Raw genomic sequence first — 56,290 nt, forward strand, 5'->3', positions numbered from 1 at the left:
CAGCCCTGGCCGACGAGAAGATCGTCGCCTTCCTGGAGGGCAACGAGCCCCGCAAGGTGATCGTGGTGCCCGGAAAGATGGTCAACATCGTCAAGTAGGCGCTGACGCACTCGTGCGCGGTTGGCGGTCCAGAGACCCGCTAACCGCGCACGAGCAGCGAAGCTGCCTAGCACTCGTTGGGGGCAGGCTCCCCGCGCAGCCGGGCGTCGACCCAGTCGAAGGCGCCGCCGACCCCGCTCAACTCGGCGGCGAAGTGCTCGCCGGGCACCTGCCGGTACACCGCAGCCACGCCGTAGCCACACTGTTCGCGGTACAGATTGTGGGTCCCCAGCGCGGGCACCCAGAAGTCCTGCCCGCCGTTGTAGAAGTACAGCGGGGCACCGGATTTGCGGTCGGCCATCTTCGTCTTGGTGTAGATGTCATGGGCGACCGGGGTGACGAGCGCCTTCTTGACGTTGGCCAGCGCCTCGGCGGGGAGCTGGAAGATCCCGGCGATGACGAGGTCATCGCCGCACGCGTCCTTCATCGACGACACCCCCAACTGCCGGGCGAGTTTGTTTGCCAGGGTGAGGATCTCGGGGTTCTCGCGGGAGACGCCGAACAGGGCGGCCAAGAACAGCCCCCCGGCGAGGTTGCCGTTCATGGTGCGCGAGAGCATCTCGAAGTCCGCAGGCACGCCGCCCATCGACGCGCCGACGATCCGGCCGGCCAGTTCGGGTGCGTAGCTGTCGATCAGCTTGACCGCGCCGTGCGTGGCGATCGCCCCTCCGGAGTAGCCCATCATCGCGATCGGGCTGTCCCCGAGCTCGGAGGAGTACAGGGTCCGCATGCCGCGCAGGCTGTCCAGGATCGCGTGCCCGCCGACGAACGGTTCCCCGTAGGCCATCCGAGGTCCCTCGTGGTCGGGGACGAGCACCGCGTAGCCCCGTTCCTCGGCCTTCGCGGTGACGGGTCGCATCAACTCGAACTTGCTGGTGGTCGGCGTGATCCCGTTCGCAAGGGTGTAGCCCGGGGCGCAGGCGCGTCCGAGGCTGTTGATCGGCACGTTGTTGACCAGCACCGGACGTGGTCCCGGACCGGGCCACGGGGTCGCGGGCACGACGAGGGTCGCGGTCGCGAAGGACGGCGCGCCGGCCGAGTCGGTGCTCTTGACCTTGAACTGGCGCACCTCACGCACCGGTCCGCGCAGCATCGTCCGGGCCACCGGCGTCACATCGCGGGTCCCGATCACGGCGCCGTTGGCCATGCCGGCCAGGCCCGGCGGGTACTCGTCGAAGAAGGCCTCGCCGACCGGCTTGGGCAGCATTGCCAACCGCAGGGTTTCCAGGTCTGGCGAGCCCAGGTCCGGGGCGGGCACCACCGAGTCGATCACCGGTGCCAGCCAGTTGCCGGACCCGGTTCCGGCCGCGGACCCGGTGCCGATCGAACCGGTGACCGGCCAGGTGCCGTTGAGCGGGATGCCGTCCGAACCGGTGCCGTCCGTCAGGGATCCGGTGCCTATCACCCCCTGGCCGCCCGCGCTGCCGGTGGGCAGTTCCGCCGCCGTGCCGGTAGCCACACCACCCCCGACGGCCATCGTCACCGCGATTGCGGCTACACCCATCCGACCCCACAGACCCCCGCGCTGTATTGGCATGGGCGGGACGCTAACACCGACTTGTGCTTTCCCTGTGGGTATTTCGCGTTCGCCGGAGGTGTGTCGGAAGTTTCGATTGTGAACGAATCGAATTGTGGATCGACCGCTCCTTCGGGAAGAACATGTGTCACTCTCGCGGACTGCATCGGCACGTCACGGACGCCGTACCGTCGGGCCGCTGGGGACGGCTCGGATGGCGCTGCTGCCAGGAGCTGCTTGTCGAGTTGTGCACCGGCGCTTGAGTATTCACGACGCGCATGCGGAAATTCACGCATGTGGCAGGTGGTCGCCGGTATCGCATCTGGCGGCACGGGAGGGAGCCGTCTCCGGGCCAGCGCCGGCAGTGAACCGGTGTTGTCGTGAATTCAATTGGCCCCCAGTGTCTCTCCGGCAATTGCGGCAAAGGAGACAGTGATTACGGTCGGAGATGGACTCGGTGCCGCTGTCGAGTCCGAGGTCCGGCGAAGCCTGACGATCTCGCCTCGACCGTCGTGGGGTGTGGCGTGAGCAGACGGAGGAGGGCCGGCGGACCGAATGGTCCGCCGGCCCTCCTCCGGTGCCCGCGCGCCTCCCGCGGCGGCGGTCTCACATCTGGGTGGACATCTCGTGTCTCATCTCGAACTCCACAGGCCCTGGAGGGGCCGGAAGGACTCACGGGCGGCGCAGCCGCCTCAGCACTCGTTGGGTGCGGCTTCCCCGCGCAGGCGGGCGTCCACCCAGTCGAACGCCCCGGGGTTTCCGGTGAGTTCGCCGATGATGTGTTCGCCGGGTACCTGCCGGTACACCGCGGGCACGCCGAAGCCGCATTGCTCGTCGTAGAGGTTGCGGGCACCGAGCGCCGGGATCCAGAACTCCTGGCCTCCGTTGTAGATGTACAGCGGCGTGCCGGACTTGCGGTCCGCCATCTTCATCTTCGCGTAGATATCATGCGCGACAGGTGAATCCAGCGCGCGCCGGATGTTTGCGAGCGCCTCGGCCGGTATCCCGGTGACGCCGGCGAGGGCGAGGGTGTTCGCGCACTGGTCCTTGATGGACGTGATCCCGATCTGCTGTCCGAGGCTGTTGATCACCGGAAGGATCTCGGTGTTCTCCCTCGCGATCCCGAACACCGCCGCGAGGAACAGCCCCCCGGCGAGGTTGCCGTTCATGGTGCGTCCGAGCATCTCGAAGTCCGCAGGCACCCCGCCCATCGCGGCGCCGACGATGTCGCCGGCCAGCTCGGGGGCGTACGAGTCGATCAACTTGACCGCGCCGTGCGTGGCGATCGATCCACCCGAGTAGCCCATCATCGCGAGCTTGCTGGCGCCGAACTCGGCAGGGAACACGGTGCGCAGGCCGCGGATGGAGTCGAGGATCGCGTGCCCGGCGACGAAGGGTTCGGCGTACGCCATCCGGGGACCCTCGTGGTCGGTGATCAGCACCGCGTACCCGCGTTCCTCAGCCTTCGTGGTGACGGGCCGGAGGAAGTCGAAGAAGTTCTCCGACTGCGTGATCCCGCTGCCGAGGGTGTGTCCCGGTGTGCAGGACCGGCCGAGGCCGTTGATCGGCACATTGTTGACCAGCACCGGCCGCGGTCCCGGACCGGGCCACGGCGTGGCGGGCACGACGAGGGTCGCGGTCGCGAACGACGGAGCGCCGGCCGAGTCGGTGCTCTTCACCTTGATCTGACGCACCTCCCGGACCGGCCCGCGCAGCAGCGCCCGGGCGGCGGTCGTCACGTCGCGGGTCTCGATGACCTGGCCGTTGGTCATGCCGGGCAGGCCGGGCGGGTACTCGTCGAAGAACGGGTCCCCGACGGGCTTGGGCTGCATCTTGGCGTACAGCGTCTCCAGCGGCGGCGGGGGATCGAGGTCCGGTCCCGGGATCACCGAGCCGACCACGCCCGGAATCGCGGACCCCAGCGGCGATCCGGCCGCCGATCCGGTCCCGAGCGAACCGGTGATCATCGTCGTCCCGTTCAGGGGTGAGCCGTCCGAGGCGGTGCCGTCCGTCAACGACCCGGTGCCGACCGACCCCTCACCGCCGGCGCTGCCGGTGGACTGGGCAAGGGCCGTGCCGACCGACGCGCCACCCCCGATGCCGACTGTCACCGCTAGAGCGGCGACGCATGTTCGAACCCAGAAACCTCCGCGCTGGATTGGCATGCGCGGCACGGTAACACCGGAAACCGCTGGTCCTGGCGAATTTTCGTGGCCGTGACCGGCGTGTCGCGAGTGCCGACCGTGTGATACCGGACGAACCGGTCGAACCGGTCGCGGCGTGGCGTCGATCCCCGTCGCGGTTCCATGGAATCACGACGGCGTCGCCGGTACCCTCGATTACTAGAACAAGTTCTAACAACGAAGGGGTACCGGCATGGCGGCATCACGCGAAGACATCTTGAACACCATCGAGGGCTACATCAAGTCGGTCGCCGGGGGCACCGTCGACGACGTGCTCGCGCTGTACGCCGACGGGGCCACCGTCGAGGATCCGGTGGGCACCGAACCGCGCACCACCGTCGAGGCGCTGCGTGAGTTCTACGGCATCATCGAGCCGCTGGAGCAGACCGGCGTGCTGGGCATGGTCAAGATCGCAGGCAGCGAGGCCGCGTTCAACTTCGTGCTGACCACCACCATGGGCGAGAACAGCGTCGAGATCTCGGTGATCGACGTGATGACCTTCGACGAGGACGCGAAGATCACCAGCATGAAGGCGTACTGGAGCCAGGAGGACATGGTCGCGCGCTGACCCGTCCGGTCGGGCCGGCGGGCCATCGGTCGGACCGACGGCCGCCTGCCCGACCGATGGCGCCTGAAATGGCGTCGAAGTATTGCGATGTGTGGCAGAAACTCATGTGAAGTTCTGCCCTGCAACAAGTTTCGGGCCGCGCGTGTCGTCAGTCGGTGACCGCGAAGGTGGCCCACGCCCGGGCCGCGACCACGCCGTCCGGGTTGATCGCGGTCAATGCGACGTCCACCCGCGGTTCGCCGTCCGTGACGTACTCGGCCACCACCTCGCCGGTGCAGTGCAGCGACTGCCCGGCCGGCACCGGCCCGGTGAACCGGGTGCGGAAGCGGCGGACCCGATCGGGGCCCAGCCAGTCGGTTGCGTAGTTGGCCAGCTGGCCCGCGGCGACCGCGTCGGCGCTGCCGCGCGGTCCGTGCGTCCACGAGTCCGCGACCAGGAGTCCGTCGGCGTCCCGGTACTCGGTGACCCGGTCGTCGGCGCCGCCCCACGAGAGCGCGGTCAGCCGGTCGCCGGCGCGTGGCGGCGGCCCGAAGAACCGGCAGTCCTGCTCGGCGGCCACGGTGGTGTCGCCGGCCGCTGCGTCGGCCTCGGCGCCCTCGAAGCACAGGTAGACCGGCGGGACCACGGGGCGGTCGGCCTCGCGGTAGGCCCGGTGGGTGGCGTTGGTGGAGTCCGCGAACTCCCGGATCCGGCCACGGTCGAGGTCCATCACGAAGCGCTCGACTGCGTCTTCGCGTGCGGTGGTGACTGTCATGGCGCCGTACCTCCTGGCATCTGTTCGTCTGTGGCGACCGTAGTTCCGGCGAGACCGCCCTCCGAGCGGGCTTCCCGGTGATCGGGAGGCCGAGGTGATCGGCGTGCTGGGCCGGGGCGAAAGCCTCCCGGTCAGCGGGAAGCGCTACTGAACTCTCACGCACCCTCGACGAAGTATGAAGCACGTCACAGGGTGAGACGAGCGTGAGAGAAGAGGAACCGATGGTGCTGCAATCCAAGCCCGATGCCGACGAGGTCCGGATGATCGACGCGGGTGCCGACCCCACCCGGTTTGCCCGGGGATGGCACTGCCTCGGCCTGGCCGAGACCTTCCGGGACGGGAAGCCGCACTCGGTCAAGGCCTTCGGCACCAAGCTGGTCGTCTTCGCCACCAGCGAGGGCGAGATCAAGATCCTCGATGCCTACTGCCGTCACATGGGTGGTGACCTGTCCCAGGGCGAGGTCAAGGGCGACTCCATCGCCTGTCCGTTCCACGACTGGCGCTGGGGCGGCAACGGCAAGTGCACCGGCATCCCCTACGCCCGCCGGGTGCCGCCGCTCGCCAAGACCCGGTCCTGGCCCACCCTCGAGCGCAACGGCCAGCTGTTCGTCTGGCACGACGTGCAGGGCAGCAAGCCCACCGACGCGGTGACCATCCCCGAGATCGAGGGCTACGGCACCGACGAGTGGACGGACTGGAGCTGGAACACGACGCTGGTCGAGGGCTCGCACTGCCGCGAACTGGTCGACAACGTGGTGGACATGGCGCACTTCTTCTACGTGCACTACTCGATGCCCACTTTCTTCAAGAACGTCTTCGAGGGCCACGTCGCCAGCCAGTTCATGAGCGCCAAGCCGCGCCTGGACATCGACAACGGCACCAACTACGACGACCCGGACTCGCACCTCGACTCGGACGCCTCGTACTACGGCCCTTCCTACATGATCGACCGAATTGTCAACGAGGTGAACGGGATGTCGATCGAGACCATCCTGATCAACTCGCACTACCCCATCGACAACGAGTCGTTCGTGCTGCAGTACGGCGCGATGGTCCGGAAGCTGCCGGGCCTGTCCGAGGAGGAGAACGCCGGCATCGCCGCGCAGTTCACCCAGGGCGTCGAGATCGGTTTCGAGCAGGACGTCGAGATCTGGAAGAACAAGTCGCGCATCGACAACCCCCTGCTCTCGGAGGAGGACGGGCCCGTCTACCAGCTGCGCCGTTGGTACAACCAGTTCTACGTCGACGTCGAGGACGTCACCGAGGACATGACCAAGCGCTTCGAGTTCGAGGTCGACACCACCCGCGCCCTGCAGAGCTGGGACGAGGAGATCGCGGCCAACCTGGCCAACGGCTCGCCCGCGACCACCACCGCCTGACGCCCGCGCGCACAGCAGCACCACCAGCCAGCACCGACTGCTAGACGAAGAAGGACACCGAAGATGAGCAACAGGCCCCTCGACAACATCACGGCCATCGCCGACCAGCTCCGTGACCAGGCCATCGAGGCCGAGCGTCTCGGCCAACTCCCCGACGAGACCGCCAAGAAGCTCCGGGCGGCCGGACCGATCAAGCTGCTCCAGCCCAAGCGGTACGGCGGCTTCGAGGCGCACCCGCGCGAGTTCGCCGAGACGGTCATGAAGGCGGCCTCGCTGGACCCGGCGACCGGCTGGGTGTGCGGCATCGTCGGCGTGCACCCGTGGCAGCTGGCGTTCGCCGACCCGAAGGTGCAGGAGGAGGTGTGGGGCGCGGACAACGACATCTGGATGGCCTCGCCCTACGCGCCGACCGGGATCGCCAAGCCGGTCGACGGCGGCTACATCTTCAACGGCCGCTGGCAGTTCTCCTCCGGCACCGACCACTGCGACTGGATCTTCCTCGGCGCCATGGAGGGCGACAAGGACGGCAACATGGCGATGCCGCCGCGGATGCTGCACATGATCCTGCCGCGCAAGGACTACGAGATCGTCGAGGACTCCTGGGACGTGGTGGGCCTGCGCGGCACCGGCTCCAAGGACATCATCGTGCGCGACGCGTTCGTCCCGTCCTACCGCGTGATGGACGGCGACGAGGTGATCAACGGGACGGCGCAGAAGAACGCCGGCATGACCGAGACCCTGTACAAGATGCCGTGGTCCAACATGTTCCCGCTCGGCATCAGCTCCGCGGTCATCGGCATCGCCGAGGGCGCGCTGGCCGCGCACCTGGACTACCAGCGCGACCGCGTCGGCGCCCAGGGCACCGCGGTCAAGGATGACCCGTACGTGCTCTTCGCGATCGGCGAGGCGGCCGCGGACATCAACGCCGCACGCCAGGAGATCCTGGCCAACGTCGACCGGATGTGGGACATCGTCGAGTCCGGCCGTGAGATCTCCTTCGCGGACCGCGCCGCAGGCCGACGCACCCAGGTGCGGGCCGCCTGGCGGGCCGTCGGCGCGGTCGACCAGATCTTCGCCCGTTCCGGCGGCAACGCGATGCGGATGGACAAGCCGCTGCAGCGCTACTGGCGCGACGCGCACACCGGCCTGGCACACGCCATCCACGTGCCGAGCACGGTCTACCACGCGTCTGCGCTGAGCTCGCTGGGCATCGACCCGGCCGACAACCTCAAGTCGATGATCTGACCGCCGCTCCCGGCATCGATCCGACACATACCTAGAAGGGCACAGAAATGACCGACATCAAGGGGCTGGGTTACCTCAAGGTCCAGACCAACGACATGGACCGCTGGCGGACGTTCGCGTTCGACGTGCTGGGCTTCGCGAAGGGTTCCGGACCCGACGCGGACGCGCTCTACCTGCGGATGGACGAGCGGGCCGCCCGCATCGTGGTGGTCCCGGGCGAGACCGACGAGATCGTCACCATCGGCTGGGAGGTGCGCGACCACGCCGCCCTGGTCCGGGTCACCGAGGCCGTCGAGGCCGCAGGCATCGCGGTCAAGCCGCTCTCGGTCGTCGAGGCCGACGCCCGTCGGGTCGAGGAGGTCGTGACCTTCCAGGACCCGGCAGGCGCGACGCTGGAGATCTTCCACGGCGCGGTGCTCGACCACAGCCCCGTGGTGACCCCCTTCGGCGCCAAGTTCGTCACCGGCGCACAGGGTCTCGGCCACGTGGTGCTCCCCACGATGGACCCGAACGGCACCTTCGACTTCTACAGCGAGGTGCTCGGGTTCCTGCCCCGCGGCGCGTTCCGGATCCCGGCACCGCCGGAGTTCGGGCCGATGCGGGTGCGCTTCATGGGCGTCAACGAGCGCCACCACAGCCTGGCACTGTGCCCCTCGCCGCACGGCGGGGCGCCCGGCCTGGTGCACGTGATGGTCGAGGTGGACACCCTGGACGCGGTCGGACAGGCGTTGGACCGGGTGGTCAAGGACGGCTTCTCGGTGTCCTCGACGCTGGGACGGCACACCAACGACAAGATGGTCTCGTTCTACGTCCGGGCCCCCGGTGGCTGGGACGTCGAGTTCGGCACCGAGGGCATGAAGGTCGACGAGAGGTACTACTCCGCGGAGGAGATCACCGCGGACAGCTACTGGGGCCACGACTGGTCCGGAAGTGAGCCGCTCGCGGCGATGTAGTCGCGCCTGCCGCGCACCGAGAAGCACCACACGAGGCCCCGGGTCGGATCATCCGACCCGGGGCCTCGTCTGCTTTGGTGCCGACGGACTCGTGACACGGGCCACACTTCGTGGTATCAATAGGTATATTCCTAATCGAAACACCACGGTCGTAACCCGCTGATCGTGTGCGAACTGGAGGATCCCGCATGACCACTCAGGTCGAGACCACCACCCCGAGCGCCGTGCTGGACCGCGTCTCGCTGGTGCTGGACGCCTTCGACGGCCCCGGCCGACTGACGCTGGCGCAGATCGTGCGCCGCACCGGGTTGCCGCGGTCCTCCGCGCATCGGATGCTCGAGCGCCTGGTACAGCTGCGCTGGCTGCGCCGGCAGGGCCGCGACTACGAGCTGGGCATGCGCCTGGTCGAGCTGGGCTCGCTGGCGGTGCACCAGGACCGGCTGCACCGCGCGGCGCTGCCCTTCCTGCACGAGCTGCACCGGGTGACCGGCCAGGTGGTGCACCTGGCCGTCCTCGACGGGTCCGACGTGGTCTTCCTCGAGAAGATCGGTGGCCGGATGGCGGCGGCCATCCCCACCCGGGTCGGCGGTCGCTACCCCGCGCACTGCACCGCGGTGGGCAAGGCACTGCTCGGTTTCGCCACGGACGGGGAGCTGGACGCGGTCGACGCCGACCTGCTGGCCCGCAAGACCAAGTACTCCATCTCCACGGGTGCCGCGCTGCGCACCGAACTCGCGAAGGTCCGTGCCCACGGGATCGCCTTCGAGCGCGAGGAGTCGGTGCCGGGATTCAGCTGCGTGGCGGCGCCGATCGGCAACATCGGCGAGGCCGTCGCGGCGGTCTCGATCTGCGGTCCGGTCACCTCGATGCGGCTCGACCACCAGCTCGCCGCCCCGGTGCGGATGACCGCGATGGGGATCTGGCGCAACGTCGACGGCGGCGCGCTGCGGGTGCAGCCCACCCTGCAGCAGCGGTCGCGGCCGCTGCTCGGCGGACCGACGGCCGTCCGCCCCCGGTCCGCGGTGGCCGCGGCGCCGCAGGACCTGCAGTACGCATGACCCTCGACGACGAGGTGGCCGCGCTGCTCGGCGCGCTGAACACCGGATTCCCGAAGGTCGAGACCATGACCGGGGCGCAGGCCCGCGCGGCGGTCCGGGCCCGGCTGCAGTTGCCGGCCGAGCCCGAGGTCGTCGGCAACCTGACCGAGTCGCTCGTGCCCGGACCGTCGGGCGGCATTGCCGTCCGGGTCTACCGTCCCGCAGCGGCTTCCGGCGGTCCATCACCCGCAGTGGTGTTCGCCCACGGCGGCGGGTTCGTGTTCTGCGACCTGGACACGCACGACGGTTTCTGCCGGGCCATGTCCAACGGCACCGGTGCGGTGGTGGTCTCGGTGGACTACCGGCTGGCGCCGGAGTCGCCGTGGCCTGCGGCGGCCGAGGACGTCTGCGCGGTGCTCGACTGGGTGCACCGCGACGCCGCCGAACTGGGCGTCGACCCGGCCCGGATCGCGGTGGCCGGCGACAGCGCAGGCGGCAACCTCGCGGCGGTGACCGCGTTGATGGCCCGCGACCGCGGCGGCCCGGCGCTCGCCGCGCAGGCGCTTGTCTACCCGGTGATCGCGCCGGACTTCGAGACCGACTCCTACCGGGCGTACGGCGAGGGCTACTTCAACACCCGCGCCGCCATGGCGTGGTACTGGGACCAGTACGTGCCGCCGGCCGACCGGGCCCACCCGTACGCCTCGCCGATCCGGGCCGAGCTTGCCGGACTGCCGCCTGCGGTGGTGCTCACGGCCGGCTTCGACCCGCTCTGCTCGGAGGGCGACGCCTATGCGGAAGCCCTTGCCGCGGCCGGTGTCCCGGTGACCCACCGGCGCTACGAGGGGGCGATCCACGGGTTCGCGACGATCAGCTCGCTGTCCCTCGCGCGGCGGGCGCAGCAGCAGCTGTGGGCGGACCTCGCCGAACTGTTCGGCGGCGTCGGGCGCTGAGGTGGGCCCGGCCGGTCAGTCCAGGTCGGGGTTCGCGGCCTCGGTGTCCTGCGCCACCTGACGCCACTGGCCGGGGGTGGGCTTCGGGAAGCCGGCGTCGTCGCCGTCCTTGACCTGGGCGAGGACGGCGTCGGCCTTGTCGATGTCGAGGATCAACTGCTCGGCCAGCTCGCGTTCTGCCGCGTAGTAGCGCTCGGACCACCGCAGCACGATCTGCGAGTAGGCCCAGGCGGGCTCCCGGTCCGCGCCGACGGCGTCGGCCGCCGCCCGCCGCTCCATCTTCTTCACGTACTCGATGTGCTCGCGCAGGATCTCCTTGAGCCGGGCCGGCTCGTTGAGGTGACCGAGCCAGATCCGAAGCATCACCCCGTGTTTGAGGATGGGCGGGTCGATCGGTGCCTCGTTGGACCAGCGCCGGACGGCGGCGGTCCCCGACTCGGTGATCTTGTACAGGCGGCGGCCGCGGACGCCGTTGTCCTGCTGGATCCGCGAGGTGACGAAGCCGTGCGTCTCGAGCTTCTTGAGCTCGGTGTAGACCTGGCTGAACGACGGGCTCCAGTAGAAGAACTTGATGGACCAGTCCGCCCACTTCTTCAGGTCGTAGCCGGAGAGCTCCTCGTCGAAGGCGAGCATGCCGAGTACCGCCCAGCTCGTCGCGGGGAGGTTCGGGAGTTCCGACTCGGGGGCCGATTCGGTCGCTGACACCGGCCGATGGTATCAATCGGACAACGGGACACAGCAGGTCGTGAGACCACTGACCGGGACACCCGATGGTGCCGGGAGCCGGGACGCCCGATTCTGGGCAGGCACATCATTGTCAGGAGGAGACACCCATGAGCGCAGAGATCACCGTCGTCGACGAGAGCACCCTCTCGGCCCCGGACGCCGCCACCCTCAAGAAGGTGATGAGCCACTTCTGCACCGGCGTCGCGGTCATCACCGCACACGACGGCGACCGGCCGCTGGGCTTCGCGTGCCAGTCGGTGGTCTCGGTGTCACTGGATCCGGCGTACATCTCGTTCTGCCCGGCCAAGACGTCCACCAGCTGGCCGCTGCTGCGTGAGGCGGGCAAGCTGTGCATCAACATCCTCGCCCACGACCAGAAGGACGTGTGCTCGAACTTCGCGGTCAGCGGTGGCGACAAGTTCGCCCAGATCGACTGGTCGCCGGCCGACAACGGCGCCCCGGCGCTGGCCGGTTCGCTGGCCCGGATCGAGGCGACCGTCGAACTCGAGCACGACGCCGGTGACCACACCATCGTGCTGGCGCGCATCTCCGGCCTGACCGCCGACGCCGACGGCAGCCCCCTGCTGTTCTTCAAGGGTGGCTACGGCGGATTCGCAGGCTGACCGCCCCGCCGCGGTCGTGAGATCGTGTCGGGTGGGGTGGCGCAGCGCCGCCCCACCCGCCGGTCTCCACCGCTGACGACAAGGGACGTTCGAATGAGCATCGACCACATCGTGCCCGCGCTCGACGGCGCCGCCGCCGCCAGGATTCGAGCGGCACTCGACGCCGTGCCCGCCACCGCCCCCGTGGAGTCCGAGGTCGTCGTCGACGGCGTCGCCATCCCGGTCACCGGGCCCGCGCGGGAGGCCGTCCTGCAGCTGCTCACCCACCTGGCCTCCGGCCAGGGCGTCGGACTCGGCCCGGTCGCCGAGCTGCTCACCACCTCGCAGGCGGCGGAGATCCTCGGGGTCTCCGACACCTACGTGCGCCGGCTCGCGGACGCGCAGGAGCTACCCATCGAGTTCCGCGGCACCCACCGGCGTTTCAGGCTCTCCGAACTGCTGGCGTACCGGCAGCGCTTCCCCCGGAGCCGGTAGCCCCGCGCCGCGTCCGGTCCGCCAACTCCCGCAGCGCCCGGCGTGACGGTTTGCCTGACGCCAGCCGCGGCAGCTCCCCCAGGGTGATCACCTCGGTGGGCACCTTGTACCCGGCCAGCTCGCGCCGGCAGCGGTCGAGCAGCTCCCGCGCCGTCACCGAGGTGCCGGGAGTCGCTACCACGTAAGCGATTCCGCGTTCGCCGAGCCGCTCGTCGGGCACCCCCACCACCGCCACCTCCGCGACGCCGGGTGCCCGGCCGAGCACCTGCTCCACCTCCGAGGGGTACACGTTGAACCCGCCGACGATGAAGGTGTCGCCGAGCCGGTCCACGATCCGCAGTTCGCCCGCCTCGTTGAGCACCCCCACGTCGCCGGTGTGCAGCCAGCCGTCGGGATCGATCGCGCGGGCGGTGGCGCCGGGGTCGTCGTGGTAGCCGGTGGTCACGTTGAACCCGCGCACCAGCACCTCCCCGGCGGTGCCGGACTCCACCGGCCGGCCCTCCGCGTCGACCACCCGCAGCTCGACGCCCGGCAGCGGCGGGGCGCCGAGGGCGGCGGCGCCGGCGTCGCCGCTGGGGTGCCGGGCGGTGACGGTGCCGGTGGCCTCCGTCAACCCGTAGCCCGTGACCAGCTGTGCGATCCCGAGCTCGTTCCGAATCCGCTCCAGCAGGGCCGCGGTCACGGTGGTGGCCCCGGTGACCGCCAGCCGCGGCGGACGGTAGCCCGCCCCCGCGCCGGCCGCCAGTGCACCCATCAGGTCGGTGAACAGCGTGGGCGGCCCCGACAGGACGGTGATCGACTCTCGTCCGATCCGGGACAGCGCGGTCGCGGGGTCGAACACGTCGACCGCGACGTAGCAGCCGCCGGACAGCAGCGCCGCCAGCAGTCCCGCGTTGAGCCCCATCGAGTGCGAGAGCGGGGTGACCCCGAGTATCCGGTCGCCACTGCCGATGCCGAGGCGCCGCCCGAGCGCCGTGTACGTCCGCACCAGCTGGCCGTGCCGCACCACCACGCCCTTGGGCTCGCCGGTGGACCCGGAGGTGGACATCACGTACGCGACGGCATCGGGTCCGGGTGCGGCGTTGACGCCGGGCCGCAGGTGGACGCGGCGCGGGGCGGTGGCCGCCGCGACGAACTCCGGCCAGCCGGTCAGCGGGCCGTCCGACGGGCCGTAGAAGTCGACGATCCCGCGGAGCGCGGGCAGTCCGGCGACCGGTCCGTCGGGCCCCGGCCCGCCGGCCGCCTCGCGCAGCATCGCCGAGTAGCCGGTGCCGAGGAAGTCGTCCGCGACGAACAGCAGCCGCGCCTGCGTGCGGCGCAACAGCTGCGCCGCCTCGGCGCCGCGGGCGCGGGTGTTGACCGGCACCACCGCCGCGCCGACGGAGTGCGCACCGAGGGCGATCACGCCCCACCGGGCGGAGTTCGGTCCCCACAACGCCACCCGGTCGCCGGGCCGGACACCGGCCGCGGCCATCGCGGCGCCGGCCTGGAACGCGGCCGCGGTCAGGCCCTCGTAGGTGAGCCGTTCCCGGTCGTCCACGACGGCCTCGCGGTCGGCATGCCTGCGCGCGGAGTCCACCAGCACCGTCCACACGGAGCCCGCGGTGAGCTCGGCGATCTCCATGACGGCGAAGGTACCGCAAGCGCGGCGGCCGGGCCCGGACTCGATTGCTCCCGCTGTGCGGGAGGCCGGGGGACCGGGAGGTGGTCGGCATGCCTACCGTGGCACGTAAATCACCACCCCACACCCTCCGGGAGAGATCATGGCTTCAGCAGACGACATTCGCGCCATCGTGTCGAAGTACCTCGACGCGGTCGCCGGCGGTACCTCCGCCGACGTCGCGGCCCTGTACGCAGAGGACGCGACGCTCGAGGACCCGGTGGGCACCGAGCCCAAGGTCGGACGCGAGGCCATCCAGGCGTTCTACGCCGCGCTGGACGCCGTGGACAACACCACCGAGCTGATCACCGTGCGGGTCTCCGGGAACACCGCGGCCTTCCACTTCCGGGTCGTCACCGTCGCCGGCGACAAGACCATCACGATCGAACCGATCGACGTCATGACGTTCGACGACCAGGCCCGCATCACCAGCATGCGCGCGATCTGGTCGACGGACGACATGACGGTCGCCTGAGCCGGACCGGAGAAGACGAGCCATGCCTGACAGCCAACAGTCCTGGGACCACGAGGTCGACCTCCTCGTCGTCGGCAGCGGTTGCGGCGGCCTCACCGGCGCCCTGGCCGGAGCCGATCGCGGTCTCGACACGCTGATCATCGACAAGGCCACCGTGTACGGCGGCACCACCGCGCTGTCCGGCGGCAACATCTGGATCCCGAACAACCCGACGCTCGTGCGGGAGGGCCTGCGGGACTCGCGCGAGGACGTCCGCCGCTACCTCGACGCCGTCGTCGGTGACGCGGTGCCGTCGGCGAACCTCGACGCGTTCATCGACCACGGTCCGGAGACCATGGAGTTCCTCGAGCGCACCAGTGCGCACCTGCGGTTCCAGTGGTGTGCCGGGTACTCGGACTACCACCCCGAGCAGCCCGGTGGCCGGGCCGCGGGTCGCACGATCGAACCGCTGCCGTTCGACCTCAAGGAACTCGGCGAGGACGAGGCACTGCTGCGTCCGGGCGCCCTGGCCACCCCGGCGGGCCTGTACATCACCTCCAAGGAGTTCGCGAAGCTCAACATGGTGATGCGGACCTGGGCCGGCCGCCGTGCCGCACTGGGCACCGGCTGGCGCGCGGTCAAGAGCCTGGTCATGCGTCGGCACATGGAGACCCTCGGCCAGGCGCTGATCGGTCGGCTGCGGCTGGCGGTCAAGGAGGCCGGTGTCCCGCTGTGGCTCGGTACCCCGATGCAGTCCCTGGTCACCGACGACGCAGGCGAGGTGATCGGCGTGGTGGCCGATCGCGGCGGCGTCCCGGTACGGATCCGCACCCGCAACGGGGTGCTGCTGGCCAGCGGCGGGTTCGAGCAGAGCGAGCAGATGCGCAAGCAGTACCTGCGCGACGGCGGCAAGGAGAACTTCAGTGCCGGCTCGGCCGACAACACCGGCGACGGCATCGTTGCCGGCGAAAATGTCGGCGCGGCACTGGATCTGATGGACGATGCCTGGTGGATGCCGTCCTTCCGGCGGCCCGACGGCGTCATGCACGTGCTGGTCTCGGAGCGCTCCATCCCGCGCTCGGTCATCGTGGACCAGTCGGGTCGGCGCTTCACCAACGAGGCCGCGCCGTACGTGACGTTCGTGCACGAGCAGATTGCCGGCCGGCACGAGCCGATCTGGTTCATCTTCGACGGCAAGGCCAAGAACCGCTACCAGTTCGGCGGCGTCATGCCCGGCCAGAAGTTCCCGAAGTCGTGGTTCGCGACGGGGCTGATGCACCGGGCCGACACCCTCGGCGAACTGGCCGCGGCGATCGGCCTGCCGTCGGCGCAGCTGACCGAGACGGTCCAGCGGTTCAACGGTTTTGCGCGGGACGGCAAGGACGAGGACTTCGGTCGCGGCGAGAGTGCGTACGACAACTACTACGGCGACCCGACGCTGCCGAACCCGACGCTGGACGTGCTGGACCAGGCGCCCTACTACGCGGTCCGGATGCAGGCAGGCGACCTCGGCACCAAGGGTGGCCTGGTCTGCAACGAGCACGCCCAGGTGCTGCGGGCCGACGGCTCGGTGGTCGGCGGGCTCTACGCGACCGGCAACACCTCCGCCGCGGTGATGGGCAACGACTACGCCGGCGCCGGCGCGACCATCGGCCCGGCGATGGTGTTCGGCTACCTCGGGGCCCGGCACTGCGCCGGGGCCGAGCGGTCCGGCACCGAGAAGTCCACGGCAGACTAGGGATACGGGGAAGACCATGCAGGAACTCAGCTGCACCAGCTGCGGCAACCGGGTGCTGGTGGAGAAGTACAGTCCCACTCACACCAGCGTCCAGTGGCTGGAGGACTCGGAGGCCTCGTGCCCGGAGTTCGCCCGGAAGGTGGCCGAGGGCATGCGCATCGACCGGATTCCGACCTGCGTGAAACTGCGCGCATCGATCGAGGAGGCGGCCCGCCAGGGCGTACTCGGGATGGATGCGCCGCGCAGCTACCCGGTGCCCGGTCAGCTGGGCTGACCACCGCTCCCCCGCGATCGGCTTCGCGAATCGCGAATGGCCCACTGTCGCACTCGGTCTGACCGGCCGGGCGCGGCAGTGGGCCATCGTCGTCTCGAGCGGTCGGTGGCCCCCGGCGACCGGTGCCGGGGGCCGGCCGGAGCTAGCGGCCCAGGAACTCGAGCGTCAACCGCTCGAACTCGGTCTTGCGCTCGATCTGCGCCCAGTGGCCGCAGCGGGAGAACACGTGCAGTTCGGCGTTCGGCATCTGGCGGAACGGGAACAGGCCACCCTCGTACGGCAGCATCCGGTCGTCCCGGCCCCACACCAGCAGCGTCTCCTGCTGTACCTGCGCGGCCCGCTGCCACAGCTGCGGACGGTCCGCGAACCGCGGGTCCGAGAAGGTCTGGAAGATGGCGTAGGTGGTGGCAATCGCGCCCGGCGCCAACGCATTTGCCAGCCGCTGGTCGATGAGTTCGTCGGAGACCACCGCCGGGTTGCCGACCATGGTGTCCACCCACGCGACCATGCCCTCACGGGTCGGCGCGGCCAGGAACTCGAACAGCCGCCGCGAGCCCTCGCTCACCGCGGGTGCGAACGAGTTGACGGCCAGCCCGCCGGGGCCCATCAGCACCATGCGCCGCACCCGCTCGGGGTGTGCGAGCGCGAACTCGGTGCTGACGTTGCCGCCCATCGAGTTGCCGACGAGGTCGACCCGGTCGATGCCGAGCTCGTCGAGCAGGAAGCGGACGGCGTCGGCGGCGATCCGGGGGTACACGTCGGTCCACTCGCGGGCCGGGCTGCGGCCGAACCCCGGCATGTCCAGGATGATCGTCCGGTAGTGCTCGGCGAACACCGGGAAGTTGCCGGAGAAGTTCGACCAGCCGCTCACCCCGGGGCCGGAGCCGTGCAGCATCAGCAGCACCGGGCCGGTGCCTGCCTCGTGGTAGTGCAGCGTGTACTCGCCCTCGATGGTGTGGCTGGTGGCTTCGAAATCCAGTGTGGCAGTCATGAATCCCCTTCGGGTGTCGTCGCGGTGAGTGTTCAAACGTAGCCAGCGACGGCGGCCCGTGGACCTGCTTTGTTCCGCCAGCCGGGAGATCGGGGTCCGTGCCGAGGTTCTCTCCCGCTCACCGGACGCACCGGTACCGGGAGGGCCATCGCAGGGGCTGTGATTCACGCAACATCACCGCCTCGATGGTGATCGCCCTCACATTTCATCCACGGAAGGACCGCCCCGATGGTCACACAAGTCAGCAACCCCGACCAGCCGCCGTCGGCGGTCGAATCCGGCCCGAGCGCGGGGCGGTGGAGTCCGCGCCTGGTGTTCTCGCTCGCGTCGATCGTGCTGCTGCTGGAGATGCTCGCGGTCAGCTACATGATGATCTCGATGGCGCTCCCGTCGATCGCCATGCACTACCAGACCGCCCAGGGCGCCTGGCTGCTGACGTCGTTCCTGCTGTTCGGCGCCGTGACCGCACCGCTGATCGGCAAGCTGGCCGACATGCACGGCAAGCGGAAGCTGCTGCTCATGTGCGTGGCCGGCGCCGCGGTGGGGTCGCTGATCTCGGCCGTCGCGCCGAGCTACGGGGTGCTGATCCTGGGGCGCGCCCTGACGGGTCTGCTCGTGCCCTGCCTGTTCCTGAGCTACTCGCTGATCCGTGACGTCTTCCCGGCGAAGACGATCGCGCTGGCGGTCAGCATCGCGACCAGCGGCATGGGCCTGATCGCGATCCCCGCACCGTTCATCACCGGCTGGCTGATCGACAACCACGGCTTCCGCAGCATCTTCTGGTTCTTCGTGATCGGGCTGGTCGTGCTCGGCGGCATGATCCTGGCCTCGACCGAGGAGTCGCCCGTGCGCCTGCGCTCGCGTCTGGACCTGGTCGGCGCCGTCCTGCTTGGCGCAGGCATCGCGGGCGTCCTGGTCGCGGTCAGTTTCGGGCCCACCTGGGGCTGGCGTGACGGGGCGACCCTGGCGTACCTGCTCGGCGGCGTCGCGTTGCTGGTGGCCTGGCTGGTCTCGGCGCGCAAGGTCCGCGAGCCGCTGATCGACCTGGACGTGCTCGGCAGGCGGCCGGTGTTGCTGACCGCGATCGGTGCCGGGTTCACCTACGGGGCCAGCGGCCTGTTCACCATCCTGCTGCCGATGATGGCCATGACGCCCGCCGTCATGGGCCTGGGCTACGGCTTCGGCGTCAGCGCCGAGGGCTTCGCGATCTTCCAGGCGCCGATCGGGCTGATGGTCGTGATCGGCGGCGTCCTGGTGGGCATGCTGGTCGGCCGCAGCGTCCGTCCGCGGCCGCTGCTGGTCATCGGGCTGTTGGGGATGGCGCTCGGGTTCGCGTTGACCGCGATGATTCACGACGACAAGGCGCTGCTGATCGCGTTCGCCGGCATCTTCGGCACCGGCATGGGCATGGCCTACGCCTCCATCCCGAACCTGCTGATCGAGGCCGTCCCCCCGCAGTTGCAGGCGAGCACCGCCAGCATCGTGGGCGTGTTCCAGTCCGTCTTCCCGGCGGTGCTGCCGGTCATCGCGTTCACCGTCATGAACAACTCGTACATCGCGCCGATCCCGCTGGAGCTGACGCAGGGGGCAATCCTCTACACGGACCAGGGGTTCACCGTCGCCTTCGCGATCGGTGCGGTTGCCGCGCTGCTCGGCGCCTGCGTTGCGTTGATGCTGCCGCGCCGGATCGTGCAGGTGTCGGTGCCCGGATCGCCGAAGGAGGCCGTCCTCGCCCACTGACCACCCGTCGCGACCGCCGTCGCCGACGAGCGAAGTCTCGTCGGCGACGGCGGAGCCATGGGCCTCACGCCCGGTTCCGTTTCGCCAGTGGAGGACTGGGCCAACCGGCGGAGGGTTCGAAGGCCGCAATCGCCGGCCCAGTAGCATCGGTGCCGACCTGACGTACCAAGCGCAGGTGGCCGGCAGGTGGCACCCGGTACGCGCCGAACGGGAGTTCGTGGCTCGCACTCGAGAGAGTGACGGGTCAGGACTCCCGTCGATCGTGGTCGTCGACATTTCGTACGAGTGAGGCCTTGTGACCGATTCGATCGCCCAGCAGCAAATGCTCTACGTCCGGGACGAGATGTCCGATGCCGAGATCGCCGAGCAGGCGGACCTGTACGGGCCGCTGACCGACAGCGTCCGGGAGCTGATCGAGCTCGCGCTGCTGACCGAGGTCGACGGTCCCGAGGTCCGCGCCGCGCAGGAGCACCTGGAGTCGGCCAAGCAGATCCTGCGCACCCGGGTGAACCCCGGCCCGTACGGCGTCCGCTGGGGCGCCTCCGGCCAGAAGCGCGCCTGGGGCAACGCCGCGGCCGGGCTGCGGAACGCGATCGCGCCGCCGCTGGTCTTCAACTTCGATGCCGACGGCCGGGCGTGGACCGACTTCCACCTCGGTTCGGCCTACGAGGGCCCCGCGGGCCTGACCCACGGCGGCATCGCCGCGCTGGTGCTGGACCAGGCGCTCGGGTCGGCGGCGGAGGCGGGCGGTGCGCCGGGCATGACCGGGACGCTGAACCTGCGCTACCTGCGCCCCACCCCGCTGGGTGCACTGCACGCCGAGGCACGGATCGACCGCGTCGAGGGCATCAAGACCATTGTGACGGGCCAACTCTCGGGTCCCGACGGCGTCTGCGTCGAGGCCGAGGGGATCTTCATCCTGCCGCGGTGGGCCCGCGGCGGGGACAGCGCGAAGGTGTCGGACCCGGTCTGACCCGATCGCGATCTTTTCGTCCCGCAGCGCGGGAGATTTCGCCGCCGCGCGGTGGTGGGTGCGTCTAGCGTTGGCGCCAACCAACCCGAAGGACGAGAAGTGGCCACTCCCGATGTTCTGGCGCCGGCGAAGCTCGGCCCGATCACGCTGCGCAACCGGATAATCAAGTCCGCGACCTTCGAGGGCCGCACGCCCGACGCGCTGGTCACCGACGACCTCATCGAGTTCCACCGGCGACCGTCGCGGGGCGGTGTGGGCATGTCCACCGTCGCGTACTGCGCGGTCGCGCCCGAGGGCCGGACCGAGCGAGGCCAGCTGTGGATGCGGGACGAGGCGGTGCCCGGACTGCGGCGGCTCACCGACGCCATCCACGCCGAGGGCGCCGCGGCGTCCGCGCAGCTCGGGCACGCCGGTCCGGTCGCGAACGGCAAGTCGAACGGGCTGCCGGCGCTGGCGCCGTCGCGGTCCTTCAACCCGATGTCGATGCGGCGGATCCACGCCGCGACGGTCGCCGACATCGAGCGGATCACCGCGGCGCACGGCACCGCGGCGACGATCGCCGTCGAGTCCGGGTTCGACGCGGTCGAGATCCACTTCGGGCACAACTACTTCGCCAGCTCGTTCCTGAGCCCGCAGCTCAACCACCGCACGGACGCCTACGGCGGGTCGCTGGAGAACCGGGCCCGGGTGGTGCTGGAGACGGCCCGGACGGTGCGGGAGGCGGTGGGCGGTCGCATCGCGATCCTGGCGAAGCTGAACATGGCAGACGGGGTGCGCGGCGGATTCCAGCTCGACGAGGCGGTGCAGGTGGCGCAGTGGCTGGAGGCGGACGGCAGCCTCGACGCCCTGGAGCTGACCGTGGGCAGCTCGCTGCTCAACCCGATGTACCTGTTCAAGGGCGACGCGCCGGTCAAGGAGTTCGCGGCGGTGATGCCCCAGCCCGCCCGCCTCGGCGTGAAGCTGATCGGCAAGAAGTTCCTGCGGTCCTATCCCTACACGCCGCTGTTCATGCTCGAACAGGCCCGCCAGGTGCGGGCCGCGGTGAAGATGCCGCTGGTGCTGCTCGGCGGGGTCACGGATCGGGCCGGCATGGACACCGCGATGTCGGAGGGATTCGAGTTCGTCGCGATGGCCCGGGCGCTGCTGATGGAGCCGGACCTGGTCAACCGGATCGCGAAGGACTCCAGCACCGAGTCGCGGTGCACCCACTGCAACCTGTGCATGCCCACCATCTTCACCGGCGCGCGCTGCGCCCTGGTCGACCGCGGGTAGCCGCCGGACAGTCGCCCGGCCGCTACCGGCGGCCGGGCGACGACGGGCCGGTCAGCGGGCGATCGGCCGCAGCACGATCTCGGTGGGATGGCCGTCCGGTGCGGTGTCGATTGCCGTGCGCACGGCCCGGGCGACGGTCTCGGGGGTGAGGAACTGGTCCGCGTCGAACTCGCCGCCCTCGGCCTCGACGATCTCGCGCTGCATGTCGGTGGCGATCCGGCCCGGGTGGATCGAGGTGACCCGAAGGGTGGGCTCCTCGTGGCGCAGCGCGTCGCCGAGGGCCCGCAGGGCGAACTTGCTCGCGGCGTACGGACCCCACCCAGCGTTGGCCCGGAGCCCCGCACCGGAGTTGATCAGCACCACGTGGCCGCCGGCCGCCCGCAGCGCGGGAAGCAGCAGCCGGGTCAGCTCGGCAACGGCGATGACGTTGGCCTCCATGGTGTTCCGCCACACCTCGGCGGAGGTCTCCGCGACGGTGCCCAGGTCGGCGATGCCCGCGTTGTGCACCAGCACGTCCAGGCGGTCGATGCCCTTGACCGCGGCCGCCACCGCGGCGTGGTCGGTCAGGTCCACCGGGAACGGCTTCGCGGCCTCGAGCTCGGTGAGAATCGGCTTCAGGGCGTCTTCTTTACGGGCGCCCAGCAGGAGGTCGTGGCCCGGGGCCAGCTCGCGGGCGATGGCGGCGCCGAGGCCTCGGCTCGCCCCGGTGATCAGTGCAGTCGGTCGCATGGCGTCGAGGCTATCGGAGGGACCGCCGCGGCCGGGGCATCAGGGTGATGATGTCAAGCGGCTCAGGCATTCTCGCGGGCGAAGGTGCGCGCCCCGATGACGCCGAGCACCGCCGCCAGGACGAGCGTGACCGCGGTCCCGACATAGACGTCCGACGAGGCGAAGTCTCCGCGGAACAGGGCGCGGGCGGCGTCGACCGTGTGGGAGAGCGGGTTCAGCCTGGCCAGGGTCTGCAGCCAGCCCGGCCCGAGCGTCATCGGCAACAGGATCCCGGAGAGCAGCAGCAGCGGCACCGAGACCATGTTCAGCACCGATGCCAGCGAGTCCTCGGAGCGGGTGGCCAGCGCCAGCGCGTAGGACGCCGACGACATGCCGGCCGCGATGATCGCGACCAGGATCAGGGTGAGCACGAAGCCGAGGACGTTGGGCCGCAGGTCGAAGAACACCACCGCGACCAGCACCAGGATGGTGGCCTGGACCATCAGCACCACCATGTCCTTGAGCACCCGGCCCAGCAGCAGGGCGCCGCGGCTCGCGGGGGTGACCCGCTGGCGCTCGATGATCCCGGCGCGCAGCTCGTAGACCATCGCGAAGCCGACGAACATCGAGCCGAACAGGCCGATCTGCATGATCAGGCCCGGGGTGAACACCAGCCACGGGTCGGTGCCCCCGCCGAGGCCGGCGCCCACGCCCTCGAGCAGCGGTCCGAACAGCACCAGGTACAGCACCGGCTGGCTCAGCCCGATCAGCACCCACAACGGGTTGCGCAGGTTCGAGCGCAGGTGGGCCCAGAAGATCAGGCCGGTCTCGTGGAGAAATCTCATCCCTGGTCTCCGTCTCGGAGTGAGCGGCCGGTGACGGTGAGGAACACGTCGTCGAGGCTGGGGCGTTTGACGGTGAGCGAACCGGGCACGATCCCGGCGGCCTGCAGTGCGTGCAGCAGCGGGACCACCGCGGCGTCACCCTGGTCCACCGTCAGGTGCACCAGGTGCCCCTCGGTGAGCTGGGAGCGCAATTCGAGGGTGTCGGCGGCCACCCGCACCGCGAGGTCGACGTTCTCGTCCCCCACCTCGAGGCTGATCACGTCGCCCGAGATCCGCCGCTTGAGCTCGTCGGGAGTGCCCTCGGCGACGATCTCGCCGTGGTCCATCACCAGGATCCGGTCGCACAGCGCGTCGGCCTCGTCGAGGTAGTGGGTGGTCAGCACGATGGTGGTGCCGGCGGCCTGCAGCGACCGGATGTGGTCCCACAGGTTGGCCCGGCTCTGCGGGTCCAGGCCGGTGGTCGGCTCGTCGAGGTATATGAGGTTGGGTCGGTGCACCAGGCCCAGTGCGATGTCCACCCGCCGGCGCTGACCGCCGGAGAGTTGCTTGCACTTGCGGCCGCCGAGGCCGGCGAGGTCCAGCGTGGCCAGCAGCGACTCCGAGTTCGCGATCGCCTCACGTTTGCTCAGCCCGAACAGGCGGGCCTGCAGCACCAGTTCCTCGATGACGAGTTCCTCGTCGTTCGTGGAGCCGCCCTGCGCGACGTACCCGATCCGCGACCGAACCAGGCGCGGGTCGCGGCGCAGGTCGGCCCCCGCGACGACGGCGTCACCGGCGGTGGGTTCGATCAGGGTGCTGATCATCCGCAGCGTGGTGGTCTTGCCGGCTCCGTTGGGGCCGAGCAGGCCGAGGATCTCGCCGGGGCGAACCTCGAAGTCGATGCCCCTGACCGCCTGCACGGGGCCGGTCTTGGTCTGGAAGGTGCGAGCCAGTCCGGTGACGCTGATGACGGCGGTCGCGGTGCCGGGGGGACTCATTCTGCACACGATAAGCAGGCCCACCGACATCCACGGCGCGCCTCGCCGCGAGGCGGCGTCGGCGCGTCGACCGTCCAATGGACTGTGGCGGAGGGTCGGTTGTCCATACACTGGACCGTGCGGTGAGACGTGCATCACATTCCGGCGTCTCTGCCGACGCCGACGGTCGACATCTGGCAATCCGGCGGCCGACTTGGTGCCCGTGGGACGGGCCGGAGCTGGGAGGGGTACGCCGAGATCGGCCCGCACCGACGAGGTCGGCTACATTCTAGTTACGCATCTCGTGCCATCTCGACGATTCGGGCGGGCGGAAGTACCAACTTCCACCCGGAACGACCTATCGCAGGAAGGAAGAGTCGCGAGCATGAAAACAGACAAGAGCAGCAAGGCGCCGGCCGCCAATTCGGACGGCGACAAGGCGGCAGCCGGCAAGGGCAAGGCCAAGGGTGGAAAGGCGGAGCCTCCCGTCCTCGCGATCGGGGCCAAGGTGTTCACCACCGCGGACCCGAAGCCGGGCCAGGAACAGGCCAACAACGAACCCGGCGTGATCGTGGACGACTTCGCCGCCACCCTCGTCGACGGTGCCGACTTCGGACGCGACTGGGCGCTCGCGCGCCGGTGGGCGATCCAGCTCGACAACGGCCGACTGGTGTTCCGCAGCAGCGACGAGCTCACCGCCGCCAGCTGACCTGACCTCGCGCGAACCGACCGCCCGCATCCGCCACGGCGTGCCCGGCGGGCGAACTTGCGCGGGTGGTCGCAGACTTGGGGGATGGCCGACCCAGGATTCACCCCGACCCAGCTCTCGGCCCGGGCCGCCTACCTGCTGCGCGGCAACGATCTCGGCACCATGACCACGGCCGCCCCCCGGCTGTACCCGCACATGTGGAGCTGGGACGCCGCGTTCGTCGCGGTGGGCCTGGCCCCGCTCAGTGTCGAGCGGGCCGTCGTCGAGCTCGACACGCTGCTCGCGGCGCAGTGGCGCAACGGGATGATCCCGCACATCGTCTTCGCCGAGGGCGTCGACGGCTACTTTCCCGGCCCCGACCGCTGGGCCTGCACGGAGCTGGCCGCCGCCGCACCCGTCGGGGTCCGGACCTCCGGCATCACCCAGCCGCCCGTGCACGCGATCGCGGTGCAGCGCATCCTCGACCACTCCCGTCGGCACGGCCGCAGCACGCGGGCGGTCGCCGACGAGTTCCTCGACCGGCGATGGCCGGACCTGGTGCGCTGGCACCGCTGGCTGGCGGAGTCACGCGACCCGTCCGGGAACGGCCGCATCACCCTCTACCACGGCTGGGAGTCCGGGATGGACAACTCGCCGCGCTGGGACTCCGCCTACGCCAACGTGGTGACCGGCCCGATCCCCCCGTACCGGCGCGCGGACACCGAGGTGATCGCCGACCTGTCGCAGCGACCGGGCGACGCGGAGTACGACCGGTACCTCTGGCTGGTCGAGGAGATGAAGCGGGTCCGCTACGACGACGCGAGCCTCGTCGCGACCATGAGCTTCGCCGTCGAGGACGTGTTCGTCAGTGCCGTGTTCGCCCTGGCCTGCGACGTGCTGGCGACCATCGGCGAGGAGAACGCGGCGCCGCGGGCCGACGTCCGGGACCTGCGCGAGTGGTCGGCGCGGTTTCGCCGCGGCGTGATCGAGACCACTGACCCGCGCACCGGCGCCGCCCGCGACCGCGACCTGCGGACCGGCCGGTGGATCGGTACCGAGACCCTGGCGATGTTCGCGCCACTGCTGTGCGGCGGACTCGACCGCGACGTCGAGCGCGCGTTGCTGCGGACGTTCGAGGGTCCGCGCTTCGCGGGCCACCCGGACCTGCGATTCGCGGTGCCGCCGTCGACCTCCCCGGTGGCCGGCGACTTCCGGCCCCGGGAGTACTGGCGCGGGCCGGTCTGGCCGGTGATGACGTGGTTGTTCTCCTGGGCGTTCGCCCGCCGGGGCTGGGCCGAACGGTCGTTGCACCTGCGCAGCGAGGGTCTTCGTCAGGCCAGCGACGGCAGCTTCGCCGAGTACTACGAGCCGTTCACCGGCGAACCGCTCGGCAGCATGCAGCAGTCGTGGACGGCGGCGGCGGTGCTGGACTGGCTGGGTTGACGGCCATTCGCCGTGTCGAAGATCACATTACGGTTTAGTCTCGGTAGATGACCTCGATGAGCCGCGCTCGTATCCGAACCGTTGCCCGTCTGGTGCCCGTGCTGCTCGCAGGCGCGATGGCCTTCACCTCGCCGGGTCTCGTCAACGCGGAGCCGATCAACGGCCCGGACGTCGCGTCCTGGCAGCACCCGGGCGGGGCCCCGATCGACTGGTTCGCGGTCCGCGCGTCGGGCCACGAGTTCGCGATGGTCAAGGCCACCGAGGGGCTGAACTACATCAACCCGTTCTTCGTGCAGGACGTGATCGGCATGCGGGCCGCCGGCATCGCCCGGGGCGCCTACCACTACGCCGACGTGCGGGCCTCGCCCGAGGCGCAGGCGTCGTACTTCGCGTCGACGTCGCTGCCCATCAACGGCCCGGGCGGCCTGCCGCCGGTGCTCGACCTCGAGGACGCGAAGGGCCTGCCGCCTGCCGCGGTGATCGACTGGACGCACCGGTACCTGAACACCGTCCAGGCCCTCACCGGCCGGCAGCCGATCATCTACACGTACCCGAACTTCTGGCGCACCGCGATGGCGAACACGAGCGAGTTCAGCAACTACCCGCTGTGGATCGCCGACTACAACGGCCAGTCCGCCCCCGGGCCGCTGCCCGGTGGCTGGCGCAACTGGGCGTTCTGGCAGTACACCAGCACCGGCCGGATCCCGGGGGTCAGCGTCAACATCGACCTCAACTTCTACAGCGGCTCGATGGGCCCGATCGAGGCCTACTCGAACTCGTTGTTCCCGGGCCTCGGGAGCCTCGGCAGTGTGGGGAACATGGGCAGCAGCTGACGGTCAGCCTGCCAGCTCGTCCGGCCCGATGGCGTCGGCCGCCCACTCGGCGGAGTCGATCGGCTCGGCGGCCGTGAACCGGGCCAGCAGCCGGCCCGCACCGAGGGCGAGCCCGGCGACGGCCGCGACGACCAGCAGTCGGCGCGGCCATCGGGCCGCCACGGTGGTGGGCGAGGTGCTCATCCGGTGAGTCTAGGCGGGTGCGCCTAGGTCCCGATGCGCCCGCCGCCGGACTTCCACACCGCCACCACCGAGGGTCGCGGCTGGCTGTCGCCGCCGTCCGGCCAGTGCGAGGCCGGGGCGTCGGCGCTCGCGCCGTCCAGCTCCCCCGGGTGCTGGACGCACACCACGACGCGCGACTCGTCGACGATCGGCCCGCACGTCTCGCCGCCCTTGGGCACGGTGAGGAACTGCTTGGTCTCGCCGCGGCGGTCGCCGTCGAGGACGACGCTGAACAGGCCGTCGTTGGACTTCAGAGCGTTGCCGTCGGTGGAGATCCACAGGTTGCCGTATGGGTCGAAGGCCAGGTTGTCCGGGCACGAGATCGGGCTGACCTGGGACTTGTCGAAGCCACCGAAGTAGGTGTCCGCGGCGGCCGGGTCGCCGCACACCAGCAGCAGGTTCCAGGTGAACGAGACCCCGGAGTGGTCGTCCTCGAGTTCGAGGACCTGACCGTTCTTGTTGTTGTTGCGCGGGTTCGGAGCGTCGGCTGCGGCCTGGCCCTCGGTGCCGCGCTTGCTGTTGTTGGTCAGCGCCACGTACACCTTGCCGGTCTTCGGGTTGGGCTCGAAGTCCTCGGGGCGGTCCATCTTGGTGGCGCCGACCTTGTCCCCGGCCTGCCGGGTGAACACCGCCACCTCGGCCGCGCTCATGCCCGGCACCAGCGACTCGGCTCGGCCGTCGACGTTGGTGCGCAGCAGCGGGATCCACTTGCCGGTGCCGGCGAACCGGCCGCCCGCGGGCAGCGTGCCGGAGCCGTCGACCGTGGCGGGTTCGTCGCCGCTGAGCTGCGCGACGTACAGGGTTCCGGCGTCGAGCAGGGTCAGGTTGTGACGCATGCTGGCCTGTCCGTTGCCCTGCATCATCTTCCGCGCGGAGACGAACTTGTACATGTAGTCGAAGCGCTCGTCGTCGCCGCTGTAGGCGACCACGGTGCCGTCGTCGGTGACGTGGATGGTCGCGGCCTCGTGCTTGAACCGGCCCATCGCGGTGTGCTTGATCGGGGTGGACGTCGGGTCCCACGGGTCCACCTCGACGACGTACCCGAAGCGGTTGACCTCGTTGGGCTCCTTGGCGAGGTCGAAGCGGGAGTCGAAGCGCTCCCACTTGCGCTCGCTGGCGCCGCCCGCGACGCCGTAGCGCTTCAGTCGGGCCGCGACGGTGGGATCGGTGACCAGCTCGGCGTTCGCGAAGTACTGGTTGAAGTTCTCCTCGCCGGACAGCACGGTCCCCCAGGGGGTGACCCCGCCGGAGCAGTTGTTCAGCGTGCCGACGACACGGGTGCCGGTGGGGTCGGCCGAGGTCACCAGGAACTCGCTGCCCGCGGCAGGCCCGGTCACCAGGAACTCGGAGTTCGCGGTGATCCGTCGGTTGCTCGGTCCGAACTCCGGTGTCAGTGCCCCGGATCCGGCGGCGCCCTTCACCTGGACCACGGACATCCCGTGCGCGGCGACGGCGGTCTGGAACTGCTCGAGCGTGGGGTTCTCGGGGTCGTATCCGGCGAACATGAAAGGTTCGGTGGTGTACTCGTGGTTGACCACCAGCAGGTAGGTGTGGGGCGTGCCGCTGACCGGCAGCAGGCCGGCGAAGTCGTTGTTGAACCCGAACTGCATCCCCTGGGCCTGCGGGCTCTGGTTGCCGAAGTCGAAGGCTGGCGCGCCGGGCAGGACCGCGTCGCCCCAGCGGATCACGACGGCGTGCTCGTAGCCGTCCGGGACCACCACGGCGTCCTCGGTGTTCGGTGCCACCGCGGTGAAGGCGGTGCCGACCGGGACGGCGCCGTCGGAGGACGCCGCGGAGCTCCCGGTCGCGGCGCCTGCGTTGTCGGCGCAGGCCGTCAGCGCGCTGCCTGCGCCGACCGCGAGCACCGCGACCGCGCCCGACTTGAGCATTCCGCGGCGCGTCATCGCGGTGCGCACGATGTCGCCGAAGTACTCGCCGCCCGAGGTGTTCGGTACCGCGTGCGAGCACGCGTCGCCGCACTTGTACCGGCAGGTCACCGACGCCCGCGAGGACTTTCCGTCGTGGCTGACGAACAGGGCAAGAGGCTTGAGTTTCACGTGGAACTTCCCGTTCGGAGGGTCAACTCCGGCGACCGTAGAAGCCTCAGGCAAGGGAAAGGAGACGTCGGGGTGAACGGCAGGGGTCCGGCGTCAGAGGACCTGGGACAGGAAGGTCTGCAGCCGGTCGGTCTGCGGGTCGTCGAACAGCGCGTCCGGTTCGCCGGTCTCCACCACCACGCCGGCGTCCATGAACACCACCGTGTCGGAAACCGTGCGGGCGAAGCCCATCTCGTGGGTCACCACGATCATCGACATGCCGCCCGCGGCCAGGTCCGCCATCAGTGCCAGCACCCCCTTGACCAGCTCCGGGTCCAGCGCGGAGGTGGCCTCGTCGAAGAACATGATCTCCGGCTTCATCGCCAGCGCGCGGGCGATCGCGACCCGCTGCTGCTGCCCGCCGGACAGGTTCGCCGGCCGGGACTGCGCCTTGTGTGCCAGGCCCACCAGCTCCAACTGCGCGAGCGCGGCGGCGTGCGCCTCGTCCTTGGAGAGCCCGCGGAGCTTGCGGGGACCGAGTGCGACGTTGTCGAGCACCGTCCGGTGCGGGAACAGGTTGAAGTGCTGGAAGACCATCCCGATTCGCTGACGCAGCACGTCCGGGTTGTCGCCCAGCACCGACCGGCCGTCGATCGCGATGTCGCCCCGATCGGGCTCGTGCAGTCGGTTGAGCACCCGCAGCAGGGTCGACTTGCCGGAGCCGGACGGCCCGATCACCGATGTGGTGGCGCCGGCGTCGACGTGCACGTCCACGCCGCGCAGCACCCGGTTCTGCCCGAAGGACAGGTGCAGGTCGGTGCCGGTGAGCGATCCGGAACGGACGGGCTCGGTCACTGCTATCCCCTCTCCACGACGATGGCCTGGTCGAGCGGGTCGAGGGTGCCGGAGGTGTCCGATTTGCCGGTCCGCAGCCGCCGGTCGATGTAGTTCACCAGGTGGGTCAGCGGAATCGTCAGCACCAGGTAGAACAGGCCCGCGGCGACCAGCGGGGAGAGGTTGCCGGTCTGCGCGTTGAGGTCGCGGCCGACGGCGAACAGTTCGCGCTGGGTGGCGAGCAGGCCGAGGAAGTAGATGAGCGAGGAGTCCTTGATCAGCGAGATGAACTGGTTCATCAGCGCAGGCAGGACCCGTCGGACGCCCTGCGGGATCACCACCAGGTTCATCGCCCGGCGGTGGCTGAAGCCGATGGCGCGGGCCGCCTCGAGCTGCCCGGGGTCGACGCTCTGGATGCCGGAGCGGAAGATCTCGCCGATGTACGCGGCCGCCAGCAGTGCCAGCGCGGCGGCGCCGAGCCAGTACGGGTTGTTGCCGGTGATGCCCTTGACCACCGGTCCGATGCCGAGACCGACGATCAGGATGATCACCACCGCGGGCAGGCCGCGGAAGACGTCGGTGTAGACGCGGGCCGGCCAGCGCAGCCACCGGGTCCGGGAGAGGCCGGCGATCGCGAGCAGCATGCCGACCACGGTGCCCACCACTCCGGAGGTCAGCGCGAGGATCACCGTGTTGGGCAGACCGGTCTTGAGCAGGTCCGGGATGGCCTGCCGGTAGAGGCTCCAGTCGAAGAAGGTCTCGCGCAGCTGGGTGAGCGTCGACTTCTCCTGCGCGGGAGCCGCGTTCGGGTTCTCCGCGGCGTGTTCGGCCGCCAGCGCCGCGAAGTCGGGCAGTTGCGGCTCCGGTGCGGCCTTGCTGCCGGGTTTCCAGCCCTCGGGCAGCTGCCGGGGCACCCACTCGGAGTACAGCTTCGCCCAGGTTCCGTCGGCGATCACGGCGTCGAGTCCGGAATTCAGTGCGTCGATCAGCGGCTGGTTGTTCTTGTTCACCGCCCAGCCGACGAAGTTGTTGAGGCTGAAGGTGTTCTGCACGATCGACGTCGGGTCGCCGGGCTTGATCGCGCCCTCGGCCTGCTGCGAGGGTGCCACCCAGGCGTCGATCTGGCCGGACTTGAGGTTGGCGTACGCGGTGTTGTAGTCGGGGAACTTCACCGGGTCGAGCCCCAGCGTGTTGACCACGTAGTCGTCCTGCACGGTGCCCTGCACCACGCCGATCCTGGTGTCGGCGCTCAGATCCGAGAATCCTTTCACCGCACCGTTGTTCGGCACGACCAGGGAGAAGTAGCCGAAGTCGTAGCCGTTGGTGAACCCGACGGTCCGGCGCCGCTCGTCGGTGGTCGTGATCGAGGACGACCCCACGTCGAACCGCTTGTTCGCGACCTGGGAGAGCAGCCCGACGAACTCGGTACCGGAGAACTCGACCTGCAGTCCCAGCTTGTCCGCGATGGCCCGCAGCAGTTCATTGTCGAACCCGGTGAAGGTGCCCGAGGCGTCGACGCAGATGCTCGGTGGGGCGTCGGACAGCGTGCCGACGCTGATCGTGCCCGGCTTGAGCAGACCCAGGGCGGTCACGTCGATCTGGTCGAGGGGGGTGGTGGTCGCGGTGGTGAACCGGTCCTCCCCCGCCGCGGCGGCCGCCGCGTCCAAGTTCGTCGGCACCGCCGAGGCGCTGCCGACGCCGGGCGGGGCACACAGGTCGGTCGGCGCCTCCGAGGATCCGCATCCGCCGGTCAGCGCCGCCAGCAGCAGCACCAGCAGCGCCAGGATCCATGCCCTCACCCAACGCGATCGGACCATGTCCGTGAGCCTAACCGGGTCGTCGGTGCCCGTCAGTGCGACAAAGGTCGGGTCGGGGTGTCGGTCAGGCCAGGCCGGCGAGCGGTTCGGGCATCCGTTCGTCGCGCCAGCGGACGGCCTCGGTGAGGGTGCCGAGGTCGAAGTCGGGCCCGCTCACACTGACGGTGAACAGGGTGACCCCCGCGGCGACGAAGTCGGGCGCCAGTTCCGTGCCGGGCCAGGGCGAGGACCGGGCGATCCGAGCGGGGTCGCGGCCCACGTCGGTGCAGTGCCCGGCCAGCACCTGGGACTTGTGTCCGAACGTCTCGAGGTCCGCGAAGCTGTGCCAGATGTCGGCGTACTCGGCCACCAACCGCAACGTCTTCCGCTCGCCGCCGCCACCGATCAGGATCGGGATGTCGCGGGTGGGTGCGGGGTTGAGTCGGCTCAACCGACTGGTGATCCGGGCCAGGTTCTCGCCCAGCAGCCGCAGTCGGGTGCCCGCGGTGCCGAACTCGTAGCCGTACTGTTCGTAGTCCTTCGGGAACCAGCCGCCGCCGATGCCCAGGATCAGCCGTCCGCCGCTGATGTGGTCGACGGTTCTGGCCATGTCCGCCAACAGGTCCGGGTTCCGGTAGCCGCCGCCGGTGACCAGCGCGCCGATCTCCACCCGCTCGGTCTGTTCGGCCCAGGCGGCGAGCATCGTCCAGCACTCGAAGTGGGCGCCGTCGGGGTCGCCGCCGAGCGGGAAGAAGTGGTCCCAGTTGAAGACGATGTCGACGCCGAGGTCTTCGGACCGCAGCACCGCGTCCCGGATCAGTGCGTAGTCGGGGGTGTGCTGTTGCTGGAGTTGGACGCCGATGCGCACCGGAACGGTCATGCGGACTCCTCGTATCGAAAGACAGAAGAAGGCCCTGTCAACGGTAGTCCGAACCGGGTGCGGTCGCAGTCCCGTCGGCGCGCCCCGACGTCGCGCGACCCGCTGTCCGGCGGTCATCGGCGGCTCCGCAGGCCCGAATGAACGGACCGTTCACTCGATCCAATCGAATGAACGCTTCCGTTCATTCGACGGCGGGGAGGTCGGGAGGTGGCCCCGGGGCTTGCGATACTGTGCGCCGGACCACCCCCGAATCGGATCGTCCGGCACGTTCCTGCCGGTGAAGGGATCGACGAACACCCATGGCGACAGTCACCTACGACTCCACGACCTGCCTCTTCCCCGGCTCGGACACCCCCGCGGTGAACGCGCTCGACCTGCACATCGAGGACGGCGAGTTCCTGGTGCTGGTCGGCCCCTCCGGCTGCGGCAAGTCCACCTCGCTGCGGATGCTCGCCGGGCTCGAGGACGTGCACACCGGACGCATCCTGATCGGCGACCGCGACGTCACCGGCGCGGAGCCGAAGGAACGGGACATCGCGATGGTGTTCCAGAACTACGCGCTGTATCCGCACATGTCCGTCGCCGAGAACATGGGCTTCGCGCTCAAGCTCGCGAAGATGCCCAAGCCGGACATCCGGGCCCGGGTGGAGGAGACCGCGAAGCTGCTGGACCTCACGCCCTACCTCGACCGCAAGCCCAAGGCGCTCTCCGGCGGCCAGCGTCAGCGCGTCGCGATGGGCCGGGCGATCGTCCGGCAGCCGCAGGTGTTCCTGATGGACGAGCCGCTGTCCAACCTCGACGCCAAGCTGCGGGTGCAGACCCGGGCCCAGATCGCCCAGCTGCAGCGTCGGCTCGGCACCACCACCGTCTACGTCACCCACGACCAGGTCGAGGCCATGACGATGGGCGACCGGGTGGCCGTCCTCCGGGACGGGATCCTGCAGCAGTGCGCCAGCCCGCGGGAGCTGTACTCGCGGCCGACCAACGTGTTCGTGGCCGGTTTCATGGGATCGCCGTCGATGAACCTGTTCACGCTGCCGGTCACCGACGGCGGCGTGCTGCTCGGCAACTCCGTGATCCCGGTGCCGCGCAGCGCCCTGGCCGCGGCCAACGCGTCCGAGGTGGTCCTCGGCGTGCGTCCCGAGCACCTGGAGTTGGCCGACCGGGGTCTGCCGATGGAGGTGGACGTCGTCGAGGAGCTCGGTTCCGATGCCTACATCTACGGCCGGACCAACCTGCACGGTGTCGATCAGGAGATCGTCGCCCGGGCCGACTGGCGGCGCCCGCCGCCGAAGGGTTCTCTGGTCAGGCTGCACGTCGACCCCGCGCAGGTGCACCTGTTCTCGGTGGTCGACGGGCGTCGACTGGGGTGACCATGACCGATCCAGTGCGGGGGTAATTACCGAAATCACCGGCCGCTCGTGCCAAAGTAGGCGTCGACATGTGCCTCGGGTGGGACAGCTCACGCCGTCCGGCGGCCGTAGATCGTCTTTGATGAAGGGTGGACCATGCGTTCTTTCAACACGCGTTCGCGGATTGCGGTGGCGGCCTCGGCCGCTGCGCTGCTCGCGCTCACCGGCTGCTCGAGTGACAGCGGCGGTGGCGGCAGCGTCGACGACGCCGTCGGCCAGAACCAGGACGGTCGCGGTGCGATCTCGTTCGCGATGGGCAAGAACGACACCGACAAGCTGCAGCCGGTGATCGAGCGGTGGAATGCCGCCAACCCCAACGAGCAGGTCTCCCTCAAGGAGCTGCCCGGTGAGGCCGACGACCAGCGCAACAAGCTGGTCCAGTCGCTCGAGGCCGGCAACGCCGACTACGACGTGATGGCGCTCGACGTCACCTGGACCGCGGAGTTCGCCGCCAACGGCTGGCTGCAGCCGCTCGAGGGCTCGCTGGCCCTGGACACCGCAGGCCTGCTGCCCGCGACGGTCGACAGCGCCACCTACCGCGGCAAGGTCTACGCCGGCCCGCAGAACACCAACGCCCAGCTGCTCTACTACCGCACCGACCTGGTCCCGGCCGCGCCGGCGAACTGGAAGGCGCTGACCGACAGCTGCGCGGTCGCCACCGAGAAGGGCGTCCAGGACTGCCTGGTCACCCAGCTCAAGCAGTACGAGGGCCTGACGGTCAACACCACCCAATTCATCAACTCCTGGGGCGGCGCGGTCGTCGGTGCCGACGGCAAGACCCCCGAGGTCGAGTCCCCCGAGGCCAAGGCAGGCCTGCAGGCGATGGTCGATGCCTACACCGGCGGCCAGATCGCCAAGCGCTCCACCGGGTTCACCGAGGAGGAGACCAACCTCGCGTTCGTCGGCGGCGAGTCCATGTACGCCTACAACTGGCCGTACATGTACACCAACGCCGAGGAGGACGGCTCGGCCGTGAAGGGCAAGGTCGGCGTCGCGCCGATCGTCGGTCCCGCCGGTGCCGGTGCGTCCACCCTGGGCGGCTACAACGACGGCATCAACGTCTACTCCAAGAACAAGGCCACCGCGCGCGACTTCATCGCGTTCATCCAGAACGAAGAGAACCAGATGTCCTTCGCGGACGCCTCGTTCCCGCCGGTGCTCGCGTCCGTGTACAGCGATGCCGCGCTGATCGCCAAGTACCCGTACCTGCCGGCACTGAAGGCCGCGCTCGAGACCGCGCAGCCGCGCCCGGTCACCCCGTACTACAGCGCGATCTCCAAGGCCATCCAGGACAACGCGACCGCCGCGCTCACCGGCAAGGCGACCGTCGACCAGGCGACCGCCGACATGTCCGCGGCCATCGTGCAGGCCGCCAAGTAACACCCGGCCGCCCGGCACATCCGGTTCGGCAGATCCCATTCGAGACGAGGACCAGGTAATTCGACAATGGCTGACTCTGCCGAGCCAAGGCCAGCCGACGGGGGCCGCGTCGCGGCCGGAGTGATCGACTCCGGCCGCGACGTCCCCTTCGGTGACTCACCGTCGCCCGCGCCGCCCAAGCGCAAGCGCGACCTGCGGGCGGTGTGGCTGATCGCCCCGACGATGGTCATCCTCGCCGTCGTCATCGTGTACCCGGTGCTGCGCGCGGTCTACCTCTCGTTCCAGAAGAACAAGGGCGTCGACCCGGAGACCGGACGCTTCGTCGACGGCGGGTTCGCCGGCTTCGACCACTACCTGATGTGGCTGACCGGCAACTGCGGGTCCGGCTCCGGCAGCTGCGCGCCCGGCACCCTGGGCGCGGACTTCTGGCCCTCCGTCGGGGTCACCTTCTTCTTCGCGGTCGTCACCGTGTCCATCGAGGTGCTCCTCGGCCTGTGGATGGCGACGATCATGGGCCGCACCTTCTTCGGCCGGTCCCTGCTGCGCGCCAGCGTGCTGATCCCGTGGGCGATCCCGACCGCGGTCACCGCGAAGCTGTGGTTCTTCATCTTCGCCGAGAACGGCGTCGCGAACAGCCTGCTCGGCACCTCCATCGCCTGGACGACGGACCCGTGGGCCTCGCGGTTCGCGGTGATCGTCGCCGACGTGTGGAAGACGACGCCCTTCATGGCGCTGCTCATCCTGGCCGGCCTGCAGATGATCCCGCAGGACGTCTACGAGGCGGCCCGGGTGGACGGGGCCAACGCCTGGCAGCGGTTCAAGTCGATCACGCTGCCGCTGGTCAAGCCCGCGCTGATGGTCGCGGTGCTCTTCCGCACCCTCGACGTGCTGCGCATGTACGACCTGCCCGCGATCCTGGCGGGTACGTCCGGCGGAACCCCGACCACGACGGTGTCGATCCTGGCGGTCGCGGACATCCGCCAGGGCAATCTCCAGAGCGCGTCGGCGTTGTCGACGTTGATCTTCCTGATGATCTTTGCGGTGGCCTACATCATGGTGAAATTCCTCGGCGCCAACGCCGTGCGTACCCAGGACGAGCAGCGGAAGGGCGGTGACCACTGATGACCGGGCGACACCGCTCCCCCGGGCCTGCGCCCACGGTCAAGCGCCGCCGCTTCGGTCCGGCCGCGCGCACCTACGTCGGGGTGATCGTCATCCTGCTGTGGGGCCTGGCGCCGTTCTACTGGATGGTCGTCACCGCGCTGCGCCCGGTGGCGGACACCTTCGACACCACCCCGTGGCCGACGACGCTGACCCTGGACAACTTCCGGGCGGCGCTGGCCACCGACAAGGGCAACGACTTCCTCGCCGCGATCGGCAACAGCCTGATCATCGGCGCGGCCACCACCGCGGTCGGCCTGCTGCTCGGCGTGTTCGCCGCGTACGCGTTGGCGCGCGTGGAGTTCCGCGGCAAGTACGTGGTGACCGGCATCATCCTGGGGGCGTCGATGTTCCCGACCGTCGCGTTGGTCACCCCGCTGTTCCAGCTGTTCGGCGACCTCGGCTGGATCGGTCAGTACCAGGCACTGATCATCCCGAACATCTCGTTCGTGCTGCCGCTGACCATCTACACGCTGACCTCCTTCCTCTCGGACCTGCCGTGGGAACTCGAGGAGGCGGCCCGCATCGACGGCGCCACGCGGGGTCAGGCGTTCCGGTTGGTCATCATGCCGCTGGCCGCACCCGCGCTGTTCACCACCGCGATCCTCGCGTTCATCGCCACCTGGAACGAGTTCATGCTCGCCAGCCTGCTGTCGACCGAGGCCACCGAGCCGGTGACCGTTGCGATCGCCCGCTTCGCAGGCGCCAACTCGTGGGAGCAGCCGTACGCGGCGATCATGGCGGCGGGCACCCTGGTGACGATCCCGCTGGTGATCATGGTGCTGCTGTTCCAGCGCCGGATCGTGTCGGGTCTGACCGCGGGCGGCGTCAAGTCGTGAACCGGGCACGGCGGCGTCAGCAGCTCGAGATGCTGATCGGTCTGCTCGGGTTCTTCACCGCGGTCACGTTCGTGGCGGTCGTTGTCTCGATCGTCCGCGGGACCGCGGGCGCCACGCCGTCCCTGGTGCTACTGGGTCTGGTGGTGGTGCTGGTAATGGCGGTGCGGGCGAGGAATCGGGCCTGACGGCCGATCTGTATCCGAGGGCGTGTCTCGGTGGATTGTCCGGTCCGGCGGTGTGAGTATGCATAGGTAAGGCAAACTCCGCAGCCGTTTGGAGACTGAATGTGAGCTCGCCCGCCGGCGACACCTCGGACCATCGATCGCGCCCCAAGACCTCGGGGGGCGATGGCCCGCGGGGCGGAACGCCCGCATCGGGACCGAGGAAGCCGGATCCGTCGGCTCCGGGGAAACCGGCTCCGGGGAAGCCTGTCCCGTCGGCTCCGGGGAAACCGGCCCTGGCGAAACCGGCCCCGTCGGCTCCGGGGAAACCACCCGCGTCGGGACCGGGGAAACCACCCGCGTCGGGATCGGGGAAGCCGCCCGCATCGGGACCGGGGAAACCGGCCCCGTCGGCTCCGGTCGGGACCGCCAAGGTGTCGCCGGGCGAGCCCCCCGCGCCGGGCGAGCCCCCCACGCCGCCGCCGGGTGAAATCCCCGAGTCGGCATCGGGCGGGGGTCCCACTCCCCCGCGGCGCAGGCGGTGGATGCTCTGGTCCGCGGTCGCGGCGGTGCTGCTGCTGGTCGTCCTGCCCGCCGCGGCCTTCGCGATCGGCTATCGCCTGGCGGTGGTTCCCCAACCGTCCGACATGCGGACCAATCAGGTGGCGACCGTCCTCGCGACGGACGGCTCGGTGATTACCAAAATTGTTCCGCCGGAGGGCAACCGGACCGAGGTGGAGTTGGTCGACATCCCGGAGCACGTGCGGATGGCGGTGCTCTCCGCGGAGGACCGCAACTTCTACACCAACCCCGGCTTCTCGGTCTCCGGCTTCGTCCGGGCGGCGCGGGACAACGTACTCGGCAAGGCCAGCGCCGGTGGCGGCTCCACCATCACCCAGCAGTACGTGAAGAACACCCTGGTCGGCGCGGACCGCAACGTGGTCCGCAAGATGCGCGAGCTGGTGATCTCGTCGAAGATGGCGCGGCAGTGGTCCAAGGACGACATCCTCGCCGCCTACCTCAACACCATCTACTTCGGTCGCGGTGCCTACGGCATCTCGGCCGCGTCCAAGGCGTACTTCGACAAGCCCGTGGGCGACCTGACGGTCGCGGAGGGCGCCGTGCTGGCGTCGGTGATCCAGAGTCCCTCGCGCCTGGACCCGGAGACCAACCGCACGGGGCTCGAGTCGCGCTGGAACTACGTCCTCAACGGCATGGCGGAGCTCGGCACCCTCAGCTCGGCGGAGCGCAAGGCCGTGGAGTTCCCCGCGGTGCTGCCCCTGGCCCAGGTGCCCGACGCCAGCGCCGCGCGGGGTCCGGAGGGCCTGATTCGCACCCAGGTGCTCCGGGAACTGTCCGCCGCCGGGATCAGCGAGCAGGAACTCAACACCGAGGGTCTGCAGATCAGCACCACCATCGACCCCGCCGCGCAGGCCGCGGCGCTGGACGCGGTGACCGGCACCATGGACGGCGAGCCGAAGGAACTGCGGACCGCGGTGGTCTCGATTGACCCGCGCACCGGCGGCGTGCGGGCCTACTACGGCGGTGCGGAGGGTGCCGGGTTCGACTACGCGCAGGCGCCGCTGCAGACGGGTTCCGCGTTCAAGGTGTTCGGTCTGGCTGCGCTGCTCGAGGAGGGCCGCGGGTTGCAGACGATGTTCGACAGCGCCCCGCTCAAGGTCGGCAGCGTGGAGATCACCAACGTCGCCGGCGAGGGCTGCGGCACCTGCACCATTGCGCAGGCGCTCAAGCAGTCACTCAACACCAGCTTCTACCGGATGACGCGGTCCATGGAGAACGGTCCGCAGCGGATCGCCGATGTCGCGCACCGGGCGGGTGTGCCGCTGGAGATCCCCGGCGTCGAGGGGCCCACCCTGAGTCAGGACGGCGGCCCGCCGGAGGACGGAATTGTGTTGGGGCAGTATCAGACCCGTCCGATCGACATGGCCTCTGCGTACGCCACTCTGGCCGCGTCCGGGGTGTACCGGGCACCGCACTTCGTGCAGCGGGTGGTCACCGCTGACGGCCGGGTGCTGCTGGACCGGATGCCGGACCCCGGCGAACAGCGGGTCGACGCGGCGGTCGCGGACAACGTCACCCAGGCGATGATGCCGATCGCCGCCTACTCCAACGGACACTCGCTGGCCGGCGGACGGCCGTCGGCGGCCAAGACCGGCACCGCGCAGTTCGGGGACACCGGGAAGAACAAGGACGCCTGGATGGTCGGCTACACGCCGTCGCTGTCCACCGCGGTGTGGGTCGGCGGGGTGCAACCGCAGGCGATCGTCAACAGCTGGGGCGGCTCGATCTACGGTTCGGGCCTGCCGTCGGACATCTGGAAGGAGACCATGGACGGGGCCATCGGCGGTTCCGACTGGGAGTCCTTCCCGTGGCCGAAGCCGATCGACAACCAGGCCGGAGTGCCCACCTATTCCGGTGGCGCCCCCTCCGGGTCGGGCACAAGTTCCACCGTCAACACCGGCGGCGGCTCGCTCGCCTCGACCGGCAGCGGACGCGTCCAGCAGGCCCCGGTGCAGGCTCCCGCCCCCGAGCAGGTGTCGCCCCAGATCCTGCCGGTCGTGCCGCAGGCGCCGCCGGTGATCCTCCCGCCCGCACCTGCACCGGCACCCGCGCCGCCGGCACCGCCGCGGACGGTGGAGATCCTGCCGGGCATCGTCATCCCGCTGCCCGGCTGAGGCCGCCCAGCCGCTGTGGCGGTGCGCGGGTCCTCGGACTCGCCCACCGCCACAGCTGTCTTCGGGCCATCGTCGACCCAACCCGAACCTCAGACCAGGTCTCCCCGACGCTCCGGGCGTTCCGACAGGCCGCACCCGGCGAGGTCGAGGACCTCGCCGCGGAACCGTCGACGCATCCGCCGGTCGTGGGTGACCAGGACGACGGTGCCCGCGAACGAGGCGAGGGCCTCCTCGAGTTCCTCGACCAGGGCCGGGGACAGGTGATTGGTGGGCTCGTCCAGCAACAGCAGTTCGGCGCCCGAGCAGGCCAGCAGCGCCACCTCGAGCCGCCGGCGCTGCCCGAGGGACAGCTCCGCGAGCGGCCGATGCAGGTCGTCGGGCCGGAACAGGCCGAGCGAGAGCAGTTCCGCGTCGGCGTCGTCCGGGTCGCCGGTCCGCCGCGCGGCGAAGGCCTCCGAAAGTGTCGACGCGGCAGGCCACGTCCCGCCGGACTGCCGGAGGAACCCGACGTGGGCCGGTGCGCGCACCGCGCCGCCGTCGGGCACGATCTCGCGCGCAATCACCCGCAACAGCGTCGTCTTGCCTGCGCCGTTCGGGCCGGTCACCAGCAGTCGACCCCCGGCAGGCACCTCGAGTTCGGGGACCGTCAGCCGGGAGCCGACGCGTACGTCGTGCAGTCGCACCAGCGGGCCGTCGGGCGGTCCGGTGACCAGTGTGGACAGGGAGGGGGTGAACCGCAGCGGATCCGGCGGTGGCGCCACGGCATCGAGGGTGAGTCGTTCGATCCGCTCCTTGGCGTTGCGGATGCGTCCCATCGCGCCGTGGTCGCGGCCACGGGCTCGGAACGCCCCGTGGCCGAACCCGGCCTTGTCCTGCTTACGGGGGATCGCTGCGAGCCGCGACGCGTTCGCCTCGACGAGGTGTGCGTTGCGCGCGAGTTCGTACCGCCACTCCTCATACCGCTGCAAGCGTTTCCGTCGTTCCTCGGCCTGCGCCGCGAGGTATCCGTCGTAGCCGTTGCCGTAGCGCCGCACACCCCGCTCGGCCACCTCCAGGATCACCGGGGTCAGGCGGGCCAGAAACGCGCGGTCGTGGGTCACCGTCACGACCGTGCCGCGGTGGGTCAGCAGACGTTCCTCGAGCCACGCGACCGCCGCGTCGTCGATGTCGTTGGTGGGTTCGTCGAGCAGCAGCAGTTCGGCATTCGAGGCCAGGGCGGTGGCGAGCGCCAGGCGGGCCTGTTCTCCGCCGGAGAGCGTGCCGAGCGGGCGGGTCCGGTCGAGGTTCGGCAGGCCGAGGCCGTGCAGGCCGCTGTCCACCCGGTCGTCGACTCCGTATCCGTCCATGCTCTCGAACAGGGCTGTGACCGAGCTGTATTCGTCGAGCAGTGCATCCAGTTCGTCCGCGGCGGCACCGGAGATGCGCTGTTCTGCGTCGCGGACGCGTGTCTCCAGCGCGCGCACGTCGCGGAGGATGTGGTCGATCGCGGCCTGGACCGTCGCGTCGCCGGGCAGGTCCAGCGACTGCGCGGCGTGCGCGATGCCGCCCGGTGCGACGACACGGACCTCACCGTTGTCGGGAGGGGTGCGTCCGGCGAGCAGCGCGAGCAGGGTCGACTTGCCGGAGCCGTTGTCGCCGACGACACCGACCTTCTCGCCCGGCGAGATCGACAGATCCACGCCGTCGAGGACGACGCGGTCGCCGTAGCGCTTCGAGGCGGAGCGGAGGGAGAACTGAGGGACGGGCATGGGCGCGGTCCTTGCCCCCGGACGGGAGTCCGAGTGATCGAGAGGAATGAGTCCTCGCACGACCTGCCCGCCGAGTCGGGCGGGGTGTGTGCGCTCAGGACTCGCCGCGGAGAATGCTCGACGCGGCGTCCCGACCTAGGAATTCAGTGTGCCCATGCCGACAACCGTAGGTTCACCGATCGAGGCTGTCCACCGATTTCTTCCGGCCGATGCGAAACCGGCCCGAAAACGCCTGTGGCGGTGGAGGAGTCCGAAGACTCCCCCACCGCCACGGGCGTGTTTGCTGCGCTGCTCTTACTCGGCGCCGATGATGAAGGCCTCGAGCTCGGTGCGAGCCTTGTCGTCGGCCATCTGGACCGGCGGGGACTTCATCAGGTAGGCGGAGGCCGGGTAGACCGGTCCGCCGATGCCGCGGTCCAGGGCGATCTTGGCCGCGCGGACGGCGTCGATGATGATGCCGGCGGAGTTCGGCGAGTCCCAGACCTCGAGCTTGTACTCGAGGTTCAGCGGGGCGTCACCGAAGGCGCGGCCCTCGAGGCGGACGTACGCCCACTTGCGGTCGTCGAGCCACTCCACGTAGTCCGAGGGACCGATGTGGACGTTGCGGTCGTGGACCTTGCCGGCCAGCGCACCGGTCAGGTTCGACGTCACGGCCTGGGTCTTGGAGACCTTCTTGGACTCCAGGCGCTCACGCTCGAGCATGTTCTTGAAGTCCATGTTGCCGCCGACGTTGAGCTGGTAGGTGCGGTCCAGCACCACGCCGCGGTCCTCGAACAGCTTCGCCATCACGCGGTGGGTGATGGTGGCGCCGACCTGGCTCTTGATGTCGTCACCGACGATCGGGATGCCGGCGTCCTTGAACTTCGCGGCCCACACCGGGTCGGACGCGATGAAGACGGGCAGGGCGTTGACGAACGCGGCACCGGCGTCGATGGCGCACTGCGCGTAGAACTTGTCGGCCTCCTCGGAGCCCACCGGCAGGTAGGACACGACGACGTCGACCTTGGCGGCCTTGAGGGCGGCGACCACGTCGACCGGCTCGGCATCGGAGACCTCGATGGTCTGCGCGTAGTACTTGCCGATGCCGTCGAGCGTCGGGCCGCGCAGGACGGGAACGTTGAGCGGCGGGACGTCGGTGATCTTGATGGTGTTGTTCTCGCTGGCGAGGATGGCCTCGGACAGGTCGAACCCGACCTTCTTGGCATCGACGTCGAACGCGGCGACGAACTGGACGTCGCGGACGTGGTACTGGCCGAACTTCACGTGCATCAGGCCGGGGACCGTCGCGGTCTCGTCGGCGTCCTTGTAGTACTCGACGCCCTGAACCAGGGACGAGGCACAGTTCCCCACGCCCACAATGGCTACGCGCACCGCGGTGCTGTTCTCACCCATGGTCGGGTTCTCCTTCATTCTTGAGGGCTGCATTTGATGTGTTCTCGGCTGCGATCAGCTCATTGAGCCAGCGGACCTCTCGCTCGCTCGACTCGAGTCCGAGCTGGTGCAGCTGGCGGGTGTAACGGTCGAGGGAGCCGGTGGCCCGCCCGATCGCGTCGCGGAGGCTTTCGCGGCGCTCCTCGACCTGACGCCGCCTGCCCTCGAGAATCCGCATCCGCGCCTCGGCGGGGGTGCGGCTGAAGAAGGCGAGGTGGACGCCGAATCCGTCGTCGGTGTAGTTCTGCGGCCCGGTGTCGGCGATGAGCTCGGCGAACCGCTGCCGACCTTCCGGGGTGAGCGCGTACACGCGTCGGGCCCGTCGGATGACGGTGCCCGGCGCCCCGGTGTCCTCGGCGATCGACCCGTCGGCCTGCATCCTGCGCAGCGTCGGGTAGAGGGAGCCGTAGGAGAAGGCGCGAAATGCGCCCAACAGTCCGGTCAGCCGCTTGCGCAGCTCGTATCCGTGCATCGGCGACTCGAGGAGCAGCCCGAGAACTGCCAGTTCGAGCATCGCGCCACCTCCTGAGTCGTCACATACCTAACCGCTTGATGCGATCTCAAACTATATCGCACCGATATATACGATGCGCGGAACCGGACGTGTCTGGTGGTCCCGCGCGTCGCGTGTCGCGGCGCGGCGCGGCGGTGACATCACCCTCCCGTGCCCGGAGAATGTGACTATTGCCGCCGCAACCAGGGGTCCGCGGTGCCCCCCGTCCACGTACTCTGGTTCACGTGCGATTGCAGCGGCAGGTGGTGGACTACGCGCTCCAGCGGCGATCCCTGCTGGCCGAGGTCTACTCCGGTCGAACGGGCGTCAAGGAAGTGTGTGACGCCGATCCGTACCTGCTGCGCGCCGCAAAGTTCCACGGCAAGAGCTCCGATGTGACCTGCCCGATCTGCCGAAAAGAGCAGCTCGTGCTCGTGTCATGGGTGTTCGGCGACAAGCTGGGCGCCACCTCGGGCTCGGCTCGTACGGCCGAGGAGCTGGTTCGACTGGCCGACACGCAGGAGGAGTTCTCGGTGCACGTTGTCGAGGTGTGCCGGACCTGCAGTTGGAACCACCTGGTGCAGTCGTTCGTTCTCGGATCAGTCCCCGCTCCCAAGAGGGCACGGAGTCGATCGTCCCGCCCCCCAGGTCGGCGCATCGCCAGCGAGTGAGCCCGAAGCCCCCGAACCGAAGCCCTCACCGGCTGATACCGACGGACACAGCCGTGTCTACGCGAGCACTGGAGATTCCCACGTGAGTACCCCCTACGACAACGCGCCGGGTGGTCGACCCGCAGGACCGCCGCGCCCGAGTGGTCCGCCTCCGGGCGGTCAGCCCGGGTACTCACAGCCCAACTTCCCGCCGCCGGGTGCGCCGCGGCCCAACCAGGGCTACCCGCGGCCGCCGGCGCCGCCGAACTACCGCCAGCCGAACGGCCAGCCGAACCGGCAGCCGAACGGCCAGCCGAACTACGGGCAGCCGAATGCGCAGCCGAACCACGGCCAGCCGAACTACGCGGCACGCGGACAGGCGCAGCGCCCGGCCGCGCCGCGCCCCGGCGCGCCCCGGGCCGGGGCTCCGCGTCCCGCCGCGCCCCGGACCGCCCCCGGTGGTGGCAACGGACCCGGCGGACGACCGCCGGCCGGCCCGCCGCCGTCCTCGCGCCGGTCGGGTGGCACCGGTGGGCAGCCGCCGAAGCCGCCGAAGAAGAAGGCCGGGTCGAACCGTTGGAAGATCGTCCGGCGCACGGCCTACGGCCTCGTCGCGCTGGGGATGGTCATCCCGATCCTGGCCTTCATGATCTCCTACGTGATGGTCGACGTGCCCAAGCCCGGCGACATGAAGACCAACCAGGTCGCGACCATCTATGCCGCCGACGGAAGTTCGGTGCTGAGCAAGATCGTGCCGCCCGAGGGCAACCGCACCGACGTGTCCATCGACCAGATTCCGGTGCACGTGCGCAACGCGGTGCTCGCCGCCGAGGACCGCGACTTCTACACCAACCCGGGCTTCTCGGTGTCCGGCTTCGCCCGCGCCGCGCGTGACAACGTGCTCGGCAAGGAAAGCGCCGGCGGCGGCTCGACCATCACCCAGCAGTACGTGAAGAACGCGATGGTCGGCAACGAGCGCTCGATCACGCGAAAGATGCGTGAGCTGGTGATCGCGGCGAAGATGGCGCAGCAGTGGTCCAAGGACGACATCCTCGCCGCGTACCTCAACACCATCCCCTTCGGTCGGGGCGTGTTCGGCATCGCGGCCGGTTCGGAGGCGTACTTCGGCAAGCCCGTCGAGGAGCTGACCGTCGAAGAGGGCGCCGTGCTGGCGTCGAGCATCCAGCAGCCGTACGGACTGGACCCGTCGACCAACCCGACCGGTGCGGAGACGCGCTGGGGCTACGTGCTCGACGGCATGGTCGATGCGAAGACCCTCCCCAGCAGCGATCGCGCGGGGATGATCTACCCGCACGTGGTCCCGCTCTCCGAGTCGGACACCGGCGCCGAGGGCAGCGGTCCGGCAGGCCTGATCCGCGGACAGGTGCTCCAGGAACTGACCGCCAACGGCATCAACGAGCAGGTCCTCAACACCGAGGGCCTGCAGATCACCACCACCATCGACCAGCAGGCGCAGACGGCCGCGGAGGACGCGGTCACCAAGTACATGGAGGGCGAGGACCCGGACCTGCGGACCGCAGTGGTGTCCGTCGACCCGAAGACGGGTGGGGTGAAGGCCTACTACGGCGGCACCGAGGGATCCGGGTACGACTTCGCACAGGCCGGCCTGCAGACCGGTTCCTCGTTCAAGGTGTTCGGCCTGGCGTCGGCGCTCGACGAGGGCATCCCGCTGTCGAAGATGTACGACAGCGGCCCGCTCACGATCGGCGGCATCACCATCACCAACGTGGAGGGCGAGTCCTGCGGGACGTGCACCATCGCGGAGGCGATGAAGCGGTCGCTGAACACCAGCTTCTACCGGCAGATGATGTCCATCGAGGACGGCCCGGAGAAGATCGCCGCCATCGCGCACAAGGCCGGCATCCCCGAGGACATCCCGAGCGTCGGGGGCGTCAGCCTGCAGGAGCCGAACGGGTCCTCGGAGTACGGCATCGTGCTCGGGCAGTACCAGTCCCGGGTTCTCGACATGGCGTCCTCGTACGCGACGCTGGCCGCGTCCGGCGTCTACCGCACCCCGCACTTCGTGCAGAAGGTGGTGACCAGCGACGGTACCGTGCTGCTCGACCGCGGCACCGTCGTTCCGGGTGAGGCCCGGCTCAAGCCGGCGGTCGCCGACAACGTGACCTCGGCGTTGCAGCCGATCGCCGCGTACTCGCGCGGCCACGGCCTGGCGGGCGGACGGCCGTCGGCCGCGAAGACCGGCACCGCGCAGCTCGGCGACACCGGCCAGAACAAGGACGCCTGGATGGTCGGCTACACGCCGTCGCTGGCGACCGCGGTCTGGGTGGGCACCGAGCAGAGTCAGCCGCTGCAGAACAGCTGGGGCGGGCTGATGTACGGCTCGGGGATGCCGTCGGACATCTGGAAGGCGACGATGGACGGTGCGCTCGAGGGCACCGAGATCGAGTCCTTCCCGACGCCGGAGCCGATCGCCGGTCAGGCCGGTGTGCCCGCCTACACGGCGCCGTACACCCCGCCGCCGGTCACCACGGCTCCGCCGACCACGTCGTCGAAGAGCCCGCTCACCATCCCGCCGGTGGTGGTCACCACCACCCCGGTCGAGATCTTCCCCGGCATTACCATCCCGCTCCCCGGCGTCAAGCCGATGCAGACGACGCCGTCCGCGGCGCCGACCACCACCACCGGTCCGTTGGCGGGGCAGCCGATCGACGGCGAGGAGGACACCGACCCGGGCGCCGGCATGGGCGCCGGCATGGGCGTGGGCGGTGCGCGCCAGGGCACCCAGCAGGGGGCCGGGGCGGCGGTCGGTCGGTAACGTCGCCTGAGTGGCCGACGACTCAGAGGGACAGACCGCCGTGGACGACGCGGCGCCGGTGTCACCGGTGCCGCTGGCGCCCGACGTCCGGTCGGTGTCCGGGCGAGACCTGCCCGGGCACACGGATCCGCTGACCGCGCAGCTCAGCGGGGTCATCGGGGGCCCGGTCGGCCGGCACGCGCTGGTCGGCCGGAGCCGGTTCCTCACACCGCTGCGGGTGATCCTGCTGCTGGCGGTGGTGTTCCTGGCGCTCGGCTGGTCGACGAAGGCCGCGTGCCTGCAGCAGGCACCCAACGGACCGGACGGCGCGCTCGGCCTGGACTGGAGCGGCAGCCGTCAGTACGCGGCGCTGTGCTACTCGGACACCGTGCCGCTCTACGGCGCGGAGCGACTGAACGAGGGCGCGTTCCCCTACAAGAAGTCGTGGGAGGACACCCACGCCGACGGGTCGGTCACCCCGCGGTACATGGAGTACCCGGTGCTGTCCGGGCTCTACCAGTACGGGGCCATGACGGTGGCCAAGGCGTGGGACTCGGTGTCGTGGCTGCCCGGCGCCCTGCAGGTGGTGCTGTACTTCAACGTGGTCGCGTTCGGACTGTCGCTGGCCTGGCTGGTGACGGTGTGGTCGACGGTGCTGCTCGCCGGCCGCCGCGTCTGGGATGCCGCGCTGGTGGCGGTCTCGCCGCTGGTCGTGGTGCACGCCTTCACCAACTTCGATCCCCTGGCGACGGCGTTCGCGGGCGGTGGTCTGCTCGCCTGGGCGCGGCGGCGTCCGGTGCTGGCCGGGGTCCTGCTCGGACTGGGCGGCGCGGCCAAGCTGTACCCGCTGCTGCTGCTGGGTCCGCTGCTGGTGCTGTGCCTGCGCGCCGGCCGGTTCGGCTTCTGGTGGCGCGCCGCGATCGCCGCAGCCGTGGCCTGGTTGGCGGTCAATCTGCCCATCGCACTGCTGTTCCCGGACGGCTGGCGGGAGTTCTTCCGACTCAACTCCGAGCGCGGCGCGGACCCCGACTCGCTCTACAACGTGGTCACCTCGTTCACCGGCTGGGGCGGGTTCGACGGTCCGCTGGCGCGGGGCGAGGCCCCGACCAACCTGAACGCGATTTCGCTGCTGCTCTTCGTCGGGGTGTGCCTGGGCATCGGGTACGTCGGACTGACGGCGGCGCGTCGGCCCCGGGTCGCGCAGCTGTGCTTCCTGCTGGTGGCGGGCTTCCTGCTGACCAACAAGGTGTGGAGCCCGCAGTACTCGCTGTGGTTGGTCCCGCTGGCCGTGCTGGCACTGCCGCACCGGCGAATTCTGTTGGCGTGGATGGCGATCGACGCCCTGGTCTGGGTTCCGCGGATGTACTACTACCTCGGGGTCGACAACAAGGGCCTGCCCGAGCAGTGGTTCACCGCCACCGTCGTGCTCCGGGATCTCGCGGTGCTGGCGTTGTGCGCCCTGGTGATTCGGCAGATCTACCGGCCGGAGACGGACCTGGTGCGTCGCGGCGGGGTGGACGACCCGGCGGGTGGGGTGCTCGACGGCGCGGCGGACGCTCCCCCGCTGTGGCTGCCCGGGTGGCTGCGCCCGCGGCACCGACCGGTGGCGTGGTCACAGGCGCCGGTGCCGGTCACCGCCGGCTGACCCCGGTCCGCCGGGCTCGGGTGCGGTTCCCGGCGCAGCGGTGCGCGCAGGAACAGGAAGAACAGCGCCACCAGCAGCACCGCACGTCCCCACACCCCGGCCTGCACCACGAGTTCCGGGGTGGCCGCGTCGGTCCCGGCGAGCAGGGCGCCGAAGTAGCGGAACACCCCGATCCCGACGGCCAGGTCCGCGACGAGGTAGGCGCCGACCACGGTCCAGGGCACCCGCAGCAGCACCAGGAACGGGATCAGCCACAGCGTGTACTGGGGTGAGTGCACCTTGTGCAGGTCGACGAAGCCGCAGAGCATTGCGGCGCTGACCGCGATCCACGGGTAGCTGCCCTCGCGCCGGTACCGGCGCTGTCCCAGCCACAGCGCGAGCGCGAACGACGCCAGGACCAGCGTCGGGGACGCCACGTCGACCAGCCGTGCGTACGCGCTGTCCGGGCCGTCCGGGGCGTCGAACAGCGGCCGGATCCCCCAGTACCAGATCGAGTTGGTGGTCACGTCCGCCTCGCGGGACGACTGGAACGTGAACGACGCCAGCCACCCCGAGTAGCCGGCCAGGGCGAAGGGCAGGTTCACCGCGACCACCGTCCCGACCGCCGCCGCGGCCACCAGCAGCGCCCCCTTCGGGTCGCGGCGGCCGGCCACGGTGCCCGGAAGTTCGCGGCCGCCGAGCCCGCCGGTGTAGACGTAGGCGATCAGCGGCAGCACGAACGCGCCGGGGTAGATCTTCAGGCACAGCCCCACTCCGAGCAGGACTGCCGCGCCGATTCCCCTGGTGCGCAACGGGATCCGCTCGTAGTAGACGACCACGAAGACGGCCGCCGTGGCGGCCGCGACCACCGGCAGTTCCCAGTTGTGGAAGGCGTAGAGCGCCAGCGGGGGCGTCGCCGCCCACAGCAGTGCGGGCCAGCCCGCGAGCCGGCCGAGCATCCACGCCACCGCCAGGCCGAATGGCAGCAGGAGCAGCGCCGAGTGCAGCAGGAACGCGGAGTCGGTGTGCGCACCGAAGCCGCCGAGCCACATCAGCAGCCCGGTCAGGACCGGGTACTCGACGGAGCCGCCGGTGAGCCGGCCGTCGACGATGGCGCCCCCGAGGTACGGGAACACGTGGTGGTCTATGCCACGGTCGAGCCACAGGAACTGGATGTCGGAGTAGCAGACGCTGCTGTTCTTGATCCGGTCGAAGACCAGGCTGCGGCCGTCCGCGCCGAACGGTGCGCCCGCGCACCGGGCCTTGTTCAGGTACCCGAGCAGCAGGGTGACCAGGCAGGTCAGGGCGATCGTGACCACCGTCGGCGTCGCGACGGCCCGGCCTCGACTCCCCATGCCCGTCAGCGTAGGTGCCGGGTGTGCGCGCCGGTGGCGTACCGGCTCCGGCGGTTCGCGACGGTCCGACACAAACCCGGAATTTCGCAGGTCAGGGGCTGGGCGTGTAACCTGCAAAGGTTGCTGACGCAACGACCCTCCTGTCACGGATCGTCCGTGGCCGTTTCACTAGTCCATAGGAGGTGATGAGGTCTTATGCGTCATTACGAATTGATGGTCATCCTTGACCCCAGCCTGGACGAGCGCACCGTCGCTCCGTCGCTGGATACGTTCCTCAATGTTGTTCGCCAGGAAGGCGGCAAGGTCGACAAGGTCGACGTCTGGGGAAAGCGTCGTCTCGCCTACGAGATCGCCAAGAACAGCGAAGGCATCTACGCGGTTGTCGACATCAGCTGCACGCCGGCCACTGTTGCAGAGCTGGATCGCCAGCTCGGCCTGAACGAGTCGGTGCTCCGCACCAAGGTTCTGCGCCCCAACAAGTGATGTCTGAATGCGCCGAACCTGTCGGACTTCGGTCCTAGGCTCGGCACAAGTCAGATTCCACACACTGCAGGAGGAGCCACATGGCAGGCGACACCGTGATCACCGTCATCGGAAACTTGACGGCCGATCCCGAGCTTCGATTCACCCCCGCGGGAGCGGCCGTTGCGAACTTCACCGTCGCATCGACGCCCCGCACCTTCGACCGGAATTCCAATGAATGGAAGGACGGCGAGGCACTGTTCCTGCGCTGCAACATCTGGCGCGAGGCAGCAGAGAACGTGGCCGAGTCCCTGACTCGCGGTTCTCGGGTGATCGTGAGCGGACGGCTCAAGCAGCGGTCCTACGAAACCCGTGAGGGTGAGAAGCGCACTGTCGTGGAACTCGAGGTCGACGAGATCGGCCCCTCGCTCCGTTACGCCACCGCGAAGGTCAACAAGGCCAATCGCGGCGGCGGCGGGGGCGGCGGCGGGTTCAACTCCTCGGGTGGCTCGGGCGCTAGCCGCCCGGCCGCCAACACCGGCGGAGACGACCCCTGGGGCAGCGCGCCCCAGGCGTCCGGTTCGTTCGGTGGCTCCGGTGGTGGAAACGACGAACCCCCGTTCTGACACCGCTCTTCGCGAGCGTGGTCAACGAACGCGAACGAACATTGAGAAGTACGGAGAAGACCAATGCCGAAGCCGCCGTTGCGCGACAAGGTGATGAAGAAAAAGGTCTGCGCGTTCTGTAAAGAGAAGAACACGCTGATCAACTACAAGGACTCGACGTTGCTGCGTAAGTACGTCAGCGATCGCGGCAAGATCCGCGCGCGTCGTGTCACCGGCAACTGTGTCCAGCACCAGCGGGACGTGGCCGTTGCCGTCAAGAACTCTCGCGAGGTAGCTCTGCTGCCTTACGCCACTGTGGCTCGCTAAGGAAAGGGACGACATGAAGCTGATCCTCACTGCAGACGTGGACAACCTCGGTGTCCCCGGCGACACCGTCGAGGTCAAGGACGGTTACGGCCGCAACTACCTGCTGCCCCGCGGTCTTGCGATCGTCGCCACCCGTGGCGCCGAGAAGCAGGTCGAAGGCATCCGCCGTGCGCAGGAAGCCCGCGCCGTGCGCGGACTCGACCACGCCAAGGAGCTCAAGGCCGAGATCGAGGGCCTGGAGAACGTTTCGCTGACCGTCAAGACGGCCGGCGACACGGGCAAGCTCTTCGGTTCGGTCACCGTTGCGGACGTCGCCGGTGCCGTCAAGGCCGCCGGTGGTCCGGTTGTCGACAAGCGCAGCCTCAAGCTGCCGAAGGCGCACATCAAGGCGACCGGCAAGCACGCCGTGGTTGTGAACCTGCACCCCGACGTCGTTGCCAAGTTCACCCTGAACGTGGTTGCCGGCTAGTCGCGACACCACCACGCTCGACCGAGGGCCCCGCAGACCTGGTGTCTGCGGGGCCCTCGTTTGTCGGTGACCCTGTGGTTGTGAATGAGCTGTGGATTCCTTCGAGGCTCTGACCAGGCGATTGTGACCGGGACATAAACAAGCGTCCAGCTCGTGTGAAGTGTCACTGTGTGTCAAATCACATGTGAGAAGTTTCAACCACCCAACACGCCCGGGCCGACGTCGCATCCGACACGCCGAGCGACTTTCCATCCACAGGGCTGTGAATCAAAAAACCGCCTACCACCTGGTCGTATGCCGGTTGTGATGTTGGTAGTCCCCAGGTTGTCCCCAGAGCATCAACAGCCCTTTCCTGTGCATTCCACAATTCATCCACAGCTGTGTACACAGTCCGTGTTGTCCGCGGGGGCATCTGTGCATAACCTCGGTCGGGCGCGTCTGCCGACGGCCGTGCGGGACCCCTCGGGTCCGGTGCGGGAACCATCTGTCGGTGGGTGCGCGTATCTATTGCGTACCGGGTGATCGAGGAGGCAACTGCCGACAGCGCCCGAACTGTGTGGGGAGGACTGATCGCCGTGGCGGTTGTCGATGATCGTGGACACTCGGACTACTCCGGGCCTCAGGAACCGGCACCCGTCGAGGACTTCGGTCGTCAGCCCCCTCAGGACATGGCTGCCGAGATGTCGGTGCTCGGCGGCATGCTGCTGAGCAAGGACGCCATCGCGGACGTCCTGGAGAAGCTCCGGCCCGGGGACTTCTACCGGCCCGCCCACCAGAACGTCTACGACGCGATCCTGGACCTGTACTCCCGCGGTGAGCCTGCCGACCCCGTGACCGTCTCGGCGGAGCTGGAGCGCCGGGGGGAGCTGCGCAAGGTCGGTGGCGCGCCGTACCTGGTGACGCTCACCCAGACCGTGCCGACGGCGGCCAACGCCGGTTTCTACGCGGAGATCGTCGCGGAGAAGTCGATCCTGCGTCGCCTGGTCGAGGCCGGCACCCGCATCGTGCAGTTCGGCTACGCCGGCTCCGAGGGCCAGGACGTGGCCGAGGTGGTGGACCGGGCCCAGGCCGAGGTCTACGAGGTCACCGAGCGCCGCACCGCCGACGACTTCGTGCCGCTCGAGGAGCTGCTGCAGCCGACGATGGACGAGATCGACTCCATCGCCACCCGCGGCGGCATCTCGCTGGGCGTGCCGACCGGGTTCACCGAGCTCGACGAGATCACCAACGGGCTGCACCCCGGGCAGATGATCATCGTCGCGGCGCGGCCGGGTGTCGGCAAGTCGACGATCGGCATGGACTTCATGCGGTCCTGCTCGATCAAGCACGGCATGCCCAGCGTCATCTTCTCCCTCGAGATGGGCAAGACCGAGATCGTCATGCGACTGCTCTCTGCCGAGGCGAAGATCAAGCTGTCGGACATGAAGTCGGGCAAGATGACCGACGAGGACTGGACGAAGCTGGCTCGGCGGATGAGCGAGATCAGCGAGGCGCCGATGTTCATCGACGACTCCCCCAACCTGACCATGATGGAGATCCGGGCGAAGGCCCGACGGCTCAAGCAGAAGCACGACATCAAGCTGATCGTCCTCGATTACCTCCAGCTGATGACCTCCGGCAAGAAGGTCGAATCCCGTCAGCAGGAGGTCTCGGAGTTCTCGCGAAGCCTCAAGCTGCTGGCGAAGGAGCTCGAGGTGCCGGTGGTCGCAATCTGTCAGCTCAACCGTGGTCCGGAGCAGCGAACGGACAAGCGCCCCATGGTCTCTGACCTCCGTGAGTCCGGTTCCCTCGAGCAGGACGCCGATATGGTCATGCTCCTGCACCGGCCCGACGCCTTCGAGCGGGACGACCCGCGTGGCGGCGAGGCGGACATCATTCTCGGCAAGCACCGTGGTGGTCCCACCGCGACAATCACTGTCGCACACCAGCTTCACTACTCGCGGTTCGTGGACATGGCGCGGGGCTAGTAGAAGTAGTGGTGTGACCATTCCGTAGATACCCCTGACGACGGTGCGCTCCACCCATACCTGGACGGAGCGCATCGTGCGACTCGCACCTGCCTCATCAGGCAGTGCCTCGATGCCCGTCGATTCTGAGGCAGTGCGAGTTGAGCGGACCGATACTCGACACCGAAGACGCCGGCACTGGTTGGTGGGAGTGTGTCAGTGGAGGCTGCCGGTGGCGCTGTTGACTAGCCAGACGAAGGCATTCAGCGCTTCGTGGGACAGCGGGATGGAATCGAACCACTGTTGGGCCGGATTGCGATTCGACATGTCAACCCCCTCGAAGTTGTCCTTGCTGCCGAAATCGGCGGCACTGGAGGGGTTTCCGACGTCGATGGGCGCGGCAGATGCCGAAGCCACGGTGCCGAAGGCGATGGTTGCGCCGGCCAATGCAACGATGATTGAACGCTTCAAGATTGTCCTCTGCGCTAGTGCTGTTTCGACGCCGAGCGACGTCCCAGTGATCACACCGCATCCCGTTGCTGTTGTCCCCGGTGAGAGTTACCGGGATCCGGCGGGTTGGTACCCGGGCTTCTTTGCTGATTCGTCGCGTTGGTGCGGGAGTCGGCAGCTCCCCGGCTCGGTCTGGATGCAATCGCGGCGCGATCGGGTCGATGATGCGCCGAATCGGGTCAATGCGGCTCAGCCGATAGGGAATCGGCCTCCGAAAACCGTCCGCGGTTCCACTCGAGGACGGATCCAGATCACATAGATCTGGATGAGTTCCAGGTTGCTGGCACGTGCGATCCAGTTCGATGTCTGCGATTGGTGATGCTTACGGCAACGATGTTGTGCGCATGGTCCATCTGCTCGACTTTGCCGGCTGGGCGGTCTGCGGGGGTACCAGCACGAATGGGCCCGCTGAACAGCGAAGTTCGGCTCAGGTGCGTCGTTGAGATATCGGAAATCTGTCGCCCCTGTCACCTCTGTCGCGGGCCGATCTCGAGGTACTCCACAGTCGTGATCACCGACCTCACTCGGTGGCTGAGTCCTCGAGCCAGTAGGTCTCGGGCTCACTGGGCGGTTCACCGGGATAGAATCGGTTTCAGATCGTCGTCACGTAGTGACGACGGACCATCTTCTCCAGCCGTGCAGTGCTGTATCGGCAACGTCGAACAGATTGGCCGGCCATGCCCCTCACGGTGAAGTACTCGGAGATATACAACGACGCGTTGGTCGCGTTGGCAGCGGTTACCCATCGCCCCGCGAACATCGTAAACGCCGCCGACAGCTACGCCATCCGTGTCGACCTGGAGTACAACCGCTATGTTCTTGCCACCAACACACAGCAAGGTTTGTCGGACGAACCCGGCACCAGCGACTCATGGTTGGTTCGCTTCTACCAGACCACCGTCGACGGCTTGTCTGACCGACTCCTCGCCGAAGCGACGCACCAATGGCTCATCGACGCGTTCGATTCCGCCCTCGAACACCTCGAGGCCGACGGAAAAATGATCGTTGCAGATGCAGACTTCGGGGATATCAGCCGTTCCGATGCATCGAACTCAGCTGATGCACACGGACCCCAAACTCAGGGCTGACCGTCGATCGACTGATTGATCTGCGCCGCTAGCGCCGCGTTCTCCGCCTCGAGCGCGAGAATCAACCGCACGCCGGTCAAGTTCACCCCGTCCTCGATCAGCGCGGTGATACGACCGAGCGTCGCCAGATCCGATTCGCTGTACCGGCGGGTTCCACCACTGGTGCGGGTCGGCGTCAACAGACCTCGTCGCTCGTAGAGCCTCAATGTCTGCGGGCCGACTCCGGAGAGTTCCGACATCACCGAGATCCCGTACACGCCACGTAGTGAGCGCGACTGCGGCGCCAGCGTCACCGTGGCCTCCT

The 56,290-nt window shown here is 69.3% G+C and carries 52 protein-coding genes and 1 pseudogene (1 of these 53 running past the window's edge); 33 read left to right on the forward strand and 20 right to left on the reverse strand.

The window, feature by feature from the left end:
• Positions 1–98: the final stretch of a leucine--tRNA ligase gene (leuS, locus tag ACFO6S_RS09195; protein WP_378416229.1), read on the forward strand. Its footprint begins 2,737 nt before the window's first position; 98 of the gene's 2,835 nt are visible here — the last part of the coding sequence; the start codon falls outside the window, past its left edge; its stop codon occupies positions 96–98.
• 68 nt (positions 99–166) lie between these two features.
• Here the strand turns inward: leuS and ACFO6S_RS09200 are convergent, their stop codons facing one another.
• Both ACFO6S_RS09200 and ACFO6S_RS09205 read right to left on the reverse strand, forming a co-directional pair.
• Positions 167–1,603 carry a lipase family protein gene (locus ACFO6S_RS09200; protein WP_378416230.1) on the reverse strand — a complete coding sequence of 479 codons (1,437 nt, stop codon included), beginning with the start codon at positions 1,601–1,603 and terminating at the stop codon, positions 167–169.
• A gap of 704 nt (positions 1,604–2,307) precedes the next feature.
• Complete coding sequence (locus ACFO6S_RS09205; RefSeq protein ID WP_378416232.1) at positions 2,308–3,726, reverse strand: lipase family protein; 1,419 nt, start codon at positions 3,724–3,726, stop codon at positions 2,308–2,310.
• A gap of 265 nt (positions 3,727–3,991) precedes the next feature.
• On the opposite strand from ACFO6S_RS09205, the gene ACFO6S_RS09210 reads away from it, so the two are divergent.
• On the forward strand, positions 3,992–4,366 hold the full coding sequence (locus tag ACFO6S_RS09210; RefSeq protein WP_378416234.1) for a nuclear transport factor 2 family protein: 375 nt from the start codon (positions 3,992–3,994) through the stop codon (positions 4,364–4,366).
• Positions 4,367–4,514: 148 nt separating this feature from the next.
• On the opposite strand, the gene ACFO6S_RS09215 is transcribed toward ACFO6S_RS09210, so the two are convergent.
• The gene (locus ACFO6S_RS09215; RefSeq protein ID WP_378416236.1) at positions 4,515–5,120 is read right to left on the reverse strand and encodes a hypothetical protein; all 606 of its coding nucleotides are present in this window, start codon (positions 5,118–5,120) and stop codon (positions 4,515–4,517) included.
• Between the two features lie 221 nt (positions 5,121–5,341).
• Between ACFO6S_RS09215 and ACFO6S_RS09220 the strand changes: the two genes are divergently transcribed.
• The 5 genes from ACFO6S_RS09220 (at position 5,342) to ACFO6S_RS09240 (ending at position 10,687) form a co-directional block, all read left to right on the forward strand.
• Positions 5,342–6,499, forward strand: a complete 1,158-nt coding sequence (locus ACFO6S_RS09220; RefSeq protein ID WP_378416238.1) for a Rieske 2Fe-2S domain-containing protein — start codon at positions 5,342–5,344, stop codon at positions 6,497–6,499.
• Between the two features lie 63 nt (positions 6,500–6,562).
• Entirely contained in the window at positions 6,563–7,744 is a 1,182-nt protein-coding gene (locus tag ACFO6S_RS09225; protein WP_378416240.1) for an acyl-CoA dehydrogenase family protein, read from the forward strand.
• Between the two features lie 47 nt (positions 7,745–7,791).
• Complete coding sequence (gene bphC, locus ACFO6S_RS09230) at positions 7,792–8,697, forward strand: biphenyl-2,3-diol 1,2-dioxygenase (RefSeq protein ID WP_378416242.1); 906 nt, start codon at positions 7,792–7,794, stop codon at positions 8,695–8,697.
• Between the two features lie 188 nt (positions 8,698–8,885).
• Positions 8,886–9,755: an IclR family transcriptional regulator gene (locus ACFO6S_RS09235; RefSeq protein WP_378416244.1), complete on the forward strand. Its 870-nt coding sequence runs from the start codon at positions 8,886–8,888 to the stop codon at positions 9,753–9,755.
• On the forward strand, positions 9,752–10,687 hold the full coding sequence (locus ACFO6S_RS09240; RefSeq protein ID WP_378416246.1) for an alpha/beta hydrolase: 936 nt from the start codon (positions 9,752–9,754) through the stop codon (positions 10,685–10,687). Before ACFO6S_RS09235 ends, ACFO6S_RS09240 begins: the two co-directional genes overlap by 4 nt.
• Before the next feature lie 15 nt (positions 10,688–10,702).
• On the opposite strand, the gene ACFO6S_RS09245 is transcribed toward ACFO6S_RS09240, so the two are convergent.
• Entirely contained in the window at positions 10,703–11,320 is a 618-nt protein-coding gene (locus tag ACFO6S_RS09245) for a PadR family transcriptional regulator (RefSeq protein ID WP_378416907.1), read from the reverse strand.
• 200 nt (positions 11,321–11,520) lie between these two features.
• Here ACFO6S_RS09245 and ACFO6S_RS09250 point away from each other — a divergent pair, with 200 nt between their 5' ends.
• Positions 11,521–12,036 carry a flavin reductase family protein gene (locus ACFO6S_RS09250; protein ID WP_378416248.1) on the forward strand — a complete coding sequence of 172 codons (516 nt, stop codon included), beginning with the start codon at positions 11,521–11,523 and terminating at the stop codon, positions 12,034–12,036.
• A gap of 93 nt (positions 12,037–12,129) precedes the next feature.
• Complete coding sequence (locus ACFO6S_RS09255; protein ID WP_378416250.1) at positions 12,130–12,510, forward strand: helix-turn-helix domain-containing protein; 381 nt, start codon at positions 12,130–12,132, stop codon at positions 12,508–12,510.
• On the opposite strand, the gene ACFO6S_RS09260 is transcribed toward ACFO6S_RS09255, so the two are convergent.
• Positions 12,458–14,134 (reverse strand): AMP-binding protein, encoded by a 1,677-nt coding sequence (locus tag ACFO6S_RS09260; RefSeq protein ID WP_378416251.1) that lies wholly within the window; start codon positions 14,132–14,134, stop codon positions 12,458–12,460. The genes ACFO6S_RS09255 and ACFO6S_RS09260 overlap by 53 nt on opposite strands.
• 139 nt (positions 14,135–14,273) lie before the next feature.
• Between ACFO6S_RS09260 and ACFO6S_RS09265 the strand changes: the two genes are divergently transcribed.
• Genes ACFO6S_RS09265 through ACFO6S_RS09275 form a run of 3 tightly spaced genes read left to right on the forward strand, consistent with a single transcriptional unit; the run spans position 14,274 to position 16,636 of the window.
• Positions 14,274–14,645, forward strand: a complete 372-nt coding sequence (locus ACFO6S_RS09265) for a nuclear transport factor 2 family protein (RefSeq protein WP_378416252.1) — start codon at positions 14,274–14,276, stop codon at positions 14,643–14,645.
• Positions 14,646–14,667: 22 nt separating this feature from the next.
• A complete protein-coding gene (locus tag ACFO6S_RS09270; protein WP_378416254.1) occupies positions 14,668–16,362 on the forward strand; it encodes an FAD-binding protein in 1,695 nt (564 codons plus the stop codon).
• A 16-nt stretch (positions 16,363–16,378) separates the two neighbouring features.
• Positions 16,379–16,636 (forward strand): hypothetical protein, encoded by a 258-nt coding sequence (locus ACFO6S_RS09275; RefSeq protein ID WP_378416256.1) that lies wholly within the window; start codon positions 16,379–16,381, stop codon positions 16,634–16,636.
• A 142-nt stretch (positions 16,637–16,778) separates the two neighbouring features.
• On the opposite strand, the gene ACFO6S_RS09280 is transcribed toward ACFO6S_RS09275, so the two are convergent.
• Entirely contained in the window at positions 16,779–17,627 is an 849-nt protein-coding gene (locus tag ACFO6S_RS09280; RefSeq protein WP_378416258.1) for an alpha/beta fold hydrolase, read from the reverse strand.
• A 228-nt stretch (positions 17,628–17,855) separates the two neighbouring features.
• Here ACFO6S_RS09280 and ACFO6S_RS09285 point away from each other — a divergent pair, with 228 nt between their 5' ends.
• The 3 genes from ACFO6S_RS09285 (at position 17,856) to ACFO6S_RS09295 (ending at position 21,612) form a co-directional block, all read left to right on the forward strand.
• Positions 17,856–19,367, forward strand: coding sequence for an MFS transporter (locus ACFO6S_RS09285; protein ID WP_378416259.1), 1,512 nt, complete (start codon positions 17,856–17,858; stop codon positions 19,365–19,367).
• Positions 19,368–19,662: 295 nt separating this feature from the next.
• Positions 19,663–20,340 (forward strand): PaaI family thioesterase, encoded by a 678-nt coding sequence (locus ACFO6S_RS09290; protein ID WP_378416262.1) that lies wholly within the window; start codon positions 19,663–19,665, stop codon positions 20,338–20,340.
• A 99-nt stretch (positions 20,341–20,439) separates the two neighbouring features.
• Entirely contained in the window at positions 20,440–21,612 is a 1,173-nt protein-coding gene (locus ACFO6S_RS09295; RefSeq protein WP_378416264.1) for an NADH:flavin oxidoreductase, read from the forward strand.
• Between the two features lie 51 nt (positions 21,613–21,663).
• On the opposite strand, the gene ACFO6S_RS09300 is transcribed toward ACFO6S_RS09295, so the two are convergent.
• From ACFO6S_RS09300 to ACFO6S_RS09310, 3 genes are all read right to left on the reverse strand, one after another.
• Positions 21,664–22,341 carry an SDR family oxidoreductase gene (locus ACFO6S_RS09300; protein ID WP_378416266.1) on the reverse strand — a complete coding sequence of 226 codons (678 nt, stop codon included), beginning with the start codon at positions 22,339–22,341 and terminating at the stop codon, positions 21,664–21,666.
• Between the two features lie 62 nt (positions 22,342–22,403).
• Entirely contained in the window at positions 22,404–23,165 is a 762-nt protein-coding gene (locus ACFO6S_RS09305) for an ABC transporter permease (protein ID WP_378416268.1), read from the reverse strand.
• Positions 23,162–24,142 carry an ABC transporter ATP-binding protein gene (locus ACFO6S_RS09310; protein WP_378416270.1) on the reverse strand — a complete coding sequence of 327 codons (981 nt, stop codon included), beginning with the start codon at positions 24,140–24,142 and terminating at the stop codon, positions 23,162–23,164. Before ACFO6S_RS09310 ends, ACFO6S_RS09305 begins: the two co-directional genes overlap by 4 nt.
• Positions 24,143–24,506: 364 nt before the next feature.
• Between ACFO6S_RS09310 and ACFO6S_RS09315 the strand changes: the two genes are divergently transcribed.
• The 3 genes from ACFO6S_RS09315 to ACFO6S_RS09325 all read left to right on the forward strand — a co-directional run bounded on the left by ACFO6S_RS09315 (position 24,507) and on the right by ACFO6S_RS09325 (position 27,085).
• Positions 24,507–24,830, forward strand: coding sequence for a hypothetical protein (locus ACFO6S_RS09315; RefSeq protein ID WP_378416271.1), 324 nt, complete (start codon positions 24,507–24,509; stop codon positions 24,828–24,830).
• A gap of 84 nt (positions 24,831–24,914) precedes the next feature.
• On the forward strand, positions 24,915–26,252 hold the full coding sequence (gene ggh / locus ACFO6S_RS09320; RefSeq protein ID WP_378416273.1) for a glucosylglycerate hydrolase: 1,338 nt from the start codon (positions 24,915–24,917) through the stop codon (positions 26,250–26,252).
• Between the two features lie 47 nt (positions 26,253–26,299).
• A complete protein-coding gene (locus ACFO6S_RS09325; RefSeq protein ID WP_378416274.1) occupies positions 26,300–27,085 on the forward strand; it encodes a glycoside hydrolase family 25 protein in 786 nt (261 codons plus the stop codon).
• Between the two features lie 3 nt (positions 27,086–27,088).
• Here the strand turns inward: ACFO6S_RS09325 and ACFO6S_RS09330 are convergent, their stop codons facing one another.
• From ACFO6S_RS09330 to ACFO6S_RS09350, 5 genes are all read right to left on the reverse strand, one after another.
• Positions 27,089–27,268 (reverse strand): hypothetical protein, encoded by a 180-nt coding sequence (locus ACFO6S_RS09330; RefSeq protein WP_378416276.1) that lies wholly within the window; start codon positions 27,266–27,268, stop codon positions 27,089–27,091.
• 23 nt (positions 27,269–27,291) lie between these two features.
• Complete coding sequence (locus ACFO6S_RS09335) at positions 27,292–29,364, reverse strand: PhoX family protein (protein WP_378416278.1); 2,073 nt, start codon at positions 29,362–29,364, stop codon at positions 27,292–27,294.
• Between the two features lie 93 nt (positions 29,365–29,457).
• On the reverse strand, positions 29,458–30,198 hold the full coding sequence (locus ACFO6S_RS09340) for an amino acid ABC transporter ATP-binding protein (RefSeq protein ID WP_378416279.1): 741 nt from the start codon (positions 30,196–30,198) through the stop codon (positions 29,458–29,460).
• Positions 30,199–30,200: 2 nt separating this feature from the next.
• On the reverse strand, positions 30,201–31,994 hold the full coding sequence (locus ACFO6S_RS09345; protein WP_378416281.1) for an ABC transporter substrate-binding protein/permease: 1,794 nt from the start codon (positions 31,992–31,994) through the stop codon (positions 30,201–30,203).
• 64 nt (positions 31,995–32,058) lie between these two features.
• Entirely contained in the window at positions 32,059–32,853 is a 795-nt protein-coding gene (locus ACFO6S_RS09350) for an LLM class F420-dependent oxidoreductase (protein WP_378416282.1), read from the reverse strand.
• Between the two features lie 299 nt (positions 32,854–33,152).
• Between ACFO6S_RS09350 and ACFO6S_RS09355 the strand changes: the two genes are divergently transcribed.
• The 6 genes from ACFO6S_RS09355 (at position 33,153) to ACFO6S_RS09380 (ending at position 40,502) form a co-directional block, all read left to right on the forward strand.
• On the forward strand, positions 33,153–34,226 hold the full coding sequence (locus ACFO6S_RS09355) for an ABC transporter ATP-binding protein (protein ID WP_378416284.1): 1,074 nt from the start codon (positions 33,153–33,155) through the stop codon (positions 34,224–34,226).
• Between the two features lie 135 nt (positions 34,227–34,361).
• Positions 34,362–35,645 carry an ABC transporter substrate-binding protein gene (locus ACFO6S_RS09360; RefSeq protein WP_378416286.1) on the forward strand — a complete coding sequence of 428 codons (1,284 nt, stop codon included), beginning with the start codon at positions 34,362–34,364 and terminating at the stop codon, positions 35,643–35,645.
• A gap of 66 nt (positions 35,646–35,711) precedes the next feature.
• Complete coding sequence (locus ACFO6S_RS09365; RefSeq protein WP_378416288.1) at positions 35,712–36,767, forward strand: carbohydrate ABC transporter permease; 1,056 nt, start codon at positions 35,712–35,714, stop codon at positions 36,765–36,767.
• Entirely contained in the window at positions 36,767–37,645 is an 879-nt protein-coding gene (locus ACFO6S_RS09370) for a carbohydrate ABC transporter permease (RefSeq protein ID WP_378416289.1), read from the forward strand. The genes ACFO6S_RS09365 and ACFO6S_RS09370 overlap by 1 nt, the downstream gene beginning before the upstream one ends.
• The gene (locus ACFO6S_RS09375) at positions 37,642–37,830 is read left to right on the forward strand and encodes a hypothetical protein (protein WP_378416290.1); all 189 of its coding nucleotides are present in this window, start codon (positions 37,642–37,644) and stop codon (positions 37,828–37,830) included. Before ACFO6S_RS09370 ends, ACFO6S_RS09375 begins: the two co-directional genes overlap by 4 nt.
• A gap of 521 nt (positions 37,831–38,351) precedes the next feature.
• Entirely contained in the window at positions 38,352–40,502 is a 2,151-nt protein-coding gene (locus ACFO6S_RS09380; protein WP_378416292.1) for a transglycosylase domain-containing protein, read from the forward strand.
• Between the two features lie 89 nt (positions 40,503–40,591).
• Here ACFO6S_RS09380 and abc-f read toward each other — a convergent pair whose 3' ends face one another.
• From abc-f to ACFO6S_RS09395, 3 genes are all read right to left on the reverse strand, one after another.
• A complete protein-coding gene (gene abc-f / locus ACFO6S_RS09385) occupies positions 40,592–42,250 on the reverse strand; it encodes a ribosomal protection-like ABC-F family protein (RefSeq protein WP_378416294.1) in 1,659 nt (552 codons plus the stop codon).
• A 294-nt stretch (positions 42,251–42,544) separates the two neighbouring features.
• On the reverse strand, positions 42,545–43,642 hold the full coding sequence (locus ACFO6S_RS09390; protein ID WP_378416296.1) for an inositol-3-phosphate synthase: 1,098 nt from the start codon (positions 43,640–43,642) through the stop codon (positions 42,545–42,547).
• Positions 43,635–44,195: a PadR family transcriptional regulator gene (locus ACFO6S_RS09395; protein WP_378416298.1), complete on the reverse strand. Its 561-nt coding sequence runs from the start codon at positions 44,193–44,195 to the stop codon at positions 43,635–43,637. The genes ACFO6S_RS09390 and ACFO6S_RS09395 overlap by 8 nt, the downstream gene beginning before the upstream one ends.
• Positions 44,196–44,419: 224 nt before the next feature.
• On the opposite strand from ACFO6S_RS09395, the gene ACFO6S_RS09400 reads away from it, so the two are divergent.
• The 3 genes from ACFO6S_RS09400 to ACFO6S_RS09410 all read left to right on the forward strand — a co-directional run bounded on the left by ACFO6S_RS09400 (position 44,420) and on the right by ACFO6S_RS09410 (position 49,245).
• Entirely contained in the window at positions 44,420–44,845 is a 426-nt protein-coding gene (locus tag ACFO6S_RS09400) for a DUF5318 domain-containing protein (RefSeq protein ID WP_378416300.1), read from the forward strand.
• Positions 44,846–45,446: 601 nt separating this feature from the next.
• Complete coding sequence (locus ACFO6S_RS09405; RefSeq protein ID WP_378416909.1) at positions 45,447–47,621, forward strand: transglycosylase domain-containing protein; 2,175 nt, start codon at positions 45,447–45,449, stop codon at positions 47,619–47,621.
• A 10-nt stretch (positions 47,622–47,631) separates the two neighbouring features.
• Complete coding sequence (locus tag ACFO6S_RS09410) at positions 47,632–49,245, forward strand: glycosyltransferase family 87 protein (RefSeq protein ID WP_378416301.1); 1,614 nt, start codon at positions 47,632–47,634, stop codon at positions 49,243–49,245.
• Positions 49,246–49,268: 23 nt separating this feature from the next.
• Here ACFO6S_RS09410 and ACFO6S_RS09415 read toward each other — a convergent pair.
• Positions 49,269–50,579: pseudogene (locus tag ACFO6S_RS09415) on the reverse strand (hypothetical protein); the annotation flags it as partial.
• A 195-nt stretch (positions 50,580–50,774) separates the two neighbouring features.
• On the opposite strand from ACFO6S_RS09415, the gene rpsF reads away from it, so the two are divergent.
• The 5 genes from rpsF to dnaB all read left to right on the forward strand — a co-directional run bounded on the left by rpsF (position 50,775) and on the right by dnaB (position 54,409).
• Positions 50,775–51,062 carry a 30S ribosomal protein S6 gene (gene rpsF / locus ACFO6S_RS09420; protein WP_378416302.1) on the forward strand — a complete coding sequence of 96 codons (288 nt, stop codon included), beginning with the start codon at positions 50,775–50,777 and terminating at the stop codon, positions 51,060–51,062.
• An 80-nt stretch (positions 51,063–51,142) separates the two neighbouring features.
• On the forward strand, positions 51,143–51,667 hold the full coding sequence (locus ACFO6S_RS09425; RefSeq protein ID WP_378416303.1) for a single-stranded DNA-binding protein: 525 nt from the start codon (positions 51,143–51,145) through the stop codon (positions 51,665–51,667).
• A gap of 63 nt (positions 51,668–51,730) precedes the next feature.
• Positions 51,731–51,973 carry a 30S ribosomal protein S18 gene (rpsR, locus tag ACFO6S_RS09430; protein ID WP_378416305.1) on the forward strand — a complete coding sequence of 81 codons (243 nt, stop codon included), beginning with the start codon at positions 51,731–51,733 and terminating at the stop codon, positions 51,971–51,973.
• A 13-nt stretch (positions 51,974–51,986) separates the two neighbouring features.
• Positions 51,987–52,442 carry a 50S ribosomal protein L9 gene (rplI, locus tag ACFO6S_RS09435; protein ID WP_378416307.1) on the forward strand — a complete coding sequence of 152 codons (456 nt, stop codon included), beginning with the start codon at positions 51,987–51,989 and terminating at the stop codon, positions 52,440–52,442.
• A 575-nt stretch (positions 52,443–53,017) separates the two neighbouring features.
• Positions 53,018–54,409 (forward strand): replicative DNA helicase, encoded by a 1,392-nt coding sequence (dnaB, locus tag ACFO6S_RS09440; RefSeq protein WP_378416309.1) that lies wholly within the window; start codon positions 53,018–53,020, stop codon positions 54,407–54,409.
• 195 nt (positions 54,410–54,604) lie between these two features.
• Here the strand turns inward: dnaB and ACFO6S_RS09445 are convergent, their stop codons facing one another.
• Positions 54,605–54,859 (reverse strand): hypothetical protein, encoded by a 255-nt coding sequence (locus ACFO6S_RS09445; RefSeq protein WP_378416310.1) that lies wholly within the window; start codon positions 54,857–54,859, stop codon positions 54,605–54,607.
• Between the two features lie 716 nt (positions 54,860–55,575).
• On the opposite strand from ACFO6S_RS09445, the gene ACFO6S_RS09450 reads away from it, so the two are divergent.
• The gene (locus ACFO6S_RS09450) at positions 55,576–55,986 is read left to right on the forward strand and encodes a hypothetical protein (RefSeq protein WP_378416312.1); all 411 of its coding nucleotides are present in this window, start codon (positions 55,576–55,578) and stop codon (positions 55,984–55,986) included.
• On the opposite strand, the gene ACFO6S_RS09455 is transcribed toward ACFO6S_RS09450, so the two are convergent.
• The gene (locus tag ACFO6S_RS09455; RefSeq protein WP_378416314.1) at positions 55,977–56,279 is read right to left on the reverse strand and encodes a MerR family transcriptional regulator; all 303 of its coding nucleotides are present in this window, start codon (positions 56,277–56,279) and stop codon (positions 55,977–55,979) included. The two genes, ACFO6S_RS09450 and ACFO6S_RS09455, sit on opposite strands and share 10 nt — an antisense overlap.
• Positions 56,280–56,290: the final 11 nt, after the last annotated feature.

Source organism: Rhodococcus kronopolitis, from assembly GCF_042654025.1.
Lineage (GTDB): Bacteria > Actinomycetota > Actinomycetes > Mycobacteriales > Mycobacteriaceae > Rhodococcus_G > Rhodococcus_G kronopolitis.

Excerpts from the sequence above, each read along its gene's own strand:
- rpsF (WP_378416302.1), top strand. The coding sequence starts at position 50,775 with ATGCGTCATTACGAATTGATGGTCATCCTTGACCCCAGCCTGGACGAG.
- ACFO6S_RS09360 (WP_378416286.1), top strand. The coding sequence starts at position 34,362 with ATGCGTTCTTTCAACACGCGTTCGCGGATTGCGGTGGCGGCCTCGGCC.
- ACFO6S_RS09390 (WP_378416296.1), bottom strand. The coding sequence starts at position 43,642 with ATGGGTGAGAACAGCACCGCGGTGCGCGTAGCCATTGTGGGCGTGGGG.
- ACFO6S_RS09235 (WP_378416244.1), top strand. The coding sequence starts at position 8,886 with ATGACCACTCAGGTCGAGACCACCACCCCGAGCGCCGTGCTGGACCGC.
- ACFO6S_RS09225 (WP_378416240.1), top strand. The coding sequence starts at position 6,563 with ATGAGCAACAGGCCCCTCGACAACATCACGGCCATCGCCGACCAGCTC.
- ACFO6S_RS09365 (WP_378416288.1), top strand. The coding sequence starts at position 35,712 with ATGGCTGACTCTGCCGAGCCAAGGCCAGCCGACGGGGGCCGCGTCGCG.
- ACFO6S_RS09345 (WP_378416281.1), bottom strand. The coding sequence starts at position 31,994 with ATGGTCCGATCGCGTTGGGTGAGGGCATGGATCCTGGCGCTGCTGGTG.
- ACFO6S_RS09240 (WP_378416246.1), top strand. The coding sequence starts at position 9,752 with ATGACCCTCGACGACGAGGTGGCCGCGCTGCTCGGCGCGCTGAACACC.
- ACFO6S_RS09280 (WP_378416258.1), bottom strand. The coding sequence starts at position 17,627 with ATGACTGCCACACTGGATTTCGAAGCCACCAGCCACACCATCGAGGGC.
- ACFO6S_RS09220 (WP_378416238.1), top strand. The coding sequence starts at position 5,342 with ATGGTGCTGCAATCCAAGCCCGATGCCGACGAGGTCCGGATGATCGAC.
- ACFO6S_RS09215 (WP_378416236.1), bottom strand. The coding sequence starts at position 5,120 with ATGACAGTCACCACCGCACGCGAAGACGCAGTCGAGCGCTTCGTGATG.
- ACFO6S_RS09350 (WP_378416282.1), bottom strand. The coding sequence starts at position 32,853 with ATGACCGTTCCGGTGCGCATCGGCGTCCAACTCCAGCAACAGCACACC.
- ACFO6S_RS09315 (WP_378416271.1), top strand. The coding sequence starts at position 24,507 with ATGAAAACAGACAAGAGCAGCAAGGCGCCGGCCGCCAATTCGGACGGC.
- rpsR (WP_378416305.1), top strand. The coding sequence starts at position 51,731 with ATGCCGAAGCCGCCGTTGCGCGACAAGGTGATGAAGAAAAAGGTCTGC.
- ACFO6S_RS09370 (WP_378416289.1), top strand. The coding sequence starts at position 36,767 with ATGACCGGGCGACACCGCTCCCCCGGGCCTGCGCCCACGGTCAAGCGC.
- ACFO6S_RS09270 (WP_378416254.1), top strand. The coding sequence starts at position 14,668 with ATGCCTGACAGCCAACAGTCCTGGGACCACGAGGTCGACCTCCTCGTC.
- ACFO6S_RS09450 (WP_378416312.1), top strand. The coding sequence starts at position 55,576 with ATGCCCCTCACGGTGAAGTACTCGGAGATATACAACGACGCGTTGGTC.
- ACFO6S_RS09285 (WP_378416259.1), top strand. The coding sequence starts at position 17,856 with ATGGTCACACAAGTCAGCAACCCCGACCAGCCGCCGTCGGCGGTCGAA.
- ACFO6S_RS09355 (WP_378416284.1), top strand. The coding sequence starts at position 33,153 with ATGGCGACAGTCACCTACGACTCCACGACCTGCCTCTTCCCCGGCTCG.
- ACFO6S_RS09310 (WP_378416270.1), bottom strand. The coding sequence starts at position 24,142 with ATGAGTCCCCCCGGCACCGCGACCGCCGTCATCAGCGTCACCGGACTG.
- ACFO6S_RS09300 (WP_378416266.1), bottom strand. The coding sequence starts at position 22,341 with ATGCGACCGACTGCACTGATCACCGGGGCGAGCCGAGGCCTCGGCGCC.
- ACFO6S_RS09325 (WP_378416274.1), top strand. The coding sequence starts at position 26,300 with ATGACCTCGATGAGCCGCGCTCGTATCCGAACCGTTGCCCGTCTGGTG.
- ACFO6S_RS09425 (WP_378416303.1), top strand. The coding sequence starts at position 51,143 with ATGGCAGGCGACACCGTGATCACCGTCATCGGAAACTTGACGGCCGAT.
- bphC (WP_378416242.1), top strand. The coding sequence starts at position 7,792 with ATGACCGACATCAAGGGGCTGGGTTACCTCAAGGTCCAGACCAACGAC.
- ACFO6S_RS09250 (WP_378416248.1), top strand. The coding sequence starts at position 11,521 with ATGAGCGCAGAGATCACCGTCGTCGACGAGAGCACCCTCTCGGCCCCG.
- ACFO6S_RS09200 (WP_378416230.1), bottom strand. The coding sequence starts at position 1,603 with ATGGGTGTAGCCGCAATCGCGGTGACGATGGCCGTCGGGGGTGGTGTG.
- ACFO6S_RS09305 (WP_378416268.1), bottom strand. The coding sequence starts at position 23,165 with ATGAGATTTCTCCACGAGACCGGCCTGATCTTCTGGGCCCACCTGCGC.
- ACFO6S_RS09395 (WP_378416298.1), bottom strand. The coding sequence starts at position 44,195 with ATGCTCGAACTGGCAGTTCTCGGGCTGCTCCTCGAGTCGCCGATGCAC.
- rplI (WP_378416307.1), top strand. The coding sequence starts at position 51,987 with ATGAAGCTGATCCTCACTGCAGACGTGGACAACCTCGGTGTCCCCGGC.
- ACFO6S_RS09405 (WP_378416909.1), top strand. The coding sequence starts at position 45,447 with ATGGTCATCCCGATCCTGGCCTTCATGATCTCCTACGTGATGGTCGAC.
- ACFO6S_RS09245 (WP_378416907.1), bottom strand. The coding sequence starts at position 11,320 with ATGCTCGCCTTCGACGAGGAGCTCTCCGGCTACGACCTGAAGAAGTGG.
- ACFO6S_RS09330 (WP_378416276.1), bottom strand. The coding sequence starts at position 27,268 with ATGAGCACCTCGCCCACCACCGTGGCGGCCCGATGGCCGCGCCGACTG.
- ACFO6S_RS09380 (WP_378416292.1), top strand. The coding sequence starts at position 38,352 with ATGCTCTGGTCCGCGGTCGCGGCGGTGCTGCTGCTGGTCGTCCTGCCC.
- ggh (WP_378416273.1), top strand. The coding sequence starts at position 24,915 with ATGGCCGACCCAGGATTCACCCCGACCCAGCTCTCGGCCCGGGCCGCC.
- abc-f (WP_378416294.1), bottom strand. The coding sequence starts at position 42,250 with ATGCCCGTCCCTCAGTTCTCCCTCCGCTCCGCCTCGAAGCGCTACGGC.
- ACFO6S_RS09275 (WP_378416256.1), top strand. The coding sequence starts at position 16,379 with ATGCAGGAACTCAGCTGCACCAGCTGCGGCAACCGGGTGCTGGTGGAG.
- ACFO6S_RS09260 (WP_378416251.1), bottom strand. The coding sequence starts at position 14,134 with ATGGAGATCGCCGAGCTCACCGCGGGCTCCGTGTGGACGGTGCTGGTG.
- ACFO6S_RS09210 (WP_378416234.1), top strand. The coding sequence starts at position 3,992 with ATGGCGGCATCACGCGAAGACATCTTGAACACCATCGAGGGCTACATC.
- ACFO6S_RS09265 (WP_378416252.1), top strand. The coding sequence starts at position 14,274 with ATGGCTTCAGCAGACGACATTCGCGCCATCGTGTCGAAGTACCTCGAC.
- ACFO6S_RS09255 (WP_378416250.1), top strand. The coding sequence starts at position 12,130 with ATGAGCATCGACCACATCGTGCCCGCGCTCGACGGCGCCGCCGCCGCC.